The organism is Shewanella colwelliana (assembly GCF_001735525.1).
GTDB classification, from domain to species: Bacteria; Pseudomonadota; Gammaproteobacteria; order Enterobacterales; family Shewanellaceae; genus Shewanella; species Shewanella colwelliana.
The window spans coordinates 1-57,671 of record NZ_MCBT01000037.1 but is presented as its reverse complement, the minus strand read 5'-3'; the positions used below and the strand labels follow the sequence as shown (position 1 = coordinate 57,671).

Annotated in this window: 56 protein-coding genes and 2 tRNA genes (1 of these 58 running past the window's edge); 42 read left to right on the top strand and 16 right to left on the bottom strand. The window is 45.3% G+C overall.

Going from position 1 to position 57,671, the window contains the following annotated elements:
• The 9 genes in view from phrB to BEL05_RS11800 are tightly spaced (at most 31 nt apart) and all read left to right on the top strand, a layout consistent with a single transcriptional unit that may run on beyond the window.
• Positions 1–278: the final stretch of a deoxyribodipyrimidine photo-lyase gene (phrB, locus tag BEL05_RS11840; RefSeq protein WP_069671292.1), read on the top strand. Its footprint begins 1,117 nt before the window's first position; 278 of the gene's 1,395 nt are visible here — the last part of the coding sequence; its start codon lies off the left edge, out of view; the stop codon is at positions 276–278.
• A gap of 12 nt (positions 279–290) precedes the next feature.
• The gene (locus BEL05_RS11835; protein ID WP_069671291.1) at positions 291–722 is read left to right on the top strand and encodes a nuclear transport factor 2 family protein; all 432 of its coding nucleotides are present in this window, start codon (positions 291–293) and stop codon (positions 720–722) included.
• Positions 722–1,438 (top strand): SDR family NAD(P)-dependent oxidoreductase, encoded by a 717-nt coding sequence (locus tag BEL05_RS11830; RefSeq protein WP_069671290.1) that lies wholly within the window; start codon positions 722–724, stop codon positions 1,436–1,438. The genes BEL05_RS11835 and BEL05_RS11830 overlap by 1 nt, the downstream gene beginning before the upstream one ends.
• A 2-nt stretch (positions 1,439–1,440) precedes the next feature.
• Positions 1,441–2,694 carry an NAD(P)/FAD-dependent oxidoreductase gene (locus tag BEL05_RS11825; RefSeq protein WP_069671289.1) on the top strand — a complete coding sequence of 418 codons (1,254 nt, stop codon included), beginning with the start codon at positions 1,441–1,443 and terminating at the stop codon, positions 2,692–2,694.
• Complete coding sequence (locus tag BEL05_RS11820) at positions 2,691–3,440, top strand: DUF1365 domain-containing protein (RefSeq protein ID WP_175427340.1); 750 nt, start codon at positions 2,691–2,693, stop codon at positions 3,438–3,440. The genes BEL05_RS11825 and BEL05_RS11820 overlap by 4 nt, the downstream gene beginning before the upstream one ends.
• A gap of 31 nt (positions 3,441–3,471) precedes the next feature.
• Positions 3,472–4,749: an SAM-dependent methyltransferase gene (locus BEL05_RS11815; protein WP_069671288.1), complete on the top strand. Its 1,278-nt coding sequence runs from the start codon at positions 3,472–3,474 to the stop codon at positions 4,747–4,749.
• A complete protein-coding gene (locus BEL05_RS11810; RefSeq protein ID WP_069671287.1) occupies positions 4,727–5,230 on the top strand; it encodes a DUF2878 domain-containing protein in 504 nt (167 codons plus the stop codon). Before BEL05_RS11815 ends, BEL05_RS11810 begins: the two co-directional genes overlap by 23 nt.
• An 8-nt stretch (positions 5,231–5,238) precedes the next feature.
• Positions 5,239–5,733, top strand: a complete 495-nt coding sequence (locus BEL05_RS11805) for a chalcone isomerase family protein (protein ID WP_069671286.1) — start codon at positions 5,239–5,241, stop codon at positions 5,731–5,733.
• Positions 5,730–6,251 (top strand): DUF3833 domain-containing protein, encoded by a 522-nt coding sequence (locus BEL05_RS11800; RefSeq protein ID WP_069671285.1) that lies wholly within the window; start codon positions 5,730–5,732, stop codon positions 6,249–6,251. The genes BEL05_RS11805 and BEL05_RS11800 overlap by 4 nt, the downstream gene beginning before the upstream one ends.
• 48 nt (positions 6,252–6,299) lie before the next feature.
• On the opposite strand, the gene BEL05_RS11795 is transcribed toward BEL05_RS11800, so the two are convergent.
• Complete coding sequence (locus tag BEL05_RS11795; RefSeq protein ID WP_069671284.1) at positions 6,300–6,875, bottom strand: VOC family protein; 576 nt, start codon at positions 6,873–6,875, stop codon at positions 6,300–6,302.
• Between the two features lie 55 nt (positions 6,876–6,930).
• Positions 6,931–7,425, bottom strand: a complete 495-nt coding sequence (locus tag BEL05_RS11790) for a L,D-transpeptidase family protein (RefSeq protein WP_037428595.1) — start codon at positions 7,423–7,425, stop codon at positions 6,931–6,933.
• Positions 7,426–7,607: 182 nt separating this feature from the next.
• On the opposite strand from BEL05_RS11790, the gene BEL05_RS11785 reads away from it, so the two are divergent.
• Positions 7,608–8,438, top strand: a complete 831-nt coding sequence (locus tag BEL05_RS11785) for an ion transporter (RefSeq protein ID WP_028764044.1) — start codon at positions 7,608–7,610, stop codon at positions 8,436–8,438.
• A 45-nt stretch (positions 8,439–8,483) separates the two neighbouring features.
• Positions 8,484–9,983, top strand: coding sequence for an MATE family efflux transporter (locus tag BEL05_RS11780; RefSeq protein ID WP_028764045.1), 1,500 nt, complete (start codon positions 8,484–8,486; stop codon positions 9,981–9,983).
• Positions 9,984–10,067: 84 nt separating this feature from the next.
• On the opposite strand, the gene BEL05_RS11775 is transcribed toward BEL05_RS11780, so the two are convergent.
• Complete coding sequence (locus tag BEL05_RS11775; RefSeq protein ID WP_028764046.1) at positions 10,068–10,313, bottom strand: DUF2986 domain-containing protein; 246 nt, start codon at positions 10,311–10,313, stop codon at positions 10,068–10,070.
• 126 nt (positions 10,314–10,439) lie between these two features.
• Here BEL05_RS11775 and yqfB point away from each other — a divergent pair, with 126 nt between their 5' ends.
• The 3 genes from yqfB (at position 10,440) to BEL05_RS11760 (ending at position 13,962) form a co-directional block, all read left to right on the top strand.
• A complete protein-coding gene (gene yqfB / locus BEL05_RS11770) occupies positions 10,440–10,766 on the top strand; it encodes a N(4)-acetylcytidine aminohydrolase (RefSeq protein WP_069671283.1) in 327 nt (108 codons plus the stop codon).
• 213 nt (positions 10,767–10,979) lie between these two features.
• Complete coding sequence (gene katG / locus BEL05_RS11765) at positions 10,980–13,154, top strand: catalase/peroxidase HPI (protein ID WP_069671282.1); 2,175 nt, start codon at positions 10,980–10,982, stop codon at positions 13,152–13,154.
• A 139-nt stretch (positions 13,155–13,293) separates the two neighbouring features.
• Positions 13,294–13,962 (top strand): esterase/lipase family protein, encoded by a 669-nt coding sequence (locus BEL05_RS11760; RefSeq protein WP_069671281.1) that lies wholly within the window; start codon positions 13,294–13,296, stop codon positions 13,960–13,962.
• 11 nt (positions 13,963–13,973) lie between these two features.
• Here BEL05_RS11760 and BEL05_RS11755 read toward each other — a convergent pair whose 3' ends face one another.
• The gene (locus BEL05_RS11755; protein ID WP_028764050.1) at positions 13,974–14,426 is read right to left on the bottom strand and encodes a hypothetical protein; all 453 of its coding nucleotides are present in this window, start codon (positions 14,424–14,426) and stop codon (positions 13,974–13,976) included.
• A gap of 266 nt (positions 14,427–14,692) precedes the next feature.
• Between BEL05_RS11755 and BEL05_RS11750 the strand changes: the two genes are divergently transcribed.
• The 4 genes from BEL05_RS11750 to BEL05_RS11735 are packed head-to-tail and all read left to right on the top strand — an operon-like array spanning position 14,693 to position 16,956.
• Entirely contained in the window at positions 14,693–15,427 is a 735-nt protein-coding gene (locus BEL05_RS11750) for a DUF1538 domain-containing protein (protein WP_028764051.1), read from the top strand.
• Positions 15,427–16,215 (top strand): DUF1538 domain-containing protein, encoded by a 789-nt coding sequence (locus BEL05_RS11745; RefSeq protein ID WP_069671280.1) that lies wholly within the window; start codon positions 15,427–15,429, stop codon positions 16,213–16,215. The genes BEL05_RS11750 and BEL05_RS11745 overlap by 1 nt, the downstream gene beginning before the upstream one ends.
• Positions 16,205–16,555, top strand: coding sequence for a P-II family nitrogen regulator (locus tag BEL05_RS11740; RefSeq protein WP_028764053.1), 351 nt, complete (start codon positions 16,205–16,207; stop codon positions 16,553–16,555). The genes BEL05_RS11745 and BEL05_RS11740 overlap by 11 nt, the downstream gene beginning before the upstream one ends.
• Positions 16,552–16,956, top strand: a complete 405-nt coding sequence (locus BEL05_RS11735; protein ID WP_028764054.1) for a CBS domain-containing protein — start codon at positions 16,552–16,554, stop codon at positions 16,954–16,956. The genes BEL05_RS11740 and BEL05_RS11735 overlap by 4 nt, the downstream gene beginning before the upstream one ends.
• Positions 16,957–17,014: 58 nt before the next feature.
• On the opposite strand, the gene BEL05_RS11730 is transcribed toward BEL05_RS11735, so the two are convergent.
• Positions 17,015–17,371 carry a glutathione S-transferase N-terminal domain-containing protein gene (locus tag BEL05_RS11730; protein ID WP_028764055.1) on the bottom strand — a complete coding sequence of 119 codons (357 nt, stop codon included), beginning with the start codon at positions 17,369–17,371 and terminating at the stop codon, positions 17,015–17,017.
• Positions 17,372–17,519: 148 nt separating this feature from the next.
• Positions 17,520–20,558, bottom strand: coding sequence for a DUF748 domain-containing protein (locus tag BEL05_RS11725; protein WP_069671279.1), 3,039 nt, complete (start codon positions 20,556–20,558; stop codon positions 17,520–17,522).
• Positions 20,559–20,726: 168 nt separating this feature from the next.
• Here BEL05_RS11725 and BEL05_RS11720 point away from each other — a divergent pair, with 168 nt between their 5' ends.
• The 6 genes from BEL05_RS11720 to BEL05_RS11695 all read left to right on the top strand — a co-directional run bounded on the left by BEL05_RS11720 (position 20,727) and on the right by BEL05_RS11695 (position 24,666).
• Positions 20,727–21,728, top strand: a complete 1,002-nt coding sequence (locus BEL05_RS11720) for a 2Fe-2S iron-sulfur cluster-binding protein (protein WP_069671278.1) — start codon at positions 20,727–20,729, stop codon at positions 21,726–21,728.
• 127 nt (positions 21,729–21,855) lie between these two features.
• Complete coding sequence (locus BEL05_RS11715) at positions 21,856–22,290, top strand: GNAT family N-acetyltransferase (RefSeq protein ID WP_069671277.1); 435 nt, start codon at positions 21,856–21,858, stop codon at positions 22,288–22,290.
• Positions 22,291–22,364: 74 nt separating this feature from the next.
• A complete protein-coding gene (locus BEL05_RS11710; protein WP_028764058.1) occupies positions 22,365–23,069 on the top strand; it encodes a DUF445 domain-containing protein in 705 nt (234 codons plus the stop codon).
• A gap of 55 nt (positions 23,070–23,124) precedes the next feature.
• Positions 23,125–23,487, top strand: coding sequence for a VOC family protein (locus BEL05_RS11705; protein ID WP_069671276.1), 363 nt, complete (start codon positions 23,125–23,127; stop codon positions 23,485–23,487).
• Positions 23,456–23,836, top strand: coding sequence for a 5-carboxymethyl-2-hydroxymuconate Delta-isomerase (locus BEL05_RS11700; RefSeq protein WP_245686983.1), 381 nt, complete (start codon positions 23,456–23,458; stop codon positions 23,834–23,836). The genes BEL05_RS11705 and BEL05_RS11700 overlap by 32 nt, the downstream gene beginning before the upstream one ends.
• Before the next feature lie 62 nt (positions 23,837–23,898).
• Positions 23,899–24,666 (top strand): substrate-binding periplasmic protein, encoded by a 768-nt coding sequence (locus tag BEL05_RS11695; RefSeq protein WP_069671275.1) that lies wholly within the window; start codon positions 23,899–23,901, stop codon positions 24,664–24,666.
• Positions 24,667–24,703: 37 nt separating this feature from the next.
• On the opposite strand, the gene asnB is transcribed toward BEL05_RS11695, so the two are convergent.
• The 5 genes from asnB to purM all read right to left on the bottom strand — a co-directional run bounded on the left by asnB (position 24,704) and on the right by purM (position 31,132).
• Complete coding sequence (gene asnB, locus BEL05_RS11690) at positions 24,704–26,362, bottom strand: asparagine synthase B (RefSeq protein WP_069671274.1); 1,659 nt, start codon at positions 26,360–26,362, stop codon at positions 24,704–24,706.
• Positions 26,363–26,694: 332 nt separating this feature from the next.
• Positions 26,695–28,344, bottom strand: a complete 1,650-nt coding sequence (locus BEL05_RS11685; protein WP_069671273.1) for a M28 family metallopeptidase — start codon at positions 28,342–28,344, stop codon at positions 26,695–26,697.
• 143 nt (positions 28,345–28,487) lie between these two features.
• Positions 28,488–29,234, bottom strand: coding sequence for an HAD-IIA family hydrolase (locus tag BEL05_RS11680; protein WP_069671272.1), 747 nt, complete (start codon positions 29,232–29,234; stop codon positions 28,488–28,490).
• A 216-nt stretch (positions 29,235–29,450) separates the two neighbouring features.
• The gene (gene purN / locus BEL05_RS11675) at positions 29,451–30,095 is read right to left on the bottom strand and encodes a phosphoribosylglycinamide formyltransferase (RefSeq protein WP_069671271.1); all 645 of its coding nucleotides are present in this window, start codon (positions 30,093–30,095) and stop codon (positions 29,451–29,453) included.
• Positions 30,095–31,132, bottom strand: coding sequence for a phosphoribosylformylglycinamidine cyclo-ligase (gene purM / locus BEL05_RS11670; RefSeq protein ID WP_069671270.1), 1,038 nt, complete (start codon positions 31,130–31,132; stop codon positions 30,095–30,097). The genes purN and purM overlap by 1 nt, the downstream gene beginning before the upstream one ends.
• 215 nt (positions 31,133–31,347) lie before the next feature.
• On the opposite strand from purM, the gene upp reads away from it, so the two are divergent.
• Positions 31,348–31,974: a uracil phosphoribosyltransferase gene (upp, locus tag BEL05_RS11665; protein ID WP_028764067.1), complete on the top strand. Its 627-nt coding sequence runs from the start codon at positions 31,348–31,350 to the stop codon at positions 31,972–31,974.
• A 102-nt stretch (positions 31,975–32,076) separates the two neighbouring features.
• On the opposite strand, the gene BEL05_RS11660 is transcribed toward upp, so the two are convergent.
• The gene (locus BEL05_RS11660) at positions 32,077–33,396 is read right to left on the bottom strand and encodes a Na+/H+ antiporter family protein (RefSeq protein ID WP_028764068.1); all 1,320 of its coding nucleotides are present in this window, start codon (positions 33,394–33,396) and stop codon (positions 32,077–32,079) included.
• A 313-nt stretch (positions 33,397–33,709) separates the two neighbouring features.
• Here BEL05_RS11660 and BEL05_RS11655 point away from each other — a divergent pair, with 313 nt between their 5' ends.
• On the top strand, positions 33,710–34,315 hold the full coding sequence (locus BEL05_RS11655) for a peroxiredoxin (RefSeq protein WP_028764069.1): 606 nt from the start codon (positions 33,710–33,712) through the stop codon (positions 34,313–34,315).
• Positions 34,316–34,465: 150 nt separating this feature from the next.
• A complete protein-coding gene (locus BEL05_RS11650) occupies positions 34,466–35,230 on the top strand; it encodes a substrate-binding periplasmic protein (protein WP_245686982.1) in 765 nt (254 codons plus the stop codon).
• Here the strand turns inward: BEL05_RS11650 and rnt are convergent.
• On the bottom strand, positions 35,227–35,880 hold the full coding sequence (gene rnt / locus BEL05_RS11645; RefSeq protein WP_028764070.1) for a ribonuclease T: 654 nt from the start codon (positions 35,878–35,880) through the stop codon (positions 35,227–35,229). The genes BEL05_RS11650 and rnt overlap by 4 nt on opposite strands.
• Before the next feature lie 143 nt (positions 35,881–36,023).
• Between rnt and BEL05_RS11640 the strand changes: the two genes are divergently transcribed.
• The 12 genes from BEL05_RS11640 (at position 36,024) to BEL05_RS11585 (ending at position 46,919) form a co-directional block, all read left to right on the top strand.
• On the top strand, positions 36,024–36,905 hold the full coding sequence (locus BEL05_RS11640; RefSeq protein WP_081730693.1) for a flagellar protein MotY: 882 nt from the start codon (positions 36,024–36,026) through the stop codon (positions 36,903–36,905).
• 564 nt (positions 36,906–37,469) lie between these two features.
• Positions 37,470–39,623 carry a prolyl oligopeptidase family serine peptidase gene (locus BEL05_RS11635; protein WP_069671269.1) on the top strand — a complete coding sequence of 718 codons (2,154 nt, stop codon included), beginning with the start codon at positions 37,470–37,472 and terminating at the stop codon, positions 39,621–39,623.
• Between the two features lie 158 nt (positions 39,624–39,781).
• Positions 39,782–40,180: a tol-pal system-associated acyl-CoA thioesterase gene (ybgC, locus tag BEL05_RS11630; RefSeq protein WP_028764073.1), complete on the top strand. Its 399-nt coding sequence runs from the start codon at positions 39,782–39,784 to the stop codon at positions 40,178–40,180.
• Positions 40,170–40,859, top strand: coding sequence for a protein TolQ (tolQ, locus tag BEL05_RS11625; protein WP_069671312.1), 690 nt, complete (start codon positions 40,170–40,172; stop codon positions 40,857–40,859). The genes ybgC and tolQ overlap by 11 nt, the downstream gene beginning before the upstream one ends.
• Positions 40,859–41,293 carry a protein TolR gene (gene tolR / locus BEL05_RS11620; protein WP_028764075.1) on the top strand — a complete coding sequence of 145 codons (435 nt, stop codon included), beginning with the start codon at positions 40,859–40,861 and terminating at the stop codon, positions 41,291–41,293. Before tolQ ends, tolR begins: the two co-directional genes overlap by 1 nt.
• A 4-nt stretch (positions 41,294–41,297) precedes the next feature.
• Positions 41,298–42,233, top strand: a complete 936-nt coding sequence (tolA, locus tag BEL05_RS11615; protein WP_028764076.1) for a cell envelope integrity protein TolA — start codon at positions 41,298–41,300, stop codon at positions 42,231–42,233.
• Between the two features lie 9 nt (positions 42,234–42,242).
• Positions 42,243–43,568, top strand: a complete 1,326-nt coding sequence (tolB, locus tag BEL05_RS11610; RefSeq protein ID WP_069671268.1) for a Tol-Pal system beta propeller repeat protein TolB — start codon at positions 42,243–42,245, stop codon at positions 43,566–43,568.
• 24 nt (positions 43,569–43,592) lie between these two features.
• A complete protein-coding gene (gene pal, locus BEL05_RS11605) occupies positions 43,593–44,135 on the top strand; it encodes a peptidoglycan-associated lipoprotein Pal (RefSeq protein WP_028764078.1) in 543 nt (180 codons plus the stop codon).
• Between the two features lie 24 nt (positions 44,136–44,159).
• Positions 44,160–44,885, top strand: coding sequence for a tol-pal system protein YbgF (ybgF, locus tag BEL05_RS11600; RefSeq protein WP_069671267.1), 726 nt, complete (start codon positions 44,160–44,162; stop codon positions 44,883–44,885).
• 161 nt (positions 44,886–45,046) lie between these two features.
• Positions 45,047–45,122: transfer RNA gene (locus BEL05_RS11595), tRNA-Lys, on the top strand.
• Positions 45,123–45,158: 36 nt separating this feature from the next.
• A tRNA-Lys gene (locus BEL05_RS11590) sits at positions 45,159–45,234 on the top strand.
• A gap of 542 nt (positions 45,235–45,776) precedes the next feature.
• Entirely contained in the window at positions 45,777–46,919 is a 1,143-nt protein-coding gene (locus tag BEL05_RS11585; protein WP_028764772.1) for a DcaP family trimeric outer membrane transporter, read from the top strand.
• Positions 46,920–46,968: 49 nt separating this feature from the next.
• Here the strand turns inward: BEL05_RS11585 and BEL05_RS11580 are convergent, their stop codons facing one another.
• The 3 genes from BEL05_RS11580 to acs form a co-directional block, all read right to left on the bottom strand.
• Entirely contained in the window at positions 46,969–47,226 is a 258-nt protein-coding gene (locus tag BEL05_RS11580; protein WP_028764773.1) for a GrxA family glutaredoxin, read from the bottom strand.
• A 65-nt stretch (positions 47,227–47,291) separates the two neighbouring features.
• The gene (radD, locus tag BEL05_RS11575) at positions 47,292–49,037 is read right to left on the bottom strand and encodes a DNA repair helicase RadD (RefSeq protein ID WP_500690799.1); all 1,746 of its coding nucleotides are present in this window, start codon (positions 49,035–49,037) and stop codon (positions 47,292–47,294) included.
• A 125-nt stretch (positions 49,038–49,162) separates the two neighbouring features.
• Entirely contained in the window at positions 49,163–51,115 is a 1,953-nt protein-coding gene (acs, locus tag BEL05_RS11570) for an acetate--CoA ligase (RefSeq protein WP_069671265.1), read from the bottom strand.
• A gap of 175 nt (positions 51,116–51,290) precedes the next feature.
• Here acs and BEL05_RS11565 point away from each other — a divergent pair, with 175 nt between their 5' ends.
• From BEL05_RS11565 to BEL05_RS11555, 3 genes are all read left to right on the top strand, one after another.
• On the top strand, positions 51,291–54,713 hold the full coding sequence (locus BEL05_RS11565) for a hybrid sensor histidine kinase/response regulator (RefSeq protein WP_028764776.1): 3,423 nt from the start codon (positions 51,291–51,293) through the stop codon (positions 54,711–54,713).
• Between the two features lie 57 nt (positions 54,714–54,770).
• A complete protein-coding gene (locus BEL05_RS11560) occupies positions 54,771–55,382 on the top strand; it encodes a fumarylacetoacetate hydrolase family protein (protein ID WP_069671264.1) in 612 nt (203 codons plus the stop codon).
• 230 nt (positions 55,383–55,612) lie between these two features.
• Positions 55,613–56,902 (top strand): NAD(P)/FAD-dependent oxidoreductase, encoded by a 1,290-nt coding sequence (locus tag BEL05_RS11555; protein WP_069671263.1) that lies wholly within the window; start codon positions 55,613–55,615, stop codon positions 56,900–56,902.
• Positions 56,903–57,671 lie beyond the last annotated feature (769 nt).

The window sequence follows — 57,671 nt, the reverse complement described above, 5'->3', positions numbered from 1 at the left end:
GTGCTAATAATGGTGGTTGGCAGTGGGCCGCTAGCACTGGATGCGATGCCCAGCCATACTTTAGGATCTTTAATCCGATAACCCAAAGTCAAAAGTTTGATCCTAATGGTAAATTCATCCGTAAATATGTACCAGAGCTGGCCAATATACCCGATAAACATATTCATTTTCCCCATGAGTATATTGCGCAGCAAGGGATAGACGTAGGCTACTGTTTGCCGATTGTCGAACATAAGCAAGCGCGTTTAAGGGCGTTGGCCTTTTACAAAGCATATTAGGATGTGGAAAATATGGCATACCCATTATGGTTACAAAACTTTATATCCGTATACAGTGAGCTGGGTACAGATAACCTCAGTTCGCTGGAGCACATATATCATCCACAAGTTGAATTTTTAGACCCTATCCATAGAGTTGAGGGATTTGAGCATTTATTGGCTTATTTTCGTCAACTCTACACCCAAGTCAGCAGCTGTGATTTTAAGATTGAAGAAGTGATTGTTGCTGACAGTCAAGCGGCTATCTATTGGACCATGACCTACCGCCATAAGCAGTTAAATGGTGGTGAGGCAATCACAGTCGAGGGGCATTCAAGACTGAAGGCCAGAGACAATAAAGTGATTTATCACCGTGATTATATTGATATTGGTGCCATGCTTTATGAACACATTCCACTTATTGGTGGCGTGATTAAAATGATCAAACGTCGGGCGGCCAACTAATGCGTATTATGATAACTGGTGCGACCTCAGGAATTGGTAAAGCCTTGACAGTGGCATATGCTGGTGCAGGCCATCAAGTGATCGCTTGTGGTCGCAGTGCAGACAAACTCGATGAATTGAAGCAAGAGTCATCTCATATCGATAGCTTATGCTTTGACTTAACGGATTTCGATAATTATCCAAATTTTGCGTCGGAGCAAACAGGTTTAGATCTGCTCATTTTTAACGCCGGCGACTGCGAATATATTGATGATGCACTTAATTTCGATGCGAAACGTTTTGAACGAGTGATCAATATTAACTTAATCTCTGTGGCTTATGGCTTACAAGCTTGGTTGAAGCACTTAAAACCAGGGGGGAGGTTAGTGCTGGTCAGCTCTAGCGCACGTTTTTTACCGCTTCCTAGAGCGGAAGCCTACGGCGCTTCAAAAGCAGCCTTGAGTTATTTGGGGCGTACGCTTGCTATCGACCTTGAAAAACATCAACTGGCCGTGACAACGGTGCATCCGGGATTTGTCGATACACCACTTACCGAGCGCAACACCTTTGCTATGCCGATGATCGTGAGTAGTGAACAAGCAGCGGCTAAAATAATTCAAGGCCTAGATAAAGGTCTAGATGAGATCAGTTTCCCCTCGGTGTTTATATTTTTGATGAAATGCTTACGTTGCTTGCCATTTTCGTGGTGGCGCAAAGTCGCAAAAAGGATTGTCTAGAAATGAAAAAAATTGCTGTGATTGGATCTGGGATTTCTGGACTGACTTGCGCTTATTTACTTGATAAGCAGTATGCCGTGACAGTATTTGAAAAGAACCACTATGTGGGTGGACATACCGCAACCGTTGATGTGCATCACCAAGGTAAAGACTATGCGATAGACACCGGCTTTATCGTTTTTAATGACAGAACCTATCCTAACTTTAATCGTCTGCTTTCCCTGCTAGGCATTGACTGCCAGCCGACGGAGATGAGTTTTAGTGTTCACAATCGGCAAACGCGGTTCGAATACAATGGACATGGTATCAATGCGTTATTTGCTCAGCGACGAAACATCTTTAGACCACAATTTTGGCGTTTGATCGCTGAGATTTTAAAATTCAATCGCCTGTGTAAGCGTCTTTATCATGAACAGCGTATTGATAGCAGCATGACCCTTGGGGATCTGCTGCAACAACACCAATTTTCTGATTTTTTTTGCCAACACTATATTTTACCTATGGGCGCGGCGATCTGGTCGACGAGTTTGGCTGAGATGGCTAAGTTTGAACTGAAATTCTTTATTCAGTTTTTCTACAACCATGGGCTCCTCAACATCAGTGACCGTCCGCAATGGCATGTGGTACCGGGTGGTTCTCGTGAATATGTAAAAGCTATCCTGGCGCAGCTTAGTCAACCAGTTAAGACTGATAGCGATATTGCACAAGTGACTCGCAGTGAAGAGGGCGTCCACATTGAAATGTCCAGTGGGGAGTCAATGAGATTTGATGAGGTGATCTTTGCTTGTCATTCTGATCAAGCACTCGCTTTGCTTGGCGATGCTAATGACGCGGAGCAGCAGGTACTTGGCGGTATTCCATACAGTCGAAATGAAGTTGTGCTGCATACCGATACCTCACTCCTACCAGATCGAGAGCTCGCTTGGGCTAGCTGGAACTATATGTTGGATGACAACTTGTCTCGACCAGCATGCGTCACCTACAACATGAATATCTTGCAAGGGATTGAAAGTGAAAGCACTTTCTGCGTCACCCTTAACCAAAGTGAGCAAATCGCGCCTGAAAAAGTGATCAGAAGTTTTGTCTATCACCATCCGGTGCTTAACGATGCCAGTGTCGCAGCGCAGCAACAGCGCTCACTAATTTGCGGCAAACGTGGTTGTCATTTTGTTGGAGCTTATTGGTATAACGGTTTTCATGAAGATGGTGTACGCAGTGCATTGGATGTGACTAAACGCTTTGGTTTGTCTTTATGAATACGCCATTGGATGAGCACAGCGGGATCTATTTAGGCGATGTACGTCATCGTCGCTATAAAGGCGTATTTCATCAATTTAGCTACAGGATGTATATGTTAGGTATCGATATTGATGAGCTTCCATCGCTGATAAAGCGCAGCAAAGTATTCGGTTTGAACTGGTATAACCCGATACGATTTTTTGAAAAAGATTATTTAAAAAATGAACCTGGAAGTCTTAAGCAACGTATTGGTAATAAAGTCAGATCGCTTGGAGGCGATTGGCATGACAATAACAGGGTCGTTATGTTGGCGCAGTGTCGTTGTATGGGGCTCTATTTTAGTCCGATAAATTTCTATTTTTGTTACGACACCGCCAACCAATGCCAATACATGCTGGCAGAAGTGAGCAACACTCCTTGGAAGGAAAGGCACTATTACTTGCTTGAGCTTAGCGGCGAGATGAAGGTAAAAAAAGCCTTCCATGTGTCGCCCTTTATGGAGATGGACATGACCTACCATTGGCGTGTCAGCCCACCTGGGAGTAAAGCGATGGTGCATATTGAAAATCACCAGCAGCAGAAGGTGTTCGACGCCACGTTAGCCATGTCTAAAAAGGCATTTACCGCAGCAGAGTTAGCATCGACATGGCGGTCGATACCGTCAATGACGCTGAAGATGGTAGCAGGCATTTATTGGCAAGCACTGAAACTGTTTGTTAGGCGGGTGCCCTTTATTGCCCATCCTGAAACGAAAAAAATATAATTAGTTTACGATACTTTAGAGCGAGGTTTTCATGGAGCAACTAGCCAAACAGCATCAAACGCTGGCAAAAAATTCAACGGACTGCCGCGTCGAGGTTAATAAGTACCGTAACGTAATTTTTGGTCTACTCAATCATCTTAAAGAGGCCTGTGTCGAAGTTATCGAAGCTGATAATCATACCGTCCTCGGTGACAGAAATGCGCCGCTGCAGGGGCAGATAGTGGTTCATGATGCCAGTTTCTATCAAGATGTGGTTAAAGGTGGCAGCATTGGTGCCGCAGAAGCTTTTCTTGATGCTAAGTGGACCAGCCCAGATCTGACTCGTCTTGTTCAAGTCTTTGCGAGAAATCAAGCTCAGCTCGATGCCTTAGAAAGCAAGATGGAGTGGGTAACGCGAATTAAGAATCTGTTTCTACGCCGTAAAAATGCCAATAGTGAACAAGGCTCGAAGCGCAATATTTTGGCCCATTATGATATTGGCAATAACCTCTACGAGCGGTTCTTAGATGACAGTATGCTTTATTCTTGTGCTATCTACAGTGATGATGCGACCAGTTTAACCGACGCGCAGCAGCTCAAGATGCAGCAAATTTGCCAGCGATTAGAACTCAAACCCAGTGACAGTGTGATTGAGATTGGTACGGGCTGGGGTGGTTTAGCCATCTATATGGCACAGCACTATGGTTGTCAGGTGACGACAACTACCATCTCAGATGCACAATATTCATTTGCCCAGAAGCGCATTGAAGCCCTTGGTTTATCGAACAAAATAACATTACTAAAGCAAGATTACCGCAAACTAAGTGGAGAGTATGACAAACTGGTCTCTATTGAGATGATTGAAGCGGTCGGCCATGAATACTTACCGACCTTTTTTGACACCTGCGCTAACCTGCTTAAACCCCAAGGAAAGATGTTAATTCAAGCGATAACCATTGCTGATAGTCGTTATGAAAAATATCGCAAGGGCGTCGACTTTATTCAGAAGTATATTTTCCCCGGTGGCGCACTGCCTTCAGTTGCTGTGATGAGCAACATCATCGCTGAACGGACAGATATGGTTATCCATGAGGTGCAAGACATTGGTTTGCACTATGCACGTACATTAAATGATTGGCGCGTGGCCTTTGAAGCTCGCTGGGATGAGTTAGCGTCATTGGGGTATAGCGAAGAGTTTAAACGTTTGTGGCTGTTCTATTTTTGCTACTGTGAAGGTGCCTTTCGTGAGCGCGTGATCAGTACTCATCATCTCGTGGCCAGAAAGCCACGTTTTGTAGGACAAAGTGATGAAACGATTCTGGATTATTAATTTAGCCCTATTTCAGGCGGCTTGGTTTGCTGCGGCGTTCGCCACTTCGATGGCGGTGCCCATCATGGTATTGATACTCTGTATTCATTTTTACCTGACGCCGACACCTAAGCTGGATGCAAAACTCTTACTCTTGATGCCCATTGGGGTCGCTGTAGACAAAGTGTTGATGGAACTCGGATTATTTTATGCTGGCAGTGAGATATTCCCGCTGTGGCTGCTATTACTTTGGTGCATGTTTGTGATCAGCTTAAATCACAGTTTGAAGTGGTTTGCCAGCCAACCTTTACTGCTTATCATCGCTTTTGGTGCAGTAGGTGGCGCGGGCAGTTATTGGGCTGGCATTCGCTTAGGCGTGTTACAACAAGAATTACCTGCTATGACAACGATAGCCCTGCTAATGATCGCGTGGGGCGGCTTATTCCCACTATTAACCCGCTGTGCTCAATTGTTAGCACAGTCAAACGTTCGCAGAGTGTGAGGTGAACCATGGCTAAATTGCTATTGATTTTTCTGTTCAGTACAGGTGTGTCCGCATCAACCCTTACTCACCTGACCAAGTCTGGTGAAGGTGAGATGACCTACCTGTTTTGGACCTTGTATCGCGCCGAGCTGTTTGTCAGTAACAGTGACACAGCTTCTTTCGACGCGGGCGATAGGGCGTTGCGCATTGAGTATTTCAAAGATATTGATAAGCATGCCTTAATTGAGGCTACGGCGGAGCAGTGGCAACATTTAGGGTATCAAGCTACCGATATTCAACGGTGGATGGCACCGCTGACTCAGATCTGGCCTGATGTTGCTCCAGGTGACGTATTGACCTTGGTGGTGGCTGATAACGGCTTGAGTCATTTCTATTTTGGTGACAATTTGCTGGGGGTCATTGAGCAGCCTGATTTTGGTGAAGCATTTCTCTCAATCTGGTTATCGGAAAAGACGTCAGAACCTGAGTTGCGTAGACAGTTACTAGGATTAAGCCAATGAAAAAAATACTCTCTATTGCGTTAGTCATCCTGTTATCTGCATGCGGCAGTGCCAGCCTAGAGGAGCACACGAATACCACCCCTGAGTTGAAGCTTGAGCAATTTTTTGATGGTAAGCTCAAAGCCTACGGGATAGTGCTAGATCGCAGCGGCAACATGTTGCGTCGATTTGACGTCGACTTAATAGCGAGCTGGCAAGGTAACAAGGGGGAGATTAAAGAGTGGTTTGAATTTGATGATGGTGAAAAGTCGACTCGCGTATGGCGCTTAGAGAGTCTTGGTGACAATAGCTACAGTGGTGAAGCTGGCGATGTCATAGGCACTGCATACGGTGAAACTCGCGGTTCTGCGCTGTACTGGAAATACGATCTCTCTATCGAAGTGGATGGTGAAACCTACCAGGTAACGTTAGATGATTGGATGTTTCTCATCGATGACAAGCGCCTCTTTAACAAGACTGACATGACAAAGTTTGGTATTAAAGTGGGCGAAGTCATTCTTTATATAGAAAAAATTTGATACCCAACACCATCAAGGCATCAACCAAACTTCGCCTTCAGAGCTAGGTTATCTCTTTTCTGAAGCGATTATCGCTTTTATACCGTGGGCATGAACCTTAATACAGAGGCCTTGATGTTTGAATGCTATGGTGGGATTGGCCAAGCGTTCATGTTCACCTTGAGGCGAGCTAAGTTTGACATCTATTTCGCTGTCACCGGCGATAACGGGGGCAAGTGTTGGTACTGCTTCAATCAATTGCGCACTTAACTGCTGGCCGTTGCACGCGTTACCTGGCAGTACAAGTTCAATGTGTTCCCAACCCTCATTTGGATACTGTTTCTCTCCAGGATAGGGCAGTTCCACACAATCGATGCACATTGGGCCCAACATCAGCGGCGTGTTCAGCTCGATGATCAAAATAGGGCGACCATTAATCATATTATTAGAAATGATTGCGCCTTGATGGCAAAAGTGGTCACGCAAAGAATCAGCGGCAGTGTCGCTATTGACTCGAAGTGCGACATGGTCGCAAACCATATTTAGCCTATCGAGTTGTAGATCGGCGAGAAAAGAAACTATTGTCGCTTCAAATGTTGGCCAGGTATCGATTAACGTTTGCGCCGTGATTGTGTTTTGATTCATGGTAGAACTTTCTCTAAGCAGGCAATAAGGTTGAAGTGTTAGCGGACAGCTGATGCTATGGCCAGATCTCAATCGGCGTGCCGGTGTCAATCGCCTGCCATAATTCATCAATTTCATGATTTTTAATGGCAATGCAACCGTCAGTCCAGTTGAGCTTTTGCGCTTCGTCAGGCGTTAATGTGGAGTTGGGGTTTTGCCCATGGATCATGATTTGGCCACCAGGGTCGATACCTAACGCATCAGCGCGCAGCTTATCTTCCTCATTGGGGTAAGAGATATGAATTGCACGGTAATAGGCGCTATCGGACTTTTTATAGTCAAGGATGTAACGACCTTCTGGCGTGCGTTGATCACCCTCTTGCAGCTTATGACCAACAGGTCGGTCACCCATGGCTATTTTGTAGCGGCGTAACACCTTGCCATTGCGCATTAAAAGCATGCTGGTGTCAGACTTATTAACCACGACAAGATCAACTTTACCAATACTAGACTGACTCGCACTGTGAGGCGAGTTTTGAATGCTACTGGCGGCAACACTTAGTTGTGACATGCAGAGCAGCACTAATAGTAAAATCTGTTTGAAAAGTATTCGCATTTTATTAACTGGAAAATTAATGATCTCGTTAAGGTGTTCATCATACCTTATTTTAGATTAAGCTGGATCGGTAAATTAGATGGATTATGATTAAGCGCCAAAGCGCGTTTATGGCGATAAAAGGAAAAATTTGATAGATGGATTCATCCTCAACAGAGCAGACCGTTAAACAAAAGCTGCGACGTGTAATATTTGGCACTGATACTAAGGCAGGGCGATATTTCGATATATCCTTGATTATCTGTATTATTCTCAGTGTTCTACTGGTTTTTATTGACACGGTTGATTCGGTTCACAAAGAGTATGGCGGCGTTATCCGTATTGTCGAATGGGTCTTTACTGGGATATTTACTCTTGAGTATCTGTTGCGACTCTATTGCTCTGCACAACCGGTACAATATGCGCGCAGCTTTTACGGTATTGTCGACCTGCTATCTATTTTACCGAGTTATTTAGCGCTTATCTTTCCGGGGGCGAATTTTACCTTAGTGATTCGAATTCTGAGGTTGTTTAGAATATTCCGTGTTCTCAAGTTGCTGCGTTATTTGAGTGAGGGCAATATTTTACTGCGTGCCATGATGCAATCTAGTCGTAAGGTGTTTCTGTTTTTCTTCTCGGTTAGCCTGATTGTGATGGTCCTTAGTGCGTTTATGTATGTGGTTGAAGGTCCTGAAAATGGTTTTACATCGATCCCTAAGTCTATCTATTGGACCATAGTGACCATTACCACCGTAGGATATGGAGATATTACGCCGCAGACGGCTTTAGGTCAGGGTATTGCTGCGCTAACCATGTTGATCGGTTACTCCATCATTGCTATTCCAACGGGTATTTTAACCGCAGAGATCTCGCAAGAGATAGTGCGTAAAAAAGATCTACGTCGCTGCAGTAACTGTTTAAAAACGGGCCATGAAATTAACGCGCTCTATTGCGACAAATGCGGTAGTGAGTTGGAATCCGATCTTTAGCACTCTCATACGATGGCAAAGGTGTCATCGTAATCAAGGAATGACATGACCACAGCAAAGTTTGTCCAAGGGCCTATTTTACGCCATATATTGGTGATGAGCTCCACTGCCGCGGTGGGGATATCAGCACTGTTTGTTGTTGATCTTATTGATATCTTTTTTCTTAGTTTACTCGGCGAGCAGGAACTTGCAGCAGCTGTTGGTTACGCTGGAACCATCTCTTTTTTCACCACCTCTATTGGTATCGGTCTGTCGATTGCACTTGGGGCATTAGTTTCTCGTGCCATTGGCGCCAAAGAGTTTGAGTTGGCTAAACGTTTATTGCTCAATAGTGCTGTGATGACACTACTGGTGGCAGTATTTGTGGCCATTGTGGTGACTTTGTTCATACCTGAATTATTAGCCCTTGTTGGCGCAACAGGCCGCACCGCGGAATTGGCTGCCGACTACCTCTATATACTTGTCCCATCTATGCCACTTATCTGTTTGGCAATGGCACTAGGTGCAGCACTGCGAGCGGTCGGTGATGCTAAATTATCCATGGTTTCAACCCTAACGGGTGGTGGTGTAAACCTTGTGTTTGACCCCATTTTTATTTTCTTATTTGCTATGGGAATCGAGGGGGCTGCGGTTGCCTCTGTGCTAGCGAGAGTTGCCGTATTAGTGGTTGCCGCACGAGGTGTAATCATCAAGCATAAGTTGTTTGGTCGCTTTCAGTTTTCCCATTTTAAAGCCGATATTGGCGCCATATTTGCCATTGCTGCGCCAGCGATGCTAACCAATATCGCAACCCCCATAGGCAATGCGGTGGTCACCCGTGCGATTGCTGATTTCGGTGACAGTTATGTTGCTGCATGGGCTGTGCTGGGGCGTTTAACGCCCGTAGCGTTTGGGATGATATTTGCGTTGTCTGGGGCTATTGGCCCTATTGTTGGGCAAAACTTTGGCGCCCGAGAGTTTGAGCGCGTCAAAGAGAGCCTGACCAAGGCGCTGCTATTTTGTGGGGGGTATGTGCTGTTGGTATCAATAATACTGTTTGCACTACAAGAGCAGATTATTATCGTGTTTGATATGCACGGCGATGGCGCTGAATTGATCCGTTTTTTCTGTAGTTATATTGCCGTTTTCTTTGTCTTCTCTGGCGCATTGTTTGTAGCCAATGCGTCGTTTAATAATTTAGGCAAAGCCAAATATTCGACACTGTTTAACGTGGGTAAAGCGACATTAGGCACGATTCCGTTTGTATACTATGGAGCCCAATGGGGCGGTGTAGAAGGGGTGTTGATTGGCCAAGTGATCGGTACTATTGTTTTTGCAGCGTTAGGGGTGTGGACCGCATACCGTCTGGTTGACAAAGTTCAGTCGACAAGCGTTTTTTATACGTCTACAGACGACGAATATGATGAGTTAAATGAAGAGCTTAGCCCAAGCAGTCCCAATCCACTCTCATCTTCTTGTGCACAAATGGCGCAGATCAGTGAAGAGCAAGATTGTGAAGCGAGTAACAGAGTGACCGAATTAGTGAGTGGATCACGACGAGATTAACGCTGTAGAGAGGGTTATTACTCGGCGTAAAGTGTCACTTTAGCGCCGAATCATGAGTCGAGTGCTCAAGTTATGACCAAACAACTATGATTTGTCTGTTGTCATGTCGCTCTGTGCGACATCAGTCTCTGTTGTGTCAGTGCTTTGCGCGGTATCATCTTGCGGCTGCTTACCGTTGGCAAGTGCTGCGGCTGCGGCTTGCTCTTGAGCGAGTTCTTTAGCGCGATCGCCTTTAGATACGTACTTTTTGACTGTTGGTGGCGTATGTTTGTTGTGACGCGCTTTGGCCCGCTTAGCCGTCTTTTTAATCATTTTCTGTTTTCTGTTCATACATTCCACCAAGGTGTGTCATTAACTCAAAATGTGGTTTTGCGTTGACCTAGCAATAACCGGAGGCGGATTTTAACTTAATCTCTGGCCTGGGGCTATAGGCAAATATTCTAATCGTGAGGATTTATGACATATACCATCGATGGTGAGATAACCTTTTTCGAACGTTTTGAGGCAGATATTCTCTCTGGCGCTAAAAATATTACGTTAAGAGATCAATCTGAGTCACATTTTAAAGTGGGTCAGCGCTTACATGTAGCGACGTTTGAGGATAATCGCTGGTTTTGCGACATCCTCGTTGAACGGGTTGAAAAGCTTGCTTTTAATCACCTTAATGATGTTCATGCTCAGCAGGAAAATATGACCCTAGCGGAACTTAAAAAAGTCATTATCGACATTTATGGCAGTATAGATACGCTCTACCTTATCGGTTTCTCGGTGATTAAGGCCTAATTTGGTTTGTTTAATAATGATTATGTCCAGTCGTAAATCAGCCGCTGGTGTGAGCCATATCAAAGTGGATGCAGCCTATTTATATGAGACTAATCGGGAAAAGCTATCTTAACGATAGATAAGCTTGATTGGCATAAAGTGATGTTAAGCAACTATAACTATTAGACCTTGTAGGAAAGTAGTCCTGTCATTAACCAGGAAGGAGATCGCAAAATGTCTAACAGTAAATGCCCAATGCATCATGGCGCCGGCAGTGGTACAACCAATACAGATTGGTGGCCAAATCAACTCCGAGTCGACTTGTTACATCAACATTCTGCCAAATCAAATCCGATGGATAAAGATTTCAATTATGCCGCGGCGTTTAATAGCCTGAATTTAGAAGACGTAAAGCAAGATTTACGTGAATTAATGACAGCGTCTCAAGAGTGGTGGCCTGCCGATTTCGGTCACTATGGCCCGTTGTTTATTCGTATGGCGTGGCACAGTGCGGGAACCTATAGAACTGGCGATGGACGTGGCGGTGCAGGGACTGGGCAACAAAGGTTTGCGCCGTTAAATAGCTGGCCCGACAATGGCAACCTTGATAAGGCACGCAGACTTATCTGGCCTGTTAAGCAAAAATACGGTCAGAAAATATCATGGGCCGACTTAATGATATTAACTGGTAACGTGGCACTTGAATCAATGGGGTTCAAGACCTTCGGTTTTGCTGGTGGTCGTGAGGATGTTTGGGAGCCTGAAAATGATGTGTATTGGGGAGCTGAAAATGGCTGGCTCGAAGGTAATAAACGTTACTCTGGTGATCGCGAACTTGAGAACCCTCTCGCAGCGGTGCAGATGGGACTTATCTACGTTAATCCCGAAGGACCTGATGGTAAACCCGATCCATTAGCTGCGGCCGCCGATATCCGTGAAACGTTCGCGAGAATGGCGATGAATGACGAGGAAACCGTAGCGCTGATCGCTGGTGGTCACACTTTTGGTAAGACTCATGGAGCAGGTGATGCTGCATCAGTAGGCGCTGATCCTGAAGCGGCAGCTATTGAAGCCCAAGGTTTTGGTTGGAAGAGTAGTTATGGCAGCGGTCACGGCAGCGATGCTATTACCAGTGGACTCGAGGTGACGTGGACGCAAACACCGACGCAGTGGAGTCACTATTTTTTCGAGAACCTGTTTGGCTATGAGTGGGATTTGACCAAAAGTCCTGCCGGAGCGCATCAATGGCAGCCATCTAATGGAGCCGGTGAAGGCGAGATACCCGATGCCTTTGACGCCAATAAACGACAAGTTCCGACCATGTTAACAACCGATCTGGCGCTTCGAGTTGATCCTATTTATGAGAAGATCTCGAGGCGTTTTCTTGAAGAACCAGAATACTTTGCCGATATCTTTGCGCGTGCTTGGTTTAAATTAACCCATCGTGATATGGGGCCAAAAGCGCGTTATCTTGGCTCTGATGTGCCCAATGAAGAACTCATCTGGCAAGACCCTTTACCTAAAGCCAGTGATGAGATTATTGATGACAAAGATGTATCAAGCTTAAAGTCAACGATCGTCGATTCAGGGTTAACCGTGTCAGAGTTAGTCTCTACCGCTTGGGCCTCTGCAGCGACATTTAGAGGCTCCGACAAGCGAGGTGGTGCAAATGGCGCAAGGATAAGATTGAATCCTCAAAATAATTGGCCAGTGAATCAGCCTGAGCAACTTGCCAAAGTGCTTGAGGCCTACGCTGACATTCAACAAACGTTTAAGCTGGTGAACCATAAAGATGTATCCTTGGCCGACCTTATTGTATTGGGGGGCGGTGTTGGCGTTGAACTCGCTGCAAAAAATGCTGGGTTTGAGATAAGCGTCCCCTTCACTCCAGGACGTGTTGATGCCAGCGAAGCGCAAACCGATAGTGATTCATTCGATGTATTAGAACCTTATGCTGATGGCTTTAGAAACTTCGCAAAAACGACATACAGTGTGCCTGCGGAAGCATTGTTGCTCGATAGAGCGCAGCTGTTAACGCTGACGGCACCAGAGATGACGGTATTAGTTGGTGGTATGCGAGTGCTTGGTACTAATGTTGGCGGTTCTAACCATGGTGTCTTGACGGATAACATCGGTGTTCTTACTAATGATTTCTTCATTAATTTGTTGAGCATGGATACGCAATGGCAATCGACATCCGATGCTCAAGATCTGTTTGAAGGTATCGATCGCGCTAGCGGGAAGGTTAAGTGGGCTGCAACACGAGCTGATTTGGTGTTTGGTTCTAATTCTGTGCTTAGAGCCTTGGCTGAGGTTTATGGAAGCTCGGATGCGAAAGAGAAATTTATCCATGATTTTGTTGCCGCATGGCATAAAGTGATGGAACTCGATCGCTTTGATCTTAATTAATCGAAACGAGCTTAGTTGAGATAGTTGATGCGGTGTTCAAGCTTTTGCTTGCGCCGCATTAACTTGTTAATCTGGGTATCTTTACAAGAAAACATCCAAATACAATGGGTATTTTAGTGAATGCAAAAAGGCGTTTTTTATGGCAAATTTGCCGACCACTGATAGTGGTGTCCAAGAATGTGTGATTTTGCTTCATGGGCTAGCTCGTACTGAACGTGCTATGTCTAAACTGGCCGCCGCAATAGAAAAACGCGGCTATCACTGTATTAATTATAGCTATCCATCGACAAAAGCTGATATTCCTACCTTGGCTGAACATGCGATAACTGCCGCGTTGTCTCAATGCCCAAATGCGCTAACCGTGCACTTTGTCACTCATTCCATGGGAGGCATTTTAGTCAGGCAATATTTGAGTCAGCATACAGTCCGCAATTTAGGGCGCGTAGTGATGCTGGGCCCGCCTAATCAGGGCAGTGAAGTCGTAGATACATTAAGAGACATGGCTGGTTTTCAATTGATTAATGGACCCGCTGGCATGCAATTAGGCAGTGATAAAATGAGTGTGCCTAATCGTCTTGGGCCAGCGAACTTTGAGTTAGGGGTGATCGCGGGAACACGCAGTATTAACTGGATTTTGTCGACTATGTTACCTAAGCCTGATGATGGCAAGGTATCTGTGCAGAGCACTAAACTAGAAGGGATGAGCGACCATATTAGCTTGCCAGTGACCCACCCGTTTATGATGAACAACCGTCAAGCGATAGCGCAAACGTTACACTTTCTAACCTATGGCGAATTTAGTCGCTAATTAGTGATGATTTAACCTTTAGTAAAAGAAGCAAACTTTTTTAAGTCGTCTTCGGTGGCACCGTCGTTACATTCGCCTCGTATTTCACCACGTCCAACCTCTATGATGCGGCTGAGCTCAATGTAACCGTCACGGCAATAACCCGTCATTGAGATGGTTTTATCCAGCCCCAGTTCAATCTGTTCGGTCCACTCGCTTAGGTCTACAGCATAGATGGAGCGTTTTTTACTCCCTGAACGTTTCAATTTTTCAATCTGCTTTACACGTGCCATATGTGGTTGCTCTAACGTCGGCAGTTCGGCAAATTTAACTTTATAGGTAAACAGCTTAATGCCATCACCTTTTATAGCTGTCTGAAATTTATCTTCAACTTTGATGGAGAAATCATCCACTTCAGGTTTGCTAGCAGCACAACCTGAAAGCAAAAAAATAGTGATCATGGCAACAGAAAAGAGTTTAGACATCGAGGTAGGTTCTTATTTTAGTTTTATTTAGCAGCTTAATGAGCAATCAGCATAACCCAAAGTCGTGCTTATATCATCCATTCAACAACTGTTTTACACAGGATTACAAATTGGGTGGCCAGATCCAACCGATTAATAGCGCTAGAGATTGATTAAAGTCACGGAAATGTAGATTAATGTAAATTAATTGTTGTTATTTTTTTTTGGCTTGGCACACTAAATTTATGGCGAATTGTGGTAGGAAGCGCCGGATCTTAGGAGTGAGAATGCAAGCGTTAATGAAGTTGTTAACCTCTATGTTAGGTAGTTTTCGGGACCTTGTTCCGATCATTTGCGTTGTCGGTTTTTTCGAGATATTTGTTTTGCAACAAGCACCTGCCAATCTTGTTTCTATTCTTATCGGTCTCCTGTTTATCGTCTTTGGTTTAACCTTTTTTGTGTTTGGCTTAGAGATGGGACTCTTTCCCATTGGGGAGTCATTGGCGCAAGCATTAGCCCGCAAAGGCAGTGTTTTTTGGTTGGTGATTTTCTCATTCTCGTTAGGGTTTGGTACCACTTTGGCCGAGCCCGCACTGACTGCTGTGGCCAATGAAGCCGCAGAAGTAGCGGCAAAGTCAGGGGCTATTGGTCAAAGTGAAGCGGCAATGGATAGTTATGCGATGGGCCTAAGGCTGACGGTCGCCGTTGCCGTGGGACTGGCCATTCTATTAGGTGTTATCCGTATTTTGAAAGGATGGCCCATTCATTATCTCATTATTGGGGGTTACATCTGCGTGATGATCTTAACCTCTTTTGCCCCAGAGAATATTATCGGTATTGCCTATGACTCCGGTGGTGTAACGACCTCCACAATTACAGTGCCCCTTGTTACCGCCCTTGGGGTTGGACTTGCAACGGTTATTAAGGGGCGCAATCCAATGTTAGACGGCTTCGGCCTTATCGCCTTTGCGAGTTTAACACCAATGATTTTTGTCCTACTTTACGGCATGGTGGTGCTCTGATGAGTTTAACACTGCAAGTATTAGATACTCTGCTATTAACCGCTCGTGATGTTGTGCCGATAGCTGTGATACTGTTTGGTTTTCAGTTGGGCGTACTCAAACGGCCTATTGCCAACTGGCGTAAAGTGTTGCTGGGCTTTGTGTATGTCATCATAGGGTTAAGCTTTTTCTTGGTTGGTTTAGAGCTGGCATTATTTCCTATCGGCGAAAGTATGGCCGAGCAGCTCACCTCTCCGAGTTTCTTACACCCCGAAGGAGATACCAGCCCTTACGTTTGGCAAGACTATTTTTGGGTTTATATTTTTGCGGCAGCCATAGGTTTTAGTACCACGATTGCAGAGCCGTCACTGATCGCCGTTGCGATTAAGGCTAATGAAGTGTCCGGTGGCACGATTGGCATTCAGGGGCTTAGGATCTCGGTGGCAATAGGCGTTTCCATGGGGATATCCCTAGGTTGTTTTAGGATTGTTGTGGGCGACCCTATTCATTATTACATCATGGCGGGTTATGTACTGGTGGTTATTCAAACCTTTTATGCCCCCAAAATGATTGTGCCGTTAGCATATGACTCTGGCGGTGTGACGACATCGACGGTTACCGTGCCTTTGGTTGCTGCGTTAGGCTTAGGGTTGGCGACAAATGTAGAGGGGCGGGATCCGCTTATCGACGGTTTTGGCTTGATCGCCTTTGCCAGTTTATTCCCAATGATAACTGTAATGGGCTATGCCCAATTAGTTGAATTTTTAAGTAAGCGAAAATCCGCTAAGGAGCGAGAGCATGCGCTTTAAACTCATAGTCGCGTTTGTCGATGATACCAGTACCGACACGGTACTGGATGCTGCGAGAGCCGCTGGCGCAACGGGTGCGACGGTTATTAATCATGCCCGAGGTGAAGGGTTAGAAAAAAAGAAAACCTTCATGGGCCTAGGTTTGGATATTCAGCGTGATGTCATATTGTGGCTGGTAGAAGAACATATGAGCCGCACTATTTTAGAAACCATTTGCCGAGTAGGGGAGTTTGATACCAACCCTGGCCAAGGGATCGCGATTCAAATTGATGTCGAGGATGCTGTTGGCGTGGCCCATCAAGTTGAAAAGCTTAGTAAAGAGATAGAGGATCAAATATGAAACCATCTTTGCCAATACAAAATAGTGACGTAATGACCAATGACTATGTAATGGTTGATGGCTTGCATACCGTCGCCGAGGCGATAAGGCTCGCTATCAGCCATAATGTCAGTATGTTGTTGGTTAATAAGCGCCATGAGCATGATGAGTTTGGTATGGTTTTGATGAGCGATATTGCGCGTAAGGTGCTCGCAAAAGACAAATCACCTGAGCGGGTCAATGTTTATGAAATCATGATAAAACCGGTGTTTTCGGTCCATGCAGACATGGATATTCGTTATACAGCGCGCTTGTTTGAACGCTTTGGTATTAATAAAGCTCCAGTGATTGAAGCGGGGGAAATTTTGGGTGTTGTGACTTATCACGACATAGTGCTGAAGGGGATGATGCCTCAAGCATAAGACCAAATAAAAGTGGGTGTCATCGTGACACCCACTTTTATTTTGCTAGTGTAAAACCTTAAGCGAAGCGTTGGTTGAGATAGTTGATAATGTCTGATGACTCATACATCCACTGCGTTTCACCATTTTCTTCTATACGTAAACAAGGCACCATCGCTTTGCCACCTTGGCTCACAAGCGTTTGTTGATGCAACTCTTGTTTGGCATCGACGGTCTCAATATTCAATCCTTGACGGCGAATTGTTCTGCGAACTTTTACGCAAAATGGGCAAGCAGGATATTGATAAAGCTGTATAGATTTGGTTACTTCATCCACTTTTGCTTGTTCTGCTAGCGGGCGCTGACGCTTCTTAGGTGCGAAGATAAAATTAAAAAATAGAATAATGCGGCCTAATACCCAACGAACAATAAACATCAACAACTCCTTATCATATTTGATGTGGCGGATTTTAACCTAAGCGTGATGGGGATCAAAGAAAATTTAGCGTGATGGGGAGATAAGCCAACAAAATGAATAAAGGGAGTGATTAAGCACTCCCTTTATTTTCTGGTAATACAGGTGGTTAGTTCGCACTCAATGTCAATAATGCTTGGTTTGCGCTAGCATCCACATCAACGCGACTGTCGAGCACAAATACCCGTTCAGCACCAATGTTGGCGCTATCGACTAGATAGGTCTTTACCGATAATGCGCGTTGTTGGGCTAACACACCTAACGCATCATCTGACAAGGTTTGGGCCGCATGGCAGTAGTTATATAAGGCGATATGCCAACGGGTCGCTAACTCATCTTCCGTCAGCGGCTTTTCTCCATATTCTGCAAGGATCTGCGATTTAACGTCGGTAGCGGAAAGTTGAAGTTCATCTTGATAGAGGCGTTTGAGCGCATCAGAAAGTATACCGCTAGTAGGGTAAGTGCTAGGCGTTAAATTGGCGGGTAGAGTGTTGACTTCAATACCTGCAATTTTTGCCAGTTTTTGCTGCAATGCCTGTGTCATTAGGGCTTGGCTGTCGGCAATCTCATCGACGGCCCCTTTAGCGCTTAAGGTCAGCATTGGGCGGCTTTCTAGGCCTTTGGCTAAGTTGTCCAACAACTTCTGGCTGGCGGCAGGGAGCTTGCTTTCCCCTGCATTAAAAGGCACTTTGTCGAGTTCATCATCAGAGCCAAGTAGGCCCGCCAACAGACTAAATGGCGCGGTAACAGCTTTAGTGATCACATTAGTAAACGCCGTCGCAATAATGCTACCGAAACTGAAGCTAGGTTCGTCAAGATCGCCTGATACCTGCAGCCCTAAATCAATCACGCCATGTCTATCTTGCAGCAAAGCAATAGCCAAGGTGATGGGCAGTGAGGTTGCTAGGCTACTGTCACTGGGCTTCCCTAATTGCAGTTGGTCAACCACTAAGTGGTTATCGCCGACGAGCTGGTTGTTCTCAAGCTGGTAGTTAAGATCGAGTGAGAGTAGACCTTTATCAATATAGTAACCTGCATAGGTACCTGAGTAAGGGTTAACCGATGTTAGCTCTACATGCTTAAAGCTGAGGGCGAGGTCAAGAAACGGTTGCGCAAGGAGTGGGTTGATTTGTCCTTTTAAGCTAACAGGTGCATAGCGATCAATTTTGCCTAAAATATCAACGCTAGCAGGTTGTTCACTGCTGGATGATAAATTGGCGATGTTGCCAGATAAGTGCTCGATGCTGGCTGCAAAATTTGGCGTTAACGAATTATCTGCAAAAAAGGTTGAGCCATCGTTAAAGGCAATATTATTAATCGATAGTGCCAATGGTGCTGAGTCGCTGTTGACCTCCGGTTTCGACGCTGGCTTAGTGTCGGGTCTTTGCACCATGAGTTCTTGGAAGTTGGTACTACGGTCTTCGGCAATCAAAATGCGGCTAAAAGGCTGGCTAAGTGTCACCTGATCTATGCTTAATTGGTTTGCCGCTTTGTCGAACGTCAATTGATTAATGTCTACGGTTTGCCATTTTAGCAGGGGCTGCTGCTTAATGGTGTCTTTAATCAGTAGCTGTTTAACTTGCAATGCGCCTTGATAGGTTACATTGGTGCTGGCATCTGCCTGAAGTTGGCCTTGGGTACTAAATAATCCATCCTCTAAATTGATGTTGAGGTACAAAGACAAATAGGGCTGAAATTGTGTGAGGGCAAGGTTAGCCATAGTGATTTGGCTATCTATTTTTTGAGTGGCGGGATCAACGGCTCCTTGTGAAGTAAGTGTACCTTGCTGGTTAACATTGAGTGCTAATTGATACTCGATGGGCGAGGTTAACGCTGCGTTAACTGGCCCCGTGCTCAGACTGATATCGCCAATTTTCCATAGGTTTTCATCACCAAGTAATTGCTCTTTGAGGTTAACCTTGTAGTCACTTATTTTGATTTGGCTGAGTGTTGCATGCCATGGCAGAGTTTGAGCTGATGGCGTGGTCGCAAGTTGCGCTGCTGGCTCATCTTTTGGTGGTTGGGCATGCTTTTTCTGCATCTGTTTAGGCATAAATAATGGTACTAAGTCGACACCCGTTTTATCTAAGTGCGCATTGAGCGTTAGGTTGTTGGTCGTTAATGTATCCACAACAACACTTTTGTTGGCCAGATCGAAATTGATGCCTTTAAAGGCAAAGGAGTCAAGGGCGACAATAGACGCTTGTTGATGGCTAACATTGAGTTGCTTAAGGTCAAGCTCGCCATTATTCAGGGTCGCCTGTAGGTGTTGATTTTCGAATCCAAATTGATAGTCAGTGCTAAAGTCTAGCAACCCTTTGTCTAGTTTCACCTGAAACTCGTCAGCGATAAACGTCCAAAATTGTGGCAAGTGGATATTCTGCAGACTGATGTCGCCAACGACGTTAAAAGGCGTGAGTTGCACTTGGCCTTTCAGCTGCATTAATCCACCGTGTCTACCAACAAATTCAATATCATACCGATTAACCTTGCTAGAAGGCTCGTTGGAGAGCTGAGTTGATAGTGGGGTGTTTGAATCAAATGCCGCAATGTTAAGCTGGATACTTGGATAGGTCACTTCGCCTTGAGTGACCTCATCAATGAGGTTTAGGTTGGCGTCGACAATGGCCAAGTCAGTGAATAAAAAGTGGGGTATCGCTGAAGCGGCATCATCTTCAGCTTTAGCTTCTGTGCCGTTATTATTCGCCAAATGTTCAATGATGTCAGAAAAATTAAATCTCAACGGTTCATCACTGATCACACGTTTTATGTGGGCATAAGGCGTATTGAGTTCGATATTGGTAACACTGTAGCCCCAGTTGAAAATCGACCGCCAAAACTGATACTCAAAAGAGAGCTGATGAAACCCCACAAAGGGAGTGCCATCGGCCTCTTTGATGGCAAAATTATCCAAGCTTACGGCTAACGTAAAAGGATTGATGGCAACGTCAGATAACACCACTTCTCTGTTGAGTATTTGAGAGAGCTGTTTGGGGGCTTGCTGTTGTACTACGTAGGGAACAAGCATACCTAATAGGAGTGTCCATATTAAATATATTAGGGCGGAAATACCTATATATCGTTGATATCTAGGCAGTTGTGTGTATTGTTGTCTTAGGCGAGCAAGTGGTGATGAGACGACAGACATAATGACCCTAATGTTAAATTGAACCGATCCGGTGGTTGCTAATAGTGAGTGACTTGGCTTATCGCTGTGACATAGCCAGATCAACCACTATAATTTTAGTAGCATTATTGTCGATTATGCATTTATACACATCTAATTTCAGAGTTTTTTTTGAGATAAATTGTAGATATGACGAGATTTTATCTAGATGGGCAGCTCTATGACGCTCAAGAAGGGGAGTCGGTACTCGATACCTTAATTCGCCATGGTCAGCAAGTGAACTACTCCTGCAAAAAAGGGGTCTGTAAGACCTGCCTAGTTCAGCATATTGAAGGCGAGATTAACATCGGCGCACAAAGGGGGCTGACGTCGGGGTTAAAAGCTCGGCACTATATTTGCGCGTGTCAGGCAGTGGTATCAGATGAGTTGAAATTAAAGTCAATTCTGCCTCATGATCTATTTACACCTGCGGTGCTTGAGCAAAAACAATATCTTAATCAGTCCATTGTTCGTATTGCATTGAAGGTCGAACAAGGTTTTATTCATCAACCTGGTCAATATATCAATCTAAGACGGTTTGATGGTGTAACGCGCAGTTATTCGTTAACTAATTCACCAAGTGATGGCCTACTCGAGCTACATGTTAGGCGAAAGTACAATGGCCAGTTCAGTGATTGGCTCTATCACCAAGCCAATATTGGTGAAAAACTGCTGGTGCAGGGGCCCATGGGAGCAAGTAGTTACGATAGTCAATGCCAAGACAATAAGCTTATCGTTATTGCGTTTGGCAGTGGCTTAGGTGTGGCGGTCAGTATTGTGCGTGAAGCTCTGTCTCATCGCCATCAAGGTGAGATTCATCTTTATGTGGGTGGACGTGAGATGGACGATCTATACCTACACGCAGAGTTGCTGCAGATGATGCTAGAGCATCGTCACTTTTTCTATCATGCCTGCATTACTGGTCACCATGATGTTATGCCCTCTGGGCGCAGAGTGATGCTGGGAGACCCGTTTAATGAAGCCGTTAAAGCACACAAGTTTGACCGTCAGCAACACCTGTTTTTATGCGGCGAGCCCAGCTTAGTTAATCAAAGCCGTAAAATGGCTTTTTTAAATGGTTTTCCGATTGAGCGGGTACACACACTTTCTTTTGAATATAAAGATCTACGCACGCGCCCTAGGGATTTATAGGCAACAATAATTAAGTGATAACGAGTGTATTGGGTTGCGGTTTTTTGTTTTCATGCTAACATCATGTTAAATATAGAAATAGCCCTAAAATTTGTTAGCGAGAGCATTGAAATTTCAAGGACGGAATATGCTAATTAGAATTGCCATAGAAGAAGACTTATCGGTTTTATCCGCACAGTTTGATTTATATCGTCAAAGCCTTGGTCAGCTGCCAGCCTCCGATGATTCTAAGGACTTTATTCAATCTCGATTACAAGAAAACGACTCGGTAATATTCATTGCTCAATTGGAGAGTGAAATTCTTGGGTTTATTCAGTTGTATCCCTCGTTCTCTTCTCGATTACTCAAACCCTTATGGTATTTTGACGATATTTTTGTTGTCGAGTCTCAGCGCAATAAAGGTATTGCTACCGCTCTCATCCACAAAGCCAAGGAGCTTGCTGATGAAACAAATGTGCTCGCGGTGCGTCGAGAGCATCTTGATGAGGATGGATTTTTGATGATTGACAACGATGACTCTAAATCAGTCTTTGAATCCTTCTCACGGGCTGCCGTCATTTAATATTCTGATTCTTTCATTAAAGCGCGTTGTGGTAACATAACGCGTTTTTTTATGCTTAATGGTTGGAGAGAAGATTGAATAAGAGCGTGATCACCAATGTCGTTGCAGCGGCATTAATGACAATTGGATATTTTTTTGCGGCCCCAATTTTATTAAGTGTGGGCTTATTTGCTTTATCAGGCGCGGCAACCAATTGGTTAGCTATCCATATGCTGTTTGAAAAGGTACCAGGGTTATATGGCTCCGGTGTCGTCCCCGCGCATTTTGAAGAGTTTAAGGCGGGCATTGCTTCATTGATGATGGAGCAGTTTTTTACCGACGAAAACATCGATAAGTTTTTATCAGAGCAGGGGAGTGGCGCGGCTAAAATAAATCTTCAGCCTGTGATTGAAAATGTTGACATGACTCCGGCTTTTAATGCATTAGTGACCACGGTAGAGCAATCTTCTCTTGGTGGCATGTTGGCGATGTTTGGTGGTAGCGAAGCTATAGCGCCCCTTAAAGAACCGTTTATTCATAAAATGAAAAGCTCCTTAATTGAAATTTCACAAAGTGAAGATTTCTATGAACTATTGAAAAATGAGATAGAACAGCCTGATGTTATGGCTGATCTTAGGGCAAAAATTAGCGCCATTGTGCATCAAAGGCTACAAGAGCTAACGCCGCAGTTAGTTAAAGAGATTATTCAACAGATGATTAAGAAACATCTTGGTTGGTTAGTCGTGTGGGGCGGGGTGTTTGGTGGGTTAATTGGCCTTGTGGCTGGACTCATTACATAATAAAAAGGGAGCTTAGCTCCCTTTTTTACTTTTTGGATATGCATAGAGGTGTTAAATGGAAGAAACAGTTAATCAAGACAGGCACATTAATTACCTTGAGATCCCCGTGCGTGCTATGGCACCAACCAAGGCATTTTTTAGTCAGGTTTTTGGCTGGGAATTTGTTGATTATGGTGAGACCTACAGCTGTTTTATTAATGCAGGGATTAACGGTGGTTTTACGCTTTCTGACCACAGCTTTAGTTTGGCTAACGGTGCGCCACTCATTGTTATCTATGCCACACAATTAACGCAAACAATGGCCAAAGTGACCGAGGCTGGCGGTGAAATTAGCCAAGCTATTTTTACCTTCCCAGGTGGGCGTCGTTTTCATTTTAAGGACCCAAATGGCAATGAATTTGCGGTTTGGTCAGAATAATATGCCACACTGTATCATAGAGTATTCAGCGTCGTTAGAGACTGATATCGATATCGCTCAGCTTGTTGAGGCGGTTCACAAGGGGGCGATAGACTCGGCGTTATTTGACGCCGCTGCTGTGAAGTCTCGCTGTATTCCTGTGTCACATTCTAAGGTGGGTATGTTGGCTGATGGGCGATTTATCCATATCACCTTCAAGATTATGCCTGGGCGTAGCACAGAACAGAAACAGTTGCTCAGTAACAGTGTCTATCGGCAGATAGTCATTCTTAATCAGTCGATCGACAGCCTGACAATGGAAGTGTTGGAGCTAGACAAGCGTCATTACTTTAAGTGGACTAACGAATAATTTGACTGGACCGAATTGATCCAGTATTCCCTGATTTAAGCAGCTCTAGGAGTATTTTGTCAGTGGTGCATTTTGAACAGATAGGACAGTTACTAAGCATAGCTTGCCTGTTATGCAGTTTTTCAGTGGTTAGCGCGGGAACCATGAGGGTTTGTGTCGATCACTATCCGCCGTTTCAGGTGTTATCTGCTGATGCGGAGCCGATTGGTGAAAATATTGCTGCATTACGATTGATGGCTAAGCTGCTTGAACATGACTTAAGTTTTGAAACTAGTCCCAATTTTGCGCGTTGCTTACACATGCTAGAAGGGGGCCGTGTTGATGTGGTCGCGGGGTTAATCGATAAGCCAGAACGCCACACTTACAGCTATTTTTTGCCCTTTAGACCCGATAGTCGTTACGTATTTATTAGCCTCAAAGGTTTCAACAATGTCAAGGATTATGAGGGACTGATTGACGCCTCTATTGGGGTTTCGAGAGAAACGCAATATTTTGAGCGTTTCGACAATGATCAGCGCCTACGTAAAGTCATGACCAACGATATGATTTCTGCCACGAATATGTTGCTGCGAAGCCGTTTCGATATTTTAATATTACCCAAGGTTGTATTGCCCAGCCTCAAGAAATACTATCCAGAATTTGAACAGAAATTAAAGGTTCACCCCTATACGTATGAAGAGATTAGGCCGATTTATTTTGGTGTGAGTAAAAAGCATCAGATGAATATTTCACTGCTTGAGATGGAACGTATTATTGGTGAGGCCTATGAGCAAGAACGATTTATGAGCGAAGTTGAACAGTTTATCTTGGAGCATATTGAGCTGTATTAAAAAAGAGACCCTAGGGTCTCTTTTTTGTTACTCCAATCTAGTAGGCGCTCTCATGAACAGATTGCACCGCACGGCCTGAGGGGTCAATGATCCCTTGTAAGCTTTCATCCCAAGCGAGTGCTTCAGGGGTAGAGCAAGCGACAGACTTGCCACCAGGGACGGTTTCCGCAGCCGATGCAAGCGGGAAATGTTCTTCAAAGAAGCAACGATAGAAGTAAGCTTCTTTTGTTTCTGGCGTGTTATAGGGGAACCTAAATTTGGCATTGGCCAGTTGTAGGTCATCGACCTGCTCAGCAGCATGATCTTTCAGCCCGTCGATCCATGAATAGCCTACACCATCACTAAACTGCTCTTTTTGACGCCATGCAACCTCTTTAGGCAATTTGTGCTCAAACGCCTGACGTAAAATGTGTTTTTCGATCCGGCCGTCTTTAGACATTTTGGCTTCTGGATTGATTCGCATGGCGGTGTCGATAAACGCTTTGTCCAAGAAAGGCACGCGGGCTTCTAAGCCCCAAGCGGCCATGGCCTTGTTGGCGCGTAGGCAATCAAACAGGTGAAGCTTATCCAGTTTACGCACTAGCTCTTCATGGAATGCCTGTGCATTAGGGGCTTTATGGAAGTAAAGATAACCGCCAAATAGCTCATCAGCTCCTTCACCCGACAACACCATTTTAATCCCCATCGCTTTGATCTTACGTGCCATAAGGTACATAGGGGTTGCGGCACGAATAGTGGTGACATCATAGGTTTCTAAGTGATAGATCACATCTTTAAGGGCATCGATACCATCTTGAAATGTAAAGGTGATTTCGTGATGAATCGTGCCAATGGCATCGGCAACTTTTTTTGCTGCGATAAGATCAGGCGCACCCTCTAAGCCAACTGCAAATGAGTGCAACTGTGGCCACCAAGCATCAGACTCGCCATCATCTTCGATGCGACGTTTAGCAAAAGTCTGGGTTATGGCTGAGATGACTGAGGAATCGAGTCCACCCGATAGCAGTACGCCATAAGGCACATCTGACATCAGCTGACGCTTAACGGCCGCCTCTAAAGCTTCACGTAGTTCATCGACACTGGCTTCGTTATTTGCCACGGCACTAAATTCACGCCAATCGCGTTGATAATATTGCGCATAGCCAGCTGGTGTTAGATATTGACCTGGTTTGAACTCCTCAACGGTTTTACATACAGGCATTAATGCTTTCATCTCTGAGGCAACATAGAAGTTACCTTCTGTGTCGTGGCCGGTATAGAGCGGAATAATACCCATATGATCACGACCCACTAAATAGGTGTCTTTAGTTTTGTCATACAGTACAAAGGCAAAAATACCATTAAGCTTATCGAGAAAATCACAGCCATACTCTTGGTAAAGCGCAAGAATGACTTCGCAATCTGAGTTGGTTTGGTAGCTGTATTTATCGCCTAACTCAGCTTTAAGTTCTTTATGGTTATAGATCTCACCGTTAACAGCAAGGATCAGGCTTTCGTCTGTCGATAGCAGTGGCTGAGCACCATGCTCAATATCAACAATGGCTAAGCGCTCGTGAGCCAATATGGCTTTGTCGCTACTGTAGATCCCTGACCAATCCGGTCCGCGGTGACGTAATCGCTTGGACATTTCGAGAGCGACTTGACGCAGTGGCGCGGCGTCTGACTGAATATCTAAAATGGCGAATATTGAACACATAACAAAAGCTCCCAAAAACTAACTAAATCTCAATTGCTAATCACTTTGACAGCATTTTTCGCATTTGCCAAACCAATTTTTTGTGAAAACATCTGTTTTTGGTGGTTTTGGTTGAGGTTTTTGTCGGTGAAGGGGGTTAAAAAATGAGATATCCACAACTATTCCGACATTCTATTGGGTAAAGTTAAGATTTATCCATTTTTACAGCGTCAGATTTGCACTATCTTAAACCGTTCACTCCTTTTTAATGATGGGTAGAAATAGTTTAATCATGATGATTATATGAACAAAAAAGGCTTCATTAAGAAGCCTTGTCATCGATTAAGGGAACATTAGTCTGTGGTTGTTTTCGCTGGGCGCAGAGAGTGGAATTCAGTGCCCGGATAATAACCCGGCCAAGCGTCACTATTGCCAAGGGTCTGCGCAGCTTGATAGTAGACAGCTAAGTCTTGCAGGGCACCCGACAGATCCCAATCGGCGCGATATTCATCACAGACATTGTGATAGCAGCCTTTCATCTTCTTTTTCATGGATGCGCGGTAGGTTTTTGATGCCTCATCGGCAGGTTCGTTACCGCCGCCCGCGAAGACCGCTGGTACGCCATATTTGGCAAAGCTGAAGTGATCTGAGCGGAAAAATCCGCCCGATTCAGGACGAGACTCGCTAACTGCAACACGCTGCTGAGCACTGGCCGCGGTTGTTAAGTAGGTTTCGAGTTCTGACTTACCCTTACCGACAATGGTGTAATCACTGGTACGCCCATAGATATTGGTGCTGTCTAAGTTAAATACGGCCACCGTTTTATCTAAAGGGTAGAGCGGGTTGGCGGCGTAATAGCGTGAGCCCAATAAGCCTTGCTCTTCGCCAGTTGTCGCGATAAAGGTTACCGAGCGCTTCAATGGGGCGCCATTTTTTGCGCTAAGCGAGAACTGTCTCGCGATTTCCAAGATACCAGCTGTGCCTGACGCATTGTCTAACGCGCCATTATAGATTTGATCACCCTCTTTATTTGGGTCTACGCCAATATGGTCCCAATGTGCGGTAAACAATAAGTGTTCATCACTGGCACTGCTGCCCGGCAGGGTCGCGACTACATTATAGCTGTTGGCATATTCCGCCTTATTGGTAAAAGCAATATTGGCCGTTTTCTCAAGCTCGACGTTAATTGGGCTGCTTGCCGCCCGATCGCTCAATGTTGCGAGCGATAAGCCTGCGCCGTTAAATAGCTCCTTGGCTTTATCCATTGTGAGCCAACCTTCAACGGTAACTCGACCATCTTGGGTCGTTTTGTCGAAAACAAGATCTTGTTGTGCGCCAGTCCAGCTATTTTCAACCACAGACCAAGGATAAGAAGCTGGCTTAGTATCATGGATGATGATTGCCCCAAGCGCACCCTGGCGACTGGCTTCTTCAAATTTGTAGCTCCAACGGCCGTAGTAGGTCATGGCCTTGCCATTAAATTTGCCTGATTCAGGTAACGCAAATCCGGGATCGTTGACTAACATCACCGCAATCTTGCCGCGCATATCTAAGCCATGATAGTCATTCCAGTCATACTCAGGTGCATTAACACCGTACCCGACGAAGACCAATGGCGCGTCTTTAATATCAACCTGTTGATTGTCATGACGACTACCCAGCACGATATCGGTGCGGTGATGCATGACTATGCCACCTAATGATATCTGCTGTGTTTCACTCGCGGTATAGCTCACCATAGGTACTGCTTGCAGGTAACTGCCTTGATTGGCACCTTCAAGGCCGGCGGCGGCGAAGGCTTTTGTGAGGTAGTCGAGGGTGAGCACTTCCCCTTGGGTCGTGGGTGCTCGACCTTCAAATTTATCGGAAGAGAGTGACTGTATATCTTGCCTAAATCGAGTTTCGTTAAATTCAGGTGGAGTGAGGCTGGTTTGCATCGCTGTAGGGTGCTGGCTGCAGGCACTTAAGCTTATAAGCGCACAAGCCGACAAAAGTAGTCGCATGGTGTGTCCTATTATTTATTATCGTTATTTATTTTTGTTATAAATTGTATGTTTTAGGACAGCTATGATGGATAAGATGGCGCACTTTATCAAGTGTGCCATCTTATTAAAATGTTACGCTTTATTACCTTGTGGTGGTGACGTTAAATGACGTCAATATCTCCCGCACAATCGAAAATATGGTTGGGCCTGAAAGGCTCTTTTTCAACATGTTTTAGCTGACTGACCCCACTGGTCACCAAGATAGTTTCAAGACCTGCTTGGAAGCCCGCCAAAATATCAGTACGCATATTATCACCAATGATGACGGTGTTTTCAGAGTGGCCATTAATGTGATTTAAGGCAGAGCGAATGATCCAAGAGCTGGGTTTTCCAACATAGAAGGGCATACGGCCACTGATGCGTTCAATGGGGGCACATAATGCGCCACAGGCTGGGCTATGAGCTGGACCATGGGTGTCGGGGTTAGTCGCGATAAAACGCGCACCTTCGGCGACAAAACCTGCCGCCTTATGGATCATATCCCAGTTATAAGAACGTGTTTCGCCAACGATCACAAAATCGGGGTTGATATCGGTAATGGTGAAACCTGCCTTATAGAGCTCGTGGGTGAGGGCGCCCTCACCTATGACAAATGCTTTGTCGCCGGTTTGATGCTTTAAAAAATCAGCAGTGGCCATCGCTGAGGTGTAAAAGCACTCTTCTGGTACATTAATACCGGCGGCTCCCAGACGGTTTTGTAAGTCTTTACCGGTTTGAACAGGATAGTTGGTGAGGATAACGAGCGGGTTGCCCTGTTCAAGAATGCGGTGAATAAATTTATCACTGCCAGGAATGAGCTTATTGTTGTGCAGTAATACTCCGTCAATATCACAAATTACATTTTTCATCTAAGACTTCCATTGATCACTGTGAAATAGCATTGTGACCTTATATAAAGCCAAATTCTGTCGGAATACAAACACTTTTATTGGGAACTGCGTAACTAGAGTTGTTTTGATGCGTCTTGGAGCCACGTGATCTTGGCTCTCTCATCCACCGCAGAATTAGGCGCAAAAAAAAGCACTATCTGTGATAGTGCTTTGATTATTTAGCTGAGAGTATGATTACTCGGTAGCATACCCTGCTTCGCCTAACGGGTTGCCATCCAAGAGGGCGATGCCATTTTTCATCGCTAACCTGTTCTGGCTAAACCATTTAACGACCAACGGATAGATAGCATGCTCTTGTTCATGAACGCGCTCAGCTAAAATAGTGGCGTCATCTTCAGGGTAGACTGGTACTTTAGCCTGTAAGATCACTGGGCCAGCATCGAGCTCAGGTGTCACAAAATGCACCGAAGCACCATGCTCGCTGTCACTATTGTCAATCGCGCGCTGGTGAGTATTAAGCCCAGGGTATTTAGGGAGCAAAGAGGGATGAATATTGATCATTCTCCCCTCAAATTGCTGAACAAACTCGTCGCTCAATATGCGCATAAAGCCAGCTAGCACGATAAGATCGGCTTGGTACTTGTCGATAGCTTGCTTCAAGCGAACATCATAATTGGCACGGGTTTCACCTTGGTGCGCTATCACGCAACTGGTATCTATCTCGCTGTGATGAGCGCGTACCAGCCCATAAGCATCGGGCTTGTTACTCACCACACCGACAACTTCTGCCTGCAAATTATCATCACAACCGTCGATAATAGCCTGTAAATTACTGCCATTACCTGAGATTAAAACTAATACGCGACAGCACTGTGGCATTATAAAATCTCCACTTGCTCTTCGTCACCATTGCGCGCAGCAATGTCACCGATAAGCCAAGCGTTTTCACCTTCAGCTTTTAGCAAGGTCAATGCACTGTCGACTTCATCTTGCGGGAGGGCAATAATCATACCCACACCACAGTTAAAGGTTCGATACATTTCAAATTCAGCGATGTTGCCATTGGTCATTAACCAGTTAAACACGGTTGGCCACTGCCAAGAGTCACCTTTAACCACAGCTTTTGCATCGTCAGGGAGCACGCGTGGGATATTCTCCCAAAATCCGCCGCCAGTGATATGGGCCATAGCATGGATATCGTTTTGCTCAAGCAGCTTAAGTAGCGGCTTAACGTAGATTTTGGTTGGTTCAAGTAAATGGTCTATAAGTGGCTTGCCTTCTAGATCCTGCTGCGGATCGGCTTGACTCACTTCAAGTACTTTACGGATAAGCGAATAACCGTTTGAGTGCGGTCCACTTGAACCTAAAGCGATCAGTGCATCACCAGCGACAACTTTGGAGCCGTCTAGCACTTCCTCTTTTTCAACAACGCCGACACAGAAGCCTGCAAGATCATAATCTTCGCCTTCGTACATGCCTGGCATTTCAGCGGTTTCACCACCGATTAATGCACAACCCGATTGGGCACAGCCTTCGGCGATACCGTTGACGACAGAAGTTGCGGTGTCAACGTCTAACTTGCCAGTGGCATAGTAGTCGAGGAAGAACAGTGGCTCAGCGCCAGCAACGATTAAATCGTTCACGCACATTGCAACTAAATCAACACCAACACTGTCGTGTTTTTTATAATCGATAGCCAGTCTAAGCTTGGTACCAACACCGTCGGTGCCAGAAACAAGAACTGGATGTTTGTACTTAGTTGGTAGCTCGCAAAGGGCACCAAATCCACCTAGGTTACCCATAACTTCTGGGCGGTGGGTACGTTTAACAGCAGACTTAATATTATCAACAAGGGCATTGCCAGCGTCGATATCAACACCTGCATCTTTGTAGCTTAGCTGGGTAGGAGTGCTCACGGAGGATCCTCTCGGGTACATCGTTATTGGATTTTTATGCGGCGCTATTCTATCAGCTTGTGACAGCGGTCGAAAGTGATGATTTTGCTTATTCAAGCGGACTTAGGTCACGATTTACCGTGTTTGTAAAACTTTATGTTTTCCATTATGAACAAATCTACTAGAATCGGTACAATTTGCTGGAAAAAACACTGGAAAAGTATCAGGAGAAAACGATGAAAGTGGTCGAAGTTAAGCATCCTTTAGTACGTCATAAAATTGGATTAATGCGTGAAGGGGACATCAGTACCAAACGTTTCCGTGAGTTAGCTGCCGAAGTGGGCAGTTTACTGACTTATGAAGCAACTGCTGATTTCGAAACTGAAAGAGTGACCATCGAAGGTTGGAATGGCCCAGTGGAAGTTGAACAGATCAAAGGTAAAAAGGTCACTGTCGTGCCAATTTTACGTGCAGGTCTGGGTATGATGGACGGTGTACTTGAGCATGTACCGAGTGCGCGTATCTCTGTTGTGGGTATCTACCGCGATGAAGAGACATTAGAGCCAGTTCCATATTTTGAGAAGCTTGCTAGCAATATGCATGAACGTATCGCGCTGGTTGTCGACCCTATGCTTGCAACGGGTGGCTCGATGATTTCGACGATCGATCTCCTTAAAGAGCGTGGCTGTACAGCGATTAAAGCTCTTGTGTTGGTGGCAGCCCCTGAAGGTGTTAAAGCGCTAGAAAAAGCCCATCCTGATATTGAGCTATATACTGCTTCAATCGATCAATGCCTAAATGAGCAAGGTTATATCTTGCCGGGTCTTGGTGATGCGGGTGATAAAATTTTTGGTACTAAGTAAGTCGTTATCAAATACTCTGTATTAAGTAATCCGTGTTTAAGCTTACGTATTACCTAAACATAAAGGGAGCCAATGGCTCCCTTTTTTATGGCTCGCATTTTACTACAGCACCATAGCCGCTATCCAACCAAAGACCAGCAAGGGAATGTTGTAGTGGATAAAGGTTGGGATCACACTGTCTCTAATGTGGTCATGCTGCCCGTCGGCATTTAAACCTGCGGTAGGGCCTAAAGTTGAGTCGGACGCTGGCGAGCCTGCATCTCCTAGCGCGGCAGCGGTGCCAACCAATGCAATCGTCGCGGGCACAGAAAAGCCAAAGGTAATCGCGAGTGGCACATAGATGGTCGCAATAATCGGGATAGTTGAGAAAGATGAACCTATGCCCATGGTGATTAATAGTCCCACCACTAACATCAAAAATGCAGCAAGTGCTTTGTTATCCCCGATAAGGTATGACAGGGATTCAACTAGAGTGCCGACATCTCCCGTTTCCTTTACAACGGCGGCAAAGCCCGCTGCGGAGATCATAATAAAGCCAATGTTGGCCATCATGCGCACACCTTGATTAAAGATATCTTGGTCTGCAACGTGTTTAAGTGCGCCAGAGAAACTGAAAATAATAAAGCCAATTAGCGCGCCAAAAATCATTGAGCCGGTATAGAGCTGTACCGCTAATGTCGCTGCAACGGCAACCAAGGCGATAACAATGTTACGCTTATTAACGCCTTCTTCGGGTTCAGCGGCTAATATCAACTGCTCTTCATACTCTCGCGGTTTACGGTAGCTGATAAACACCGCCACTAAGAGTCCGCTAATCATGCCTAAAGCAGGGATCAGCATGGCAGATGGGATTTGCTCACGTACAGCATTAAGGTTGTTGTTGTTTAAATTTGCTAGCAAAATATCGTTAAGAAAGATACCACCAAAGCCAATAGGTAAAATCATATAGGTGGTGACTAAACCAAAAGTCAACACGCATGCCACTAGGCGGCGGTCTATACGCAGCTTGGACATTACATGAAGTAGCGGTGGGATCAAAATTGGAATAAATGCGATATGAATGGGCAAAATGTTTTGCGATGACACTGCCATCGCGAGTATCGCCAACAATAGTAACCAACGCACACGATTGAGGTTTGTGCTGTTTTGTTCTTTGCCTAACTGTGAGATCACTTTACGAGAAATTAGTGTCGTCAGCCCAGAGTGAGAAAGCGCTACCGCGAAGGCGCCGAGTAATGCATAACTTAATGCAATTTGAGCGCCGCCACCTAAGCCTGTGTTAAAGGCATCGACGGTATGTTGTAAGTCCATACCGCCCACTAAGCCAGCCACTAATGCACTGACTGTGAGTGCGATAACAACGTTTACTCGGGCGAGGCTGAGGCCCAACATTAGGCAAACAGCAATAACAACTGCATTCATATTTATTCTTTCTGATTTTTTATAAAGTATTTGGAGGCTATTTTTGCCAGTATTAGCAAGGCTTGTCCAGCCAATCGGCGTTTTATCTGTAAAAAATAGTGAGATGTAACTGAACTGTATTTAAGTTTACTGTGTAACTGTGAATTACGATACAAAAGGTAAGGTTATCGCGCACAGTTATTGGGCAACTAGATGAATATTTATTAAAAAAGGTGACAATGATCCCAAATAGCTTGTGTCCAGCGAATGACTGCCTATAATGCTTTTTAGTTCATAATTAAAAGCTTTTTCAATCCATAGATGGAGATATAAAATGAGCGTATTAGTAGGCCGTCCGGCCCCTGATTTTACTGCTGCAGCGGTTCTTGGTAACGGCGAAATCGTAGACAGCTTTAACCTAAGCGAAGCAATCAAAGGTAAAACTGCTGTTGTATTCTTCTACCCACTTGATTTCACTTTCGTTTGCCCATCTGAATTGATCGCTTTCGATCACCGCATGGATGAGTTCAAGAAGCGTGGCGTTGAAGTGATTGGTGTTTCAATTGACTCTCAGTTTACTCACAATGCATGGCGTAATACCCCAGTAGACAAGGGTGGTATTGGCCAAGTTCAATACACGCTTGTGGCTGACGTTAAGCATGAAATCTGTAAGGCCTATGACGTTGAACATCCAGAAGCTGGTGTTGCATTCCGTGGTTCTTTCCTTATCGACAAAGAAGGTCAAGTTCGTCACCAAGTGGTTAACGATCTTCCACTAGGTCGTAACGTTGATGAAATGATCCGTATGGTTGATGCACTTCAGTTCCACGAAGAGCACGGTGATGTTTGTCCTGCTGGTTGGGAGAAAGGTGACAAAGGTATGGATGCAAGCCCAGAAGGTGTAGCTTCTTACCTCACTGATAATGCAGACACACTATAATCATTTGATTTAGTGAGCTGTATTTAAAAGCCGCGATTATCGCGGCTTTTTTGTGCCATTTTTATCTTATTTTTGCATTGCAAGGCTTGCTCTTAAGCAAGACGGTTGGTATATCTAAAGCATGTTGTTAACGGTTTGTGAGATGCCATATTGAAACTAAACACCGTATTGCTATTTAGTTTATTGTTGATCAGTCAACAAGTATGGGCTGAAACGACACTGTCTTACAATGTGTCAGGCTCAAGTAGCTGGTACCCTTATTACATCAGTGAAACCGCAGATCGTCCCGGAATTCTTGGTGAATTAGTCCCGCAAATATTTGCTAAAGCAGGGATTAAATTAAAGAAAAAGAAACTTCCACCTAAACGCACTAATAGCGCGTTAGAGACTGGTCAGCTAGATTTTGACGTGGTCAGCCCTAGCTGGTTTGAACATCAAGACTTAGGTGAGTTATTTGTCCAATCTGATCCCCTGTTTCCAATCAAAGAACATATTATTGTTTTAAATGAAAATGTGACCGAATGGCAGTCAATCACCAAGATAAAAAATCAACAGATTGGCACAGTACATGGTTACCTTTATCACGACGATGATCAATTTATGCGGATAGATTTTAAGTCTGAACGCGAGTTGGTGATGGCCCTGAAAAAGCAACGTGTGGCCGCTGCGATATCGGGCGACCTCACCGCGCTTTATTGGGCAAAAGAGCTAAATATAGGCATTGGCTTGGCCGCTTTACACTCAGATGGGGAGTTAGTGGTCAGGATCAGGAAAGAACATGAACAGCTATTGCCACAGATTAATCAAGCCATAGCGATGTTAAAGCACAATGGTGCGATTGATGCGATAGTCGACAAATATGTGTCAAGGTCACCCACTCATAAACCAGTGAGTGACGTCTCGGTCAATAACTAGGCTTCAATTTCGTCATCTTGCGCGATAGGCCAGCCTCCTAAGGCTTTCCATTTATTGACGATATGACAGAATAACTCGGCAGTACGCTCAGTGTCATACAGTGCCGAGTGAGCTTCTTTATTATCAAAATCGATACCCGCGATAGCGCAGGCTTTGGCCAACACAGTGTGACCAAGCGCCAGTCCTGACAGGGCTGCGGTATCAAAGGTGGCAAAAGGGTGAAACGGCGTGCGTTTTAATCCAACACGGTCGATAGCTTTAGTCACAAAGCCATGATCAAAAGCCGCGTTATGGGCGACAATAATACTACGGTGACAACCGCTGTTTTTCTGCGCTTTTTTAACTTCTTTAAATATCTCTAAAAATGCCTCTTTCTCAGACACCGCGCCGCGTAACGGGTTCGTGGGATCAATGCCATTAAAGGCTAGCGCTTCAGGCTCTAAATTAGCTCCCTCAAAAGGTTCGATATGAAAATGCAGGGTTTTATCTAAGACTAAATCCCCCTCATCATTCATCTTTAGCAGGGTGACAGCAATTTCAAGCAACGCATCGGTCTGGGCGTTAAAGCCTGCAGTTTCTACATCGATAACCACGGGGAAATAGCCCCTAAAGCGGTGGTTTAGTTTATTGGCGTCGCAAATATCGCTCATCAAAATATCCAAATAATTAGTCAGTGGCTATTATGAAGTATCTAGCGTTACCTTGTCATGTTTGATTGGCTAATATATAAGCTAAAGGAATGCTTAAAGAGGCCGATAGGGTTAAGTAACACATTTAATATGAGTGATTGTCTATGTTGGGTAGGGTGCTATTTGCTGTAACAGGATTACTGGTCGCGGGCTTGCCTATGCTCGCCAATGCCGAGTTGCGCCATTATGTTGCATCATTAGAGCAGTCTCAGTGGCGATTGAGTGACAATACCCCTATCGTATGTCGTCTTGAGCATGAGATCCCCTCATACGGTAAAGCGGTATTCACCAGTCGTGCAGGCAAAGATCATGACTTAAATTTTACTCTCGATATGTGGGTAAAACCTGATGAAGTGACTAATGCAAAATTGATGAGTATGGCTCCATCCTGGCGTCCAGGACTGTTATCAAAACCGATTACTGAACTCACTTATCAAAAGTATTTTAGTGGAGAAGTCCCTAAAAATGCCGCGTGGTCTATGCTCAATGAGCTAGAGCGTGGCATGCAGCCTACCTTTTATTATTCAGATTGGTATAACCGGTCGAGTAAAGTTGCCGTGGGGTTATCAGCAGTGAATTTTGGTCGTCAATATTCTGAGTTTCGCTCCTGCCTGGCTAATCTTTTACCTTATAGTTTTGAGGATATTGCGTTTACCGTTCTAACCTACCAAGCTGGTGGTACGGAATTGACTCGCTACGCTAAAGCGCAGATTGCGAAGGTACAAGAATACTTGGCTTACGATCCAGAAGTAGAATTGGTGCTTATTGATGCCTATACCGATAGCTACGGTGGTCGTTCTGTTAACCAGAAGGTGTCTGAGAAACGTGCAGACTCGGTTAAGCAGTTTTTCCTGTCAGCTGGCATTCCTCAAGAGCGTATCCACACCGAAGGACATGGTGAGCGCCGTCACGTTGCCTCAAATGCCACGATTGATGAACGATCGCGTAACAGGCGAGTTGTCATTAGGTTAAGTAAGCCACTTTAACTCGCAAGCGACATACCAATCAGCCCCGCTATAAAGCTGGGCTTTTTTGTGGGTCACTTTCCTTCAGGTAAAAAAAAGCCCACTTAATACTAAGCGGGCCGCAAATAATATATTGCAATCAACAAATTGAAGGAAGGAAGTCAAGCATAAGAACCAGGGATAGATTCACGTGCCTCGCACACAAATCTGGAGTTCTTGTTTTCAAATCTGCTGGGAGCAGACACTTCCTGAAAACAGGGCGAATTATAGGGTCAGACCTTTATACCGTCCAACTAAAAAAATTCCTGAAATTGATTACTTTTACTAATGAATGGGCGGGGCTGTATTTTGGGCAGATTCACTAATAATGCTTGTTTGCGAGTGGTTAAGCAGATTCCATGCATAATTTGACGGTTTAATTAATTCATCCATGTTAGTTTTTTATTAACGTTTACACCTTGGACTCGATTTGATGAATTTTTTTAACCCGTTGCGCAGTTTTTTTTTACTTGTATAGTACTTCGTTAATGGGACGGCGTTCACATTACAAGATGAATAATAAATAGATAACCAGGACGGCAATAGATGGCTCTAAAAGCGATTATCTCTAAACAACACCTGCTTATTGCAGGGCTTGGGTTGACATTAATGGGATGTCAGCACAACAGCGCAACTGTTGAACAATCAACGCAGGCAGTTTCTGCAACAGGCGTAGTGGAAACAATCCATGGCGTAGAGGTGGCAGACCCATACCGTTTCCTTGAAGAGGAAACTGATGCGACCCATCACTGGGTGAAGCAGCAACAGCTTGCTGGTCAAGCGTATTTGGCCAAGATAGACAACAAGCAAGCGATTGTTGACCGTATTACCGAACTGTGGAATTTCGAGAAAGTGACGGCCCCCTCTGAGCATGGTGACAACACCTTCTTCTACCGCAATGATGGCTTGCAGGCTCAATCTGTGCTTTACGTTAAAAATAGTGCTGGCGAAGAGACCGTTGCGTTAGATCCTAATGGCTTTTCTACCGACGGTACAGTGGCCTTAAGTGGTGTGTCTGTCAGTGGCGACGGCAAAACAATCGCTTACGGTGTGTCTAAATCGGGTTCAGATTGGCAGCAATGGCAGTTTGTCGATGTTGCTACAGGCAATAAACTGAGCGACGAGCTCAAATGGATTAAGTTTTCCAGTGCTGAGTGGAGCAAGGACAACCAAGGCGTTTATTACTCTCGATATGATGCGCCAGAGGGCGGTAATCTGTTAGCTGATGTCAATTTCAACCAAAAAGTGTACTTTCACAAATTGGGGACCAGTCAGTCGCAAGATGTATTGGTGTATGAACGTCCTCAAAATAAAGATTGGGGGTTTGGGGCAGAAGTCTCTGAGAAGGGCGATTACCTGCTGATTTCTATATCTCAAGGTACCGATAGTCGCAACCGCTTCTTTTATAAGTCGCTCAACGATGCTAATGGCAAAGTTGTAGAGTTGATTGTTGATCTGGAAGCTGAATACAGTTTCTTGGGCAATGACAAGTCAGTGTTCTATTTTAAGACTGACTTAAATGCACCCAACGGTAAAGTGATTGCCATTGATGTGAATCGTCCCGCAAAGGCAAATTGGAAAACCATTATTCCAGAGTCTCAAGATCCCATTAGCAATATAGCGATTATTAATGATCACTTAGTTGTTAGTTACTTGCATGATGTATTAGGTCAATTGTCGATATTTAGCATGGATGGCGTTAAACGTCAGGATGTCGATCTACCGGGGAAAGGTAAAATAGCGGGCCCTTACGGTAAACGTAGCAAAGATTACTTCTACTACACCTTTAATAGTTACGTTCAGCCTCAGACAACCTATAAGTTTGATTTCAAAACAGGGAAGTCAAGTTTATATGCCAAGCCAACAATCTCTTTTAACCCTGATGACTATGTTTCTGATCAAGTCTTCTACACCAGTAAAGATGGTACTCGTGTGCCGATGATGGTGTCTTATAAGAAGGGGTTAAAGCTAGATGGTAATAACCCGACACTTTTATACGCCTATGGTGGTTTTGCCATTTCGCTAACTCCTCGTTTCAGCCCTGCCAATATTGCTTGGATGGATATGGGGGGGATTTATGCGGTGCCTAACCTTCGTGGTGGTGCCGAATATGGTGAAAGCTGGCATCAAGCGGGGATGTTCGATAAGAAACAGAACGTATTTGATGATTATTATGCGGCGGCCGAATACTTGATTGATAACAAGTATACTAATAGCAAAAAACTTGGTGCCTATGGACGTAGTAACGGTGGCCTCTTGATGGGTGCAGCCCTAACACAGCGCCCAGAGCTTTTTGCAGCTGTTCTTCCAGCGGTTGGTGTGCTGGACATGTTGCGCTTCCATAAGTTCACCATTGGTTGGGCATGGACCAGTGAATATGGCAGTGCCGATGTTGCTGAGCAGTTCCCAGCATTGCTGGCTTATTCGCCTTACCACAACATTAGTGAGCGGGCGTATCCAGCGACTATGGTCATGACTGCCGATCACGATGATCGTGTGGTGCCGCTGCATAGCTTTAAATTTGGAGCCTTGTTACAAGATAGGCAAAAAGGTGATGCGCCAGTGATTATGCGTATCGAATCTAAAGCGGGTCACGGTGCGGGTAAGCCAACCTCTATGAAAATCGATGAGTTTGCCGACATCTACAGCTTCTTGTGGCACAACTTTGGATTGAAGGTGCCAGCCCAAATAGGCCAATAATCGTCATTGATGTTAAAAAGGGAAGTATTAACTTCCCTTTTTTATTAACAAAATTTTATGAAGTTAGTGAGACGTGACGTTATAGGAGCCATTCACAATTGCTCGCGCTCTAGGTATAGTAGGCCTCTATTTTATCCAATGCTGGGCATGTAGATTTAATGTTCCGATGGCCGATATTTGTTTATTACGAAGATACCGATGCTGGTGGCGTTGTGTATCACTCCAACTATCTCAACTTTTTTGAGCGCGCTCGCAGTCAGTGGCTAAAGCACATGGGCGTAAAGCAAACCCAACTGCTTAATGACGATATTGCTTTTGTGGTGAAAAAGGCTGAATTGGATTTTAAAGTCGCAGCACGATTTGAGCAGGACCTTTTTGTCGAAACTGAGGTCATACAGTTGAAGAGAGCGTCATTACTGTTTCGCCAGCGTTTGGTTGATGATGATGGATTGCTATATTGCGAAGGGCAAGTTTTAGTGGCATGTGTTGCATTGTCGCAGATGAAGCCTAGAGCCATTCCCCAAAATATTGTTCAGGAGTTTGATGGTGGAAGCTGATATTTCTTTTGTTAGTCTTTTTTTACAGGCAAGTTTGTTAGTTAAATTTGTCATGCTGACGCTGTTAGCACTATCTGTTGTGTCATGGGCGGTTATTATTCAACGTCGTCGTCTTCTGACTACCGCTAGAGAGCGCTCACTTAAATTTGAAGACAAGTTTTGGTCGGGTGTCGATCTTAATAAGTTGTATAAAGAGTTAGCGGCACGCCAAGACAGTAATACGGGTCTCGAAGCGCTGTTTTTTACCGGCTTTAAGGAGTACGCACGTTTAAACAAGCTCAACGGCAAAGTGCCTGCAGCGGTGATGGACGGTAGTTACCGAGCGATGCGGGTTTCGCTATCACGTGAAATGGAAAAGCTTGAAACTCATTTACCTTTATTGGCTACCATTGGCTCAACCAGTCCTTATATCGGTTTATTTGGTACCGTATGGGGGATCATGAACTCCTTTATTGCGCTTGGCGCCGTTGAAAATGCCACACTAGCCATGGTTGCCCCAGGTATTGCCGAGGCATTGATTGCAACGGCCATGGGCTTGTTTGCTGCGATTCCCGCGGTTATTGCCTATAACCGTTTTTCGACTCAAGTTGATAAAATTGAGATGTCATACGCGAACTTTATGGAAGAGTTTTCGAGTATCTTGCATCGTCAAGCATATAGCGAGAAGGAAGAGATATAATGCAGCAAGGTTATCAGCGTAAGCGGCGCCGCCCGGTAGCTGAGATCAACGTTGTACCCTATATCGACGTGATGTTAGTACTGTTGATCATTTTTATGGTCACGGCGCCCATAGTGACCCAAGGGGTTAAAGTTGACTTGCCGCAAGGGGCTGCTGAGGCATTACCTGCAGACAGCAAACCACCTGTGGTGGCTTCAATTGACGCCGATGGGGATTACTATCTCGATGTTGGCAGCAGTAGCACTAAAGAGACATTGGATTTAGAAGAGATTGCTACCCGTGTTGCAGCGATTATCCAGTTAGAGCCAGAGCGCCCCGTGGTGGTTAAAGCTGACAGAACGATTGCTTATGAAAAGGTGATTCAATTGATGGTGACGCTGCAAGGTGCAGGGGTGCCGTCGGTAGGCTTGATGACAGACTCACCTGAGGAGTAGATGGGTGGCAGCTAAATCAGATTTTACAATACCATTGGTTATTTCAGCGACTATTCATATTGGTGTGATAGTTGTTGTGGCCATGGGTGTCGATTTCGATGAAAAGCCTAAAGTGGTCCCTCAAGTTAGTGCTCCAGCGGTGCAAGCTGTGGTGGTCGACCAGAAGCAGGTTACTCAATATGCCGAGAAGCTTAAAGCTGAAAAACGCGAAGCTGAACGCAAAGAGAAAGCGCGTCAAGATGAGTTAGATCGAAAAGCCCGCGAGGCAAAACAAGCCCGTGAGCGTGAGCAAGCAAAGATTAAAAAGCTTGAGCAACAGCGTAAGCAAAAAGAGATTGAAACGCAAAATGCAGCTGCTGCAGCCAAGGCCGCGCAGTTGAAGCAAAAACAGGAAAAAGAGAAAGCGGCCCAAGCCGAAGCTCAGCGTAAAAAGAAAGAAGCGGAGCGTAAAGCCTCTGAAGAAGCAGCAGCTAAAGCTGAGGCCAAACGCAAGCAAGAGGAAGCCGCAGCGAAAAAAGCCGCTGATGAACGCAAACGTAAAGAGGAAGCTGAGCGTAAGCGAAAAGCGGAAGAGCAGGCGCGTTTAGAACAAGAGCGGATGATGCAAGAGGCATTAGCTGCCGAACAAGCCGCGTTGTCGCAAACCCGTAATAAGCAGGTTGTCAGCGAAGTACAGCGTTATACGTCGATGATCCGAGCGACTATTCAGCGTAATTTAGTGGTAGACGAATCTATGCGGGGGAAAAGTTGCCGTGTATTTGTTCGTTTAGCCAAAGATGGATTTGTCACCGGTAGTGAAATTTTATCTGGTGATCCGGTTGTTTGCCGAGCGACTAAAGCGGCGATTAACAAGGCGGGTCGATTGCCTGTCTCACAAGAAGCTGATGTTTATAATAAGCTAAAAGAGATAAATTTAACCGTTCAACCGGAATTTAATTAAAGGGGTTTCATGAAAGTTTTCGGGAAATGGCTCATCTTAGGGCTGATGTTTTGCACTTTACCAGCGAAAGCGGCATTAGATATTGTGATCACCGAAGGGGTTGATGCCGCTCGTCCAATCGCGGTGATTCCGTTTGTTTGGCAAGGCGCGACACCAATGTCACAGCAGATCTCTGACGTGGTGATGTCAGATTTAGCGCGCAGCGGTACCTTTAAACCTATTGATGAGCTTGGGTTACCCCAGCGCAATATCAGCACTGTCGCTAACTTTGACGTAAAAGCCTGGTCTGGCGTTGCGGCAGAGGCGGTTGTGATGGGCTCGGTCAAACCCTTTGGCCCAGATCAATATCTCGTTAATTTTGAATTGATTGATTTGGTTAAAGCACAAATGCAGTCAAATGGCCCCACTGCAAAAGCTGAATACCTTATCGACAGTCGCGAAACCGTGATCACGGCTGCTCAGTTTAGACAGTATGGCCATAGGATCAGCGATATCGTTTATGAAAAACTGACTGGTGTACGTGGCGCATTTTTAACACGTATTGCCTATGTGGTTGTTGACCATCAAGAAAAATCACCGTACAAATTGATGATTGCGGACTATGACGGTTATAACGAGCAGATGTTATTGCGCTCCCCAGAGCCGTTAATGTCGCCAACCTGGTCACCAGATGCTCGTAAATTAGCGTATGTAAGTTTCGAGAACAAAAAAGCCGAAGTATTTGTTCAAGATATTTACACTCAGCAGCGCGCTAAAGTCACCAGCTTTCCAGGCATAAACGGTGCGCCGTCGTTTTCACCTGATGGTCGAAAATTAGCGGTGACCTTATCTAAAGATGGTCAGCCAGAAATTTATGTAGTTGATATAGAAACTAAGGCGATTAAGCGCGTGACCAACCATTATGCTATCGATACCGAAGCCTCTTGGACACCAGATGGTCAATCTTTAATCTTTACCTCTGAACGTGGCGGCCGTCCGCAACTGTATCAAGTCATGCTGGCTTCGGGTAAAGTGACGCGACTTACTTTTGAAGGCGAGTGGAACCTAGGCGGTTCAATTTCACCTGACGGACGCAGTATGGTGTTTGTAAACCGCACCAACGGTAAATTTAATATTGCAAGAATGGATTTAGAAACCCGCTTTATGCAGGTACTGACTACCACGCGCCTTGATGAATCACCAAGCGTTGCGCCTAATGGCACTATGGTCATCTATGGCACCACCTATCAGGGCAAGCAAGTATTAGCGGCAGTCTCTATGGATGGACGTTTTAAGGCAAGACTGCCAGTCGGTCAAGGGGAAGTAAAATCACCCGCTTGGTCACCTTTTTTATAATTAGAATTTAGTAAGGATGTAAACATGGATCTTAACAAGCTGTTTAAAGCTATGGTCGTAGCACTGCCTATTATGGCGATCAGTGCATGTAGCTCTACCTCTGAATCTGAAACTGACGCAACCAGCTCTATGGGCGGTAGCGAAAGTGGTCAGGTCGTCTCTGGCGGTGGTGTCGAAACCGGTGGTGTCGCGCCAATCCTGACACCAGAAGAGCAGCAGCGTCTTAAGTATCAAGAGCTACGTAAAGAGCATATCATCTACTTCGATTTTGACCGCAGTTCAGTATCATCAGAGTTCTCAGAAGTGCTTAACGCCCACGGTGATTATCTATCTGAACATCCAAATGTTCGCGTGATGATTGAAGGACATGCTGATGAACGCGGCACGCCAGAATACAACATCGCGTTAGGTGAACGTCGTGCAAAAGCCGTTGCTAAGTATTTACAGAGCATGGGTGTGTCACCAAGCCAAATGAGCATTGTTAGCTATGGTGAAGAGAAACCATTAGACTTTACGCGCACAGACGATGGCTTTGCTAAGAACCGTCGCGCAGTACTCGTTTACTAAAAAAGGATTTCGATAGGGTTAACTATGAAAAAAGCCGTACTTACCGCGGCAATTCTGATGAGTGTTGGTGTAGCGGTAGCTGCACCAGCGCCTGTAGAAGATATTGCTGGTGGTTCAACTGACGATAGAGTTGCGCGTTTAGAGCGTATGCTTAAAGCAAAGCAGGCGAGTGAATATGAAACGCAACAACGTTTAGACACTTTGCAGCAGGAAGTATTAGATCTTCGTGGTTTAAGTGAGCAGCAAAACTATCAAATAAGTCAGATGTTGCAGCGTCAACGCCAGCTTTATGAAGATATTGCTAATCTTACTAGCAGTAAAGCCGCAGCGGCTGCCACGGTAACAACGTCTGACAGTTCAGGGCCTTCATCTTCATTGGGTGAAACAGCAAGCTATGAGCGTGCGGTTAATTTAGTGCTCAAAGAACGTAAGTATGATGAAGCAATCCCAGCATTTCGTGACTTCATCAAACAGTACCCAGAGTCAACTTATGCTGCCAATGCTAACTATTGGTTAGGACAGCTACTGTACAACAAAGGTGAACTGGCTGATGCTGCTAACGCTTTCGATACAGTCGTTAAACAGTTTAATGATTCAAATAAGCGCGGTGACAGTCTCGTTAAGTTAGGTATGATCGCAGAGAAGCGTTCGGACAGTGCGAAGGCGAAGGTTTATTATCAACAAGTTGTTAAAGAATATGCGAATAGTGCTGCTGCTCGAATCGCTAAACAACAGTTGGCGGGTCTTTAATCTGTAATTAACCAAAAAACATACTCTTAGTCTGTTTTTCATGCAAACAATAAAAAATGGGAAATTTGCACTTGCATGAGAAGATGAAAAAGGTATTATAGGCGCCCTCAGAGCGGCACAGTCGTTTGAGACACTAAATCAGCAAGATTTAGTCGTTAGATGGGTCGTTAGCTCAGTTGGTAGAGCAGTTGGCTTTTAACCAATTGGTCGAAGGTTCGAATCCTTCACGACCCACCACTTTATCTACAAGTGGTTAAACAAGTAGAAACCAGCGGGTCGTTAGCTCAGTTGGTAGAGCAGTTGGCTTTTAACCAATTGGTCGAAGGTTCGAATCCTTCACGACCCACCACTTTCTATTTGTCTCGTTTTCGATAAAAAGTCCCTGTTTAATTTTTCTGGTTAGCATCAGTCTGTGTGGTTAACGCAAAGCAGCCGTTGGCATTACTCTTTGCAGCACATTGATCGAAGGCTCGAATCCTTCCTGGCCCACCACTTTCAATTTGTCTCGTTTTCGATAAAAAGTCCCTGTTTAATTTTTCTGGTTAGCACCAGTCTGTTTGGTTAACGCAAAGCAGCCGTTGGCATTACTCTTTGCAGTACATTGATCGAAGGTTCGAATCCTTCCAGGCCCACTACTTTCTATTTGTCTCGTTTTCGATAAAAAGTCCCTGTTTAATTTTTCTGGTTAGCATCAGTCTGTGTGGTTAATGCCAAGCAGCCGTTGGCATTACTCTTTGCACCATATTGGTCGAGTCTTCGACTAATTCACTACCACAACACACTGAATTAGCGCTCGCTGTTAGACGTTTGTCTGATAGACGTTTTGCTAATGTTTCTTTTTTGTTAACTCCGTCATATTCATTATGATAATAATGATTAGGGAGAAAACAGATGAAACAAGCAAAACTATCACTGATAAGCGCTGCAACCTTGTTGGCTTTGAGCTCAACAGCTGTCGCTGGTGATACTGAGTTTAAGTTTGGTGGTTATGTAAAAGCGGATGTGATGTTTAGTGATTACAGCAATGGTGCCCCTGACTCAGGTAACCTATCGCGCCAATTTTACGTGCCAGGAACAATTTATGGTACGCCAGGTAACGGTGAGCAAGTGGTTGACTTTCAGGCCCGAGAATCACGGTTTAACTTTAAGACCAGTACCGATGTTGGTGGCCATAAACTCAGTGGTTTTATTGAACTTGATTTTATGACCCACGCAGATGGTAATGAGCGTGTCTCTAATAGTTACTCTCCACGTATTCGTCATGCATTTGTGAGTTTCGATAATTGGACTGTGGGACAAACGTGGTCGACATTCCAAAACCCAGGTGCATTGCCAGAAAACTTAGATTTTGTTGGTGCAGCCGAAGGTACGCCGTTTGTGCGTCAAACCCAGGTTCGTTATACCAATGGCGGCTTTCAGTTTGCCATAGAAAACCCAGAAACCACATTAACACCAAACGGTGGTGGCTCGCGAATGACGAGCGGTAGTGGCATGGTGCCAGATTTTGTCGCCCGCTATAACTTTAAGACTGAGGGAGGCGCTAAATTTACGGTTGCAGGTTTAGCGCGCCAACTGAATATTGAAAATGCAAGTTATGACTCGCAAACCATGGGCTATGGTGTGAGCTTTACGGGTGTGATCCCTGTGGGAAATGATGATATTAAGCTGTCAGCGACTGCTGGTGATGGTATGGGCCGTTATATGGCGCTTAACTATGCCAATGCCGGTGTATTAGATGCTAACGGCGATATCAAGACTATTAGTTCTTATGGAGGCTTTGCCTCCTATCGTCACTGGTGGAATGATAAGTGGCGCTCTAGCTTCACCCTGTCAGGGTTTAAGGCTGATAATGATGTCGCCTTAACGGGTGGATCGGTTAACGAGGAGTCTTACTCTGGATACATCAATTTACTGTATTCACCCGTTAAACCTATGACGGTTGGTGTTGAATATATGTATGCCGAGAACACTAAGCAAAATGGTGATAAAGGTGAGTTAAATCGAGTGATGTTCTCAGTGAAGTACGTACTTTAGAAATAATAAAAAAGGAGGCGTAAGCCTCCTTTTTTATACCTAACTTTGATTAAAGCAGGTTATTGTCACGTACATATTGTTCGAACTCAGTACAACCGCCGACATGAACTTGGTCTACAAAAATTTGCGGCACAGTTTCAACTGGCTTACCAACCGTTTTTTCAAGATCGGCCTTACTGATCCCTTCTGCGTGAATATCGACATATTTAAATTTAAAATCATCACGAGCTTCAACAAGTTGCTCTGATAACTGGACAGCTCTAACGCAGTACGGACAGCCTGGACGGCCAAAGATTACAACAAACATATAAGCTCCTGAAAAAGTAGTTCGGCTCTTTATACCATAGGCTTGAGCTGATTGCATATTCAGAATCAGACAAACTTATTCTCGCTGTGATACCGACCTTGATAATCAAAGAATCGTTCGACTAACTCCCAGCCTTTCTTGCCTTTTTTTAATAGAAGTAGATCGGGTTTTCTGAAGCTGGATTCAGCAGAAATAACATCCTCAATGGCCTTAAAATGTGGTTGCTTATAGCCTGGGGTACGCGTATGAGTGTGGACAAAAATCCCATAGAAGGCGCGGATTTGAGCCGGTGTTTCAAAATTAAAGTAACAGTTAAAATCATTTCCCTCACTATCGATATAGCGGACTTTTAATTTGTCCTTCTCTTTTTCTAACAGCATATCCTGGCAGCGAAATAGGTGGTGATGTTTCTGCTGTAATACCTCTTTCAGGCGCTTGTCTGGGTCTACCAGTACGCAGTCACAGTGCTGGCAGATTTTGGCTGCAATATCATTTTCCTCTCCACAATTTGGGCAAGATTTAGAGCGAAAGCGAAAGTCGCATTGCTGCTTAACATGATTTGTTTCAAGCACTGCTTGGCAACGTCGGCCAAAGTGTTCAATGAGGTCACCGTCATCATCGACTAATCCCCAAAACACATTGGCAAATTGGCACACAGGGCAGTGGACTTGTACTGGCACACTTTTGCTATTTGGCCGCACTTGGCCAACTTCAGGAAAAAATAGATCGTAGCCATTTGCGGCATAGTCGATGATTAAACAATCATGTTTGCCTTCACAAATTCGCAGCCCTCGACCGACCATCTGTTGAAATAGGCTGACCGATGCCGTCGGCCTTAATATGGCAATGAGATCGACATGGGGGGCATCAAAGCCTGTGGTCAGAACAGCAACATTAACCAAGTATTTAAGCTGACGTTGTTTAAAGCGATCAATGATAAGGTCTCTATCATCAGATGAGGTTGTGGCAGTAATTAATCCCGCTTGCTCACTGTCTAGTAGTGCCATGATCTCTTGCGCATGCCTAACGGTCGCGGCAAAGATGATAGTGCCTTGCTTATGTTGTGACAGTTCCACAATCTGTCTAGTGATAGCTTGGGTAGCCCGGCCTGCAACATTAAGGAGTGCGTTAACTTCCTGTTCGCGATACTCACCACTGTTTGAGGCTTGAAGATCACTGAAGTCGTACTGTGCGGATAGACCATCAAACAGTTTAGGTGTGGTTAAAAAGCCTTGTTTAATCAGCGGCCTCATTGGTAGCTCGAAAATACACTGTTCGAATGCGGGTTTGTCGGCATTTCCCATTTTGCCATGATAGTGGTGGCGATAAATCCAACCAGAGTCTAATCGGTAGGGCGTAGCGGTAAGGCCCAATAGTTTAAGCTGTGGGTTTTGTTGTATCAGGTGCTTTAGGAGTTGTTGATATTGGCTATCATCGGTTGAAGAGACCCGGTGGCATTCATCAATGATCACAAGCGAGTAGGGTTCATTAAACGCTTGTGGACTCTTTACCGCCGATTGAATGCTTGCAACCACCGTTTTATTGGTGGTTGATTTCTGCTTGAGTCCAGCTGAAAAGATACTCGCTTCATTAGTCAGTAGGCCGACTTTCTCTGCATTTTGGGCCACCAGCTCTTTGACATGGGTGAGCACTAACACTCGACCTTTCGCAATCCGAGCAAGCTCGGCAATGACAATACTCTTGCCTGCACCAGTCGGTAGGACGAGAACCGCCGAATCATTGCTGACTTTAAAGTGGTTGATAGCGGCATCAACCGATTGTTGTTGATAGTCTCGAAGTTGCACGTGGATTGATTTAATAGCTTAATATGAGCTACAGAATAACAGTGTGCTTTGGCGACGACCAGCAGTGGTGGCATAAAAAAGCCCCTCATTGGAGGGGCTAATAGAATCATTTTTGTTTCATCGCTCAGTGATTATTCGCTGCGGTTAAGTCTGCTTTCAATCAAGGTGTCGATAACCGCAGGATCAGCCAAGGTTGATGAGTCACCTAAGTTGGTCACCTCATTGGCTGCAATCTTACGCAAGAAGCGGCGCATAATTTTTCCTGAACGAGTTTTAGGTAACCCACCTGCCCATTGAATAAGATCTGGTGTTGCCAATGCGCCAATCTCTTTACGTACCCACTGGCGTAGTGCTTGACGAAGCTCTTCACTCTCTACAGTGCCCTTAGTTAGCGTGACGTAAGCGTAGATGCCTTGACCTTTAATGTCATGGGGGTAACCCACAACGGCGGCTTCAGCAACATGCTCGTGAGCCACCAAGGCGCTTTCAACTTCTGCGGTCCCTAAGCGGTGACCCGATACGTTAATCACATCATCAACACGGCCCGTGATCCAGTAGTAACCGTCTTCATCTCGGCGGGCACCGTCACCGGTAAAGTACATGCCACGGAAGGTTTTAAAGTAAGTTAAGGCAAAACGGTCATGATCGCCAAACACGGTACGCATCTGGCCTGGCCATGAATCGAGAATGACTAAGTTACCTTCGGTCGCGCCGTCAACGATGTTCCCCATGTTGTCGACCAATGCAGGCTGTACACCAAAGAATGGGCGGGTGGCAGAGCCAGGTTTTGTGTCGGTTGCGCCCGGCAGAGGACTGATCAGAATGCCGCCCGTCTCAGTTTGCCACCAAGTATCGACAATTGGGCACTGTTCGTGACCAATGACCTCATGGTACCAACGCCATGCTTCAGGGTTAATGGGTTCACCTACCGAACCCATTATGCGCAATGAGCTGCCATCGAAGTTATCAAATTGCTCTTTGCCTTCAGCCATCAAGGCACGAATAAGCGTGGGAGCTGTATAGAGAATATTGACCTTATGACGGTCGACCATTTCACCTAAACGGGCTGGGGTGGGATAATTAGGTACGCCTTCATGGATAAGTACCGTTGCACCGTTTGCTAGTGGACCGTACACCATATAAGAGTGCCCCGTGATCCAACCGACATCGGCGGTACACCAGTAGACTTCACCCTCTTTGTAGTCAAAGACATACTCATGTGTCATCGACGCATAAACCATGTAACCACCCGTGGTGTGTAACACTCCTTTAGGGTTACCGGTTGACCCTGAGGTGTAAAGCAAGAAGAGGGGATCTTCCGCGCCCATCTCTTCTGGGATACAGTGCTCAGAAGCGGTATCCATTAGTGAGTTCCACTTAATATCACGACCTTCTACCCAGTTGACATCGTTGCCTGTGCGTTCATACACAATTACCTTTTCTACGCAGGTAACATCAGGATGCGATAATGCCTCATCGATATTGGCCTTGAGCGGAATGATGCGTCCACCACGTATACCTTCATCGGCGGTGATAACCACTTTTGATTTACCATCGATAACTCGCGATGCGATAGAATCTGGTGAGAAACCACCAAATACCACAGAATGAATAGCACCTATGCGGGCACAAGCTAACATGACAACGGCGGCTTCTGGCACCATTGGCATGTAAACTGTCACCACATCACCACGGCGTACGCCTTGGCTACGCAGGGCATTAGCAAACTTACACACTTCAGTGTGAAGCTCGCCATAGGTTAGGGTACGTTGATCGGCTGCGTCATCGCCTTCCCAAATGATAGCAACTTTGTCGGCACTTTTTTCTAGGTGTCTATCAAGGCAGTTAGCTGAGGCATTCAATGTGCCGTCATAAAACCAATTAATAGAGAGATTATGATCATCAAAAGAGGTTTTTTTCACTTTAGTGAAAGGCTTTATCCAATCGATGCGTTGGCCATGCTCTCTCCAGAAACCTTCAGGATTTACCACTGACTCCTGATACATTTTTTTGTATTGTTCTTCATTAATGTGTGCTTGGTTTGCTATGTCACTTGGAACTTTATAGAGAGACTGCGTACTCATCTGGAATCCTTTATTTCAATTGTGCGTGGTCAAAGTATGGAATGCTTAGGCTAGTGAGCTCTATTAGACCTTGGTCTAGTAAAAAAATATCCTTTATTTTTAGACTGTTGTGAATATATTAGCACTAGATTTACAAGCTCATTTAGCGCAGAATAATTAAAAAACAGGAAAATCGATGAATCTGACCATCATTGTGGGTGTGATTGCCGTTCTCTATGTCTCCTTGCTGTTTCTACTAGCGTGGGGGGCAGAGCGTTGGTTTGGCGGCATTACCAAGAAAATTCAAACATGGATTTATGGGTTGAGTTTGGCGGTATATTGCTCATCTTGGAGCTTCTTGGGCACTGTCGGTCAGTCGGCCCAGGATTTATGGTCGTTTCTGCCTATCTTTCTTGGGCCGATACTCATTTTTACCTTCGGCTTTGGGCTGTTGCGAAAAATGGTCATCGTCTCTAAGGCGCAAAACATCACCTCGGTGGCAGACTTTATTGCCGCACGTTATGGCAAGTCACAAACGATTGCCGCTATCGTTACCCTTATCGCGCTGTTTGGCATCATGCCCTATATTGCGTTGCAGCTTAAAGCCATGGTGTTCAGTCTAAACCTATTTCAACCAGACGATTCGCCTTACGACGGGGCGCGTGTCTCGTTAATTGTTACCGCTCTGCTGGCCATATTTGCCATCTTATTTGGCACACGAAAACTAGATGCTACAGAACACAACCCGGGAATGATGTTGGCGATTGCCTTTGAATCCTTGGTAAAGCTTGGCGCATTTCTACTGGTGGGGATAGTGGTCAGTTTTGGGGTGTTTGATGGTTTTGGCGATATCTGGCAGCAAGCCACTGAACGTGATTTGATCAGCCACCCCGAGTTGAGGCTCGAGAACCTGATGCCGCAATTATTGGTTGGGATGGCGGCATTTTTATGTATGCCGCGCCAATTTCACGTGATGATGGTGGAGTGTAGCGATGAAAACACCTTACTCAAGGCGAGATGGATGTTTCCGCTCTACCTGCTGTTGTTTGGATTGTTTGTTGCCCCGCTAGCGCTGGCTGGCAAAATTGTTTTGGGTGATAGCGTCGCTGCTGACACCTATGTCATCAATTTACCTCTGGCATTAGAGCAGCCTGTGGTGGCGGTGATCGCGCTACTTGGTACCTTATCGGCTGCAACAGGTATGGTTATTGTGGCCGTGGTGACGATTAGTGTGATGGTGAGCAATGAGTGGCTGGTGCCTCTGATGCTGCGCTCCGGTAAAATCCGCCAGAAAAACTTTAGCCAATTTTCACAGTTTCTCCTAAACGCACGGCGAATCGCTATCGTGCTGATTTTAGGCTTGGGTTATTTTAGTTACCTCAGTTTTATCGACAGCGACTCGTTATCAGCGCTGGGGATGCTCTCTTTTGGTGCCTTTGCGCAATTAGCCCCCGCCCTGATTGGTGGTATGTACTGGAAGCATGGTAACCGCGGTGGCGTGTATTTAGGTCTAATCGTTGGCTTTGGGCTGTGGTGTTACATCTTAGTGCAAGGGATAAGCGATACTCATGGCCTATTTGGTAGCGAGTTGCCGCTGCTTGATTCGATTAACCCCAATGTACGGGATATTTTAACAGCGTTATTGGCTAACCTGGCTTGCTATATTCTTGGTTCACTCTGGTTTAGGGCAGGGGTATCCGAACGTATTCAAGCCAGTGCATTTGTGACGCCCGGTCAGCTTAAAAACAACGCCAACCGCAAAAGCTCGCCTATTTCGCAGCAAGATCTCTTGATCTTGGCCAGCCGATTTGTCAGTCCCACTCGAGCTTACGAAAGTTTTTCCCGTTTCTCTGAAGAAGCAGTGAGAAGTGATAGTTGGCATAAAGTGGCGCCACCCGAGTTAATTGCCCACACCGAACATATGCTTGCTGGGGTTCTCGGGGGCTCTAGTGCATCTTTGGTGATGGACTCAGTGTTACAAGGGCGAGATCTGGCTCTTGATGAGGTATTTAACTTAGTCGATGAAGCTTCATCGAAAATCATTCTCAGCCAAGATATGTTGCGAGGCGCTATAGAGCACGCATACGAAGGGATGAGTGTGGTTGATAAAGAGCTAAACTTGGTGGCTTGGAACTATAAATACGCTGAACTATATGATTACCCAGAGGATTTTCTTCAGGCCGGGATGCCAATTGCCGATGTAGTGCGATTTAATGCGAAGCGAGGTTATTGCGGCGTTGGAGAAATAGAGGAGCAGGTCGCTAAGCGGGTTGAGCATATGCGTAACGGCAGTGCCCATGTGTCTGAGCGGGAACGCCAAGATGGTAAAGTGATCAAAATCCAAGGTAATCCAATGCCAAGTGGTGGTTTTGTCATGACCTTTACCGACATTACCCAATATCGGGCCCAAGCCAAGGCGCTGCAAGAGGTTAATGAGAACCTTGAGGCGCGCGTTAAAGAGCGCACCTATGAGCTGGCACTGCTCAATAGCCAACTGCTTGAGGCCAAGGCGCAAGAGGAAAATGCCAACGCGTCTAAGAGCCGATTTTTAGCCGCCGTCGGCCATGATTTAATGCAGCCATTGAATGCGGCAAGATTATTTACTGCGTCCCTAGCGCAATATCCAAATTTGGATCAGGAAGGGCGAACCACTCTGTCTCACGTCAATAGCTCATTAAAAATCGCCGGTGAACTGTTAACCGACCTTTTGGATATCTCAAAACTTGACTCCGGCATGGTCGATGTTAATCAAAGGGACTTCTCGGTAGCGGATCTGCTCGATGGACTAGCCGTAGAGTTTGATGCCATGGCGAAAGACTACGCGATCAAATTTTCTATGGTGCCAAGCAATGTCACTATTAGCTCAGATCTCTCCTTATTGCGCCGCGTATTGCAAAACTTTCTGACCAACGCTTACCGTTATGCCAAAGGTAATCGAGTGTTACTTGGCTGTCGTCATCGTCCGGGGGCGTTGGAGATTCAAGTTATTGATACTGGTTGTGGCATTGATGACAGAGAGGTGAGCGAAATCTTTAAGGAGTTTAAGCGCTTAGACAACCCACAGAGTAAAAGTGTCAGCGGCCTAGGGTTAGGTTTGGCGATAGCTGACCGTATTGCCAGAGTATTGCAACATGATATTCGTGTGGTATCTAAATTGGGCCAAGGTTCTTTGTTCTCAATCATAGTGCCTCTTGGCGAGAAGACCAACCTTGCCGCGCCCAAGAAGTCAAACATGGTGATGCAGCCGCTCGCGGGCGTAAAAGTCTTATGTATTGATAACGAAGAGGCGATTCTTGCTGGTTTAGAAAGCCTACTGAGTCGTTGGCAATGTGAGGTTATCTGCGCCACTGATTTGGCAGATGCGCGCATAAAATTGGGGTTAAAAGGGGTTGCTCCAGATATCGTGTTGGCCGACTATCATTTGGATAATGACCAAAATGGTGTGGATGCAATGGACGGTATCCGTGCACTTTATGGAGAGCACCTGCCTGGTATTTTGATCACAGCCAATACTCGTAAAGAGATTGTCGATGATGTGCAGCAGCGAGGCTACCATTACATGGCGAAGATGGTAAAGCCGGCCGCATTGCGCGCACTGATCTCGAGTTTAGTTAAATAGTTAAATGACAATTATTTGTAAGGTATAGCGCCTATTTTAAGGCGTATGGAGTCTAGAGTGAATCAAGTATTGTGTGATGGCATGCCCATCACTCCGAGTAAAATCGTCTGTGTGGGACGTAATTATGTTGAGCATATTAAGGAACTCAATAACGACGTTCCCGAGCAGATGGTGCTGTTTGTTAAACCTAATTCGGCAATTTCCTCGGTACTCATGAGTCACCACCAAGAACCACTGCACTACGAGGCCGAACTCTGTTTCATGGTGGCAGATGGCGCTTTTAAGGCTGTCGGCTTAGGGTTAGATCTTACTAAACGGCAATTACAAAGTGAGCTAAAAGCAAAAGGCCTGCCGTGGGAGCGCGCCAAGGCGTTTGATGGTTCTGCGCTGTTTAGTGAGTTTGTCACTATTGCCCAAGATAGCGATAAACTCTCCTTTACCCTGCATGTGGATGGGGCGTTGCGTCAACAGGGGGATATTGGGTTGATGATCCATAAACCCGATGCCATTTATAAAGAAATCAGCGAGTTTATGACACTCAACGATGGAGATATTGTAATGACTGGTACCCCAAAAGGCGTTGGAGTGATTAATGCTGAAGAGGTGTTCACGCTACAGATGCAACACAATGGCGGTACAAATATTGAGTCTCGTTGGCAGGCTCAGTAATTTTAACGCTCAGTCTAAGCCTGAGCCACTGCCACATTGCCAAGTTTCGATTTCAGCGTTAGCCAGATGATTTCATAGACACTTATCTTAGGAAGCGCATCTGATTTTAGCGATGCGCTTGAGCCATCTCTTTGTTGTTGACCATAGTTTGAACTTCTATATACTCAAATAACAAACACCTTTGTAAAAAATATAAAACAAAGCTTTCGCCGAGCAACTTAGGAGCCTTAATGTCATTACCGCGCTGCAATTCTTACTACAACGCCACCATCAACCAAGAAACTGATTTCGACCAACTACAAGGCGAGGTTGATGTTGACGTCGTTATTATTGGCGGTGGGTTTACTGGGGTAGCCACCGCCGTTGAGTTGTCGGAGCAAGGCTATCGAGTGGCGATTGTGGAGGCGAATAAAATAGGTTGGGGTGCAACGGGCCGTAACGGTGGGCAAGTTACAGGTAGCTTGTCTGGTGACGGTGCGATGACCAAACAATTGCGTAATCAAATTGGTAGCGAAGCAGAAGCATTTGTGTGGAACCTGCGCTGGCGTGGTCACGACATTATTAAAAACCGCGTGGCCAAATATGGTATCGATTGTGATCTTAAATTTGGCCACCTGCACACGGCTTATAAATTTGCTCATATGGGCGAAATGCAAAAGACTTTTGATGAAGGCGTGAACCGCGGCATGGGCGATGAACTGATTTTATTATCAAAAGCCGATATTCCTCAGTATTTAGACACGCCGCTTTATCATGGTGGCTTACTCAATAAACGCAATATGCATCTGCATTCGGTCAACCTATGTATTGGCGAGGCGAGGGCCGCAGTGGGCAATGGGGCGCAGATTTTTGAACACTCATCCGTATTGGATATTATTGAGGGTGATCGTCCCGTGGTGAAAACGGCCAAAGGGCAGATCACTGCTAATAGTGTGGTACTGGCGGGTAATGCTTACCATAAGTTAGCGCGCAAAAAATTAAGTGGTTTACTCTTTCCAGCATCGCTGGGTAACTGTGCCACGGTTAAGTTAGACTCAGCCCTGGCCAAGCAACTCAATCCTCATGATGTCGCCGTGTATGACAGTCGCTTTGTGCTCGACTATTACCGTATGACTGCAGACCATCGCTTAATGTTTGGCGGTGGGACTAACTATTCTGGCCGCGATTCAAAAGATGTGGCGGCAGAGCTTCGCCCCGCGCTGGAGCGCACCTTTCCCCAGTTAAAAGGGGTTGAGATAGAGTTTGATTGGACCGGTATGGCGGGTATTGTGGTTAACCGTATTCCACAGCTTGGTAAAGTCTCTCCCAATGTATTTTACTGCCAAGGTTATTCCGGTCACGGCGTGGCAACTTCGCATATTATGGGGGAGATCATGGCCGCAGCAGTGGTGGGGCAGCATAAAGAGTTTGACCTGTTTGCCAACATGAAGCAGATCCGCCTGCCTGTCGGCGAATGGTTGGGTAATCAAGGCATGGCGATTGGTATGCTGTATTACCGCATGATGGAGAATTTTCGCTAATTGACGCGATAGCTCGATCTTCGAATGAAGGTGTTGGCATTTTAGGTTTATAACATTTGGCTGAGTTGTTTTTATTTATTGATGGTAGCGTTAACCTTCATGGCAACCAATTGCCTGCAGCATGCCCATGCCTTTCGTGCAGGTATTTCGGTGGAACGCTGCAAGTATATCCCTATACGCTCGACGGTGGCATCCATGCCACCAACCCCCACCGCCATACCTACACCGACTTATATCTCTCTCCGATTTAGCCTTGTTCGTATCACTTGGCAATCAAAAGTTAAATCGTTTCTGGACAAAAATAAGCTGGCCTTCGAATGAAGGTGTTGGCATTTTTTGTGGTTTAACATTTGGCTGTTTTGGAATTGGAATTTGTGTTTAAAGTCGAATCTTCATTGTAGTTAAAAGCCTGCGGCTCGCTTATGTGTAGATACTGCTTCGGGACGCTATACGTCATCCTTGACCGCTTAACGAAAACATCCATGTTTTCGATACCCTCAGCCGCATCTACACAGGGTTATTTTATCTCTCCGATTTAGCCTTGTTCGTATCACTTGGCAATCAAAAGTTAAATCGTTTTTGGACAAAAGTGAGTTAGCAAACTCACCAAAGTAGTTATCGATGGGTTACTTCAAGTATGGGTAAACTTATCTAAAGCACAAAAAGAAAAGGTTGTCCTTCGGTAATCCCCCCGAAAAACCACGGTGTTCATAAGTAGAATTTTCTCGTAATCTGTAACTAGGAGATTCTCAATGAAAAAATCAAGATT

Excerpts from the sequence above, each read along its gene's own strand:
- purN (WP_069671271.1), bottom strand. The coding sequence starts at position 30,095 with ATGCCACAGTGCTGTCGCGTATTAGTTTTAATCTCAGGTAATGGCAGT.
- BEL05_RS11780 (WP_028764045.1), top strand. The coding sequence starts at position 8,484 with ATGACCACAGCAAAGTTTGTCCAAGGGCCTATTTTACGCCATATATTG.
- BEL05_RS11735 (WP_028764054.1), top strand. The coding sequence starts at position 16,552 with ATGAAACCATCTTTGCCAATACAAAATAGTGACGTAATGACCAATGAC.
- upp (WP_028764067.1), top strand. The coding sequence starts at position 31,348 with ATGAAAGTGGTCGAAGTTAAGCATCCTTTAGTACGTCATAAAATTGGA.
- BEL05_RS11565 (WP_028764776.1), top strand. The coding sequence starts at position 51,291 with ATGAATCTGACCATCATTGTGGGTGTGATTGCCGTTCTCTATGTCTCC.
- BEL05_RS11835 (WP_069671291.1), top strand. The coding sequence starts at position 291 with ATGGCATACCCATTATGGTTACAAAACTTTATATCCGTATACAGTGAG.
- BEL05_RS11790 (WP_037428595.1), bottom strand. The coding sequence starts at position 7,425 with ATGTCACAACTAAGTGTTGCCGCCAGTAGCATTCAAAACTCGCCTCAC.
- BEL05_RS11700 (WP_245686983.1), top strand. The coding sequence starts at position 23,456 with ATGGCAATGAATTTGCGGTTTGGTCAGAATAATATGCCACACTGTATC.
- tolB (WP_069671268.1), top strand. The coding sequence starts at position 42,243 with ATGAAAGTTTTCGGGAAATGGCTCATCTTAGGGCTGATGTTTTGCACT.
- BEL05_RS11805 (WP_069671286.1), top strand. The coding sequence starts at position 5,239 with ATGGCTAAATTGCTATTGATTTTTCTGTTCAGTACAGGTGTGTCCGCA.
- BEL05_RS11585 (WP_028764772.1), top strand. The coding sequence starts at position 45,777 with ATGAAACAAGCAAAACTATCACTGATAAGCGCTGCAACCTTGTTGGCT.
- katG (WP_069671282.1), top strand. The coding sequence starts at position 10,980 with ATGTCTAACAGTAAATGCCCAATGCATCATGGCGCCGGCAGTGGTACA.
- BEL05_RS11775 (WP_028764046.1), bottom strand. The coding sequence starts at position 10,313 with ATGAACAGAAAACAGAAAATGATTAAAAAGACGGCTAAGCGGGCCAAA.
- BEL05_RS11725 (WP_069671279.1), bottom strand. The coding sequence starts at position 20,558 with ATGTCTGTCGTCTCATCACCACTTGCTCGCCTAAGACAACAATACACA.
- BEL05_RS11740 (WP_028764053.1), top strand. The coding sequence starts at position 16,205 with ATGCGCTTTAAACTCATAGTCGCGTTTGTCGATGATACCAGTACCGAC.
- BEL05_RS11640 (WP_081730693.1), top strand. The coding sequence starts at position 36,024 with ATGTTGGGTAGGGTGCTATTTGCTGTAACAGGATTACTGGTCGCGGGC.
- BEL05_RS11810 (WP_069671287.1), top strand. The coding sequence starts at position 4,727 with ATGAAACGATTCTGGATTATTAATTTAGCCCTATTTCAGGCGGCTTGG.
- BEL05_RS11685 (WP_069671273.1), bottom strand. The coding sequence starts at position 28,344 with ATGCGACTACTTTTGTCGGCTTGTGCGCTTATAAGCTTAAGTGCCTGC.
- BEL05_RS11705 (WP_069671276.1), top strand. The coding sequence starts at position 23,125 with ATGGAAGAAACAGTTAATCAAGACAGGCACATTAATTACCTTGAGATC.
- asnB (WP_069671274.1), bottom strand. The coding sequence starts at position 26,362 with ATGTGTTCAATATTCGCCATTTTAGATATTCAGTCAGACGCCGCGCCA.
- BEL05_RS11555 (WP_069671263.1), top strand. The coding sequence starts at position 55,613 with ATGTCATTACCGCGCTGCAATTCTTACTACAACGCCACCATCAACCAA.
- BEL05_RS11720 (WP_069671278.1), top strand. The coding sequence starts at position 20,727 with ATGACGAGATTTTATCTAGATGGGCAGCTCTATGACGCTCAAGAAGGG.
- BEL05_RS11580 (WP_028764773.1), bottom strand. The coding sequence starts at position 47,226 with ATGTTTGTTGTAATCTTTGGCCGTCCAGGCTGTCCGTACTGCGTTAGA.
- rnt (WP_028764070.1), bottom strand. The coding sequence starts at position 35,880 with ATGAGCGATATTTGCGACGCCAATAAACTAAACCACCGCTTTAGGGGC.
- BEL05_RS11820 (WP_175427340.1), top strand. The coding sequence starts at position 2,691 with ATGAATACGCCATTGGATGAGCACAGCGGGATCTATTTAGGCGATGTA.
- BEL05_RS11755 (WP_028764050.1), bottom strand. The coding sequence starts at position 14,426 with ATGTCTAAACTCTTTTCTGTTGCCATGATCACTATTTTTTTGCTTTCA.
- BEL05_RS11760 (WP_069671281.1), top strand. The coding sequence starts at position 13,294 with ATGGCAAATTTGCCGACCACTGATAGTGGTGTCCAAGAATGTGTGATT.
- pal (WP_028764078.1), top strand. The coding sequence starts at position 43,593 with ATGGATCTTAACAAGCTGTTTAAAGCTATGGTCGTAGCACTGCCTATT.
- BEL05_RS11655 (WP_028764069.1), top strand. The coding sequence starts at position 33,710 with ATGAGCGTATTAGTAGGCCGTCCGGCCCCTGATTTTACTGCTGCAGCG.
- BEL05_RS11680 (WP_069671272.1), bottom strand. The coding sequence starts at position 29,234 with ATGAAAAATGTAATTTGTGATATTGACGGAGTATTACTGCACAACAAT.
- acs (WP_069671265.1), bottom strand. The coding sequence starts at position 51,115 with ATGAGTACGCAGTCTCTCTATAAAGTTCCAAGTGACATAGCAAACCAA.
- ybgF (WP_069671267.1), top strand. The coding sequence starts at position 44,160 with ATGAAAAAAGCCGTACTTACCGCGGCAATTCTGATGAGTGTTGGTGTA.
- BEL05_RS11785 (WP_028764044.1), top strand. The coding sequence starts at position 7,608 with ATGGATTCATCCTCAACAGAGCAGACCGTTAAACAAAAGCTGCGACGT.
- BEL05_RS11635 (WP_069671269.1), top strand. The coding sequence starts at position 37,470 with ATGGCTCTAAAAGCGATTATCTCTAAACAACACCTGCTTATTGCAGGG.
- tolR (WP_028764075.1), top strand. The coding sequence starts at position 40,859 with ATGCAGCAAGGTTATCAGCGTAAGCGGCGCCGCCCGGTAGCTGAGATC.
- BEL05_RS11795 (WP_069671284.1), bottom strand. The coding sequence starts at position 6,875 with ATGAATCAAAACACAATCACGGCGCAAACGTTAATCGATACCTGGCCA.
- ybgC (WP_028764073.1), top strand. The coding sequence starts at position 39,782 with ATGTTCCGATGGCCGATATTTGTTTATTACGAAGATACCGATGCTGGT.
- BEL05_RS11815 (WP_069671288.1), top strand. The coding sequence starts at position 3,472 with ATGGAGCAACTAGCCAAACAGCATCAAACGCTGGCAAAAAATTCAACG.
- BEL05_RS11730 (WP_028764055.1), bottom strand. The coding sequence starts at position 17,371 with ATGTTTATTGTTCGTTGGGTATTAGGCCGCATTATTCTATTTTTTAAT.
- BEL05_RS11825 (WP_069671289.1), top strand. The coding sequence starts at position 1,441 with ATGAAAAAAATTGCTGTGATTGGATCTGGGATTTCTGGACTGACTTGC.
- BEL05_RS11750 (WP_028764051.1), top strand. The coding sequence starts at position 14,693 with ATGCAAGCGTTAATGAAGTTGTTAACCTCTATGTTAGGTAGTTTTCGG.
- BEL05_RS11800 (WP_069671285.1), top strand. The coding sequence starts at position 5,730 with ATGAAAAAAATACTCTCTATTGCGTTAGTCATCCTGTTATCTGCATGC.
- yqfB (WP_069671283.1), top strand. The coding sequence starts at position 10,440 with ATGACATATACCATCGATGGTGAGATAACCTTTTTCGAACGTTTTGAG.
- BEL05_RS11660 (WP_028764068.1), bottom strand. The coding sequence starts at position 33,396 with ATGAATGCAGTTGTTATTGCTGTTTGCCTAATGTTGGGCCTCAGCCTC.
- BEL05_RS11830 (WP_069671290.1), top strand. The coding sequence starts at position 722 with ATGCGTATTATGATAACTGGTGCGACCTCAGGAATTGGTAAAGCCTTG.
- BEL05_RS11745 (WP_069671280.1), top strand. The coding sequence starts at position 15,427 with ATGAGTTTAACACTGCAAGTATTAGATACTCTGCTATTAACCGCTCGT.
- BEL05_RS11715 (WP_069671277.1), top strand. The coding sequence starts at position 21,856 with ATGCTAATTAGAATTGCCATAGAAGAAGACTTATCGGTTTTATCCGCA.